49 protein-coding genes and 1 pseudogene (2 of these 50 cut by a window edge) are annotated in these 57,139 nt (G+C 67.4%); 23 read left to right on the forward strand and 27 right to left on the reverse strand.

The features are described from left to right. The 5 genes from BLS50_RS31970 to BLS50_RS31990 form a co-directional block, all read left to right on the forward strand. A protein-coding gene (locus BLS50_RS31970; RefSeq protein ID WP_074807599.1) for an NAD-dependent succinate-semialdehyde dehydrogenase crosses the window boundary here: on the forward strand, positions 1–722 show its final stretch. 751 nt of this gene lie to the left of the window's left edge; 722 of the gene's 1,473 nt are visible here — the last part of the coding sequence; its start codon lies beyond the left edge, outside the window; it ends in the stop codon at positions 720–722. Positions 723–862: 140 nt separating this feature from the next. After that, on the forward strand, positions 863–1,459 hold the full coding sequence (locus BLS50_RS31975) for a TetR/AcrR family transcriptional regulator (RefSeq protein WP_011549847.1): 597 nt from the start codon (positions 863–865) through the stop codon (positions 1,457–1,459). 50 nt (positions 1,460–1,509) lie between these two features. Further along, complete coding sequence (locus BLS50_RS31980; protein WP_074807602.1) at positions 1,510–2,991, forward strand: MFS transporter; 1,482 nt, start codon at positions 1,510–1,512, stop codon at positions 2,989–2,991. Between the two features lie 70 nt (positions 2,992–3,061). Further along, a complete protein-coding gene (locus BLS50_RS31985) occupies positions 3,062–3,370 on the forward strand; it encodes an EthD family reductase (protein WP_074807606.1) in 309 nt (102 codons plus the stop codon). 146 nt (positions 3,371–3,516) lie between these two features. After that, positions 3,517–3,816 (forward strand): hypothetical protein, encoded by a 300-nt coding sequence (locus tag BLS50_RS31990; RefSeq protein WP_034175954.1) that lies wholly within the window; start codon positions 3,517–3,519, stop codon positions 3,814–3,816. A 118-nt stretch (positions 3,817–3,934) separates the two neighbouring features. Here BLS50_RS31990 and BLS50_RS31995 read toward each other — a convergent pair whose 3' ends face one another. Continuing rightward, positions 3,935–5,410 (reverse strand): HD domain-containing phosphohydrolase, encoded by a 1,476-nt coding sequence (locus BLS50_RS31995; RefSeq protein ID WP_074807609.1) that lies wholly within the window; start codon positions 5,408–5,410, stop codon positions 3,935–3,937. Between the two features lie 292 nt (positions 5,411–5,702). Here BLS50_RS31995 and BLS50_RS32000 point away from each other — a divergent pair, with 292 nt between their 5' ends. After that, a complete protein-coding gene (locus BLS50_RS32000) occupies positions 5,703–6,278 on the forward strand; it encodes a DUF308 domain-containing protein (protein WP_074807612.1) in 576 nt (191 codons plus the stop codon). 327 nt (positions 6,279–6,605) lie between these two features. On the opposite strand, the pseudogene BLS50_RS35750 reads toward BLS50_RS32000, so the two are convergent. After that, positions 6,606–6,713: pseudogene (locus BLS50_RS35750) on the reverse strand (IS5/IS1182 family transposase); the annotation flags it as partial. After that, positions 6,701–7,333 (reverse strand): TetR/AcrR family transcriptional regulator, encoded by a 633-nt coding sequence (locus BLS50_RS32010; protein ID WP_074807617.1) that lies wholly within the window; start codon positions 7,331–7,333, stop codon positions 6,701–6,703. The pseudogene BLS50_RS35750 and the gene BLS50_RS32010, both read right to left, overlap by 13 nt. A 258-nt stretch (positions 7,334–7,591) precedes the next feature. Between BLS50_RS32010 and BLS50_RS32020 the strand changes: the two genes are divergently transcribed. Together BLS50_RS32020 and BLS50_RS32025 are read left to right on the forward strand one after the other, a co-directional pair. Continuing rightward, positions 7,592–8,485, forward strand: coding sequence for an NAD(P)/FAD-dependent oxidoreductase (locus tag BLS50_RS32020; RefSeq protein ID WP_074807626.1), 894 nt, complete (start codon positions 7,592–7,594; stop codon positions 8,483–8,485). Positions 8,486–8,580: 95 nt separating this feature from the next. Next, positions 8,581–9,444, forward strand: coding sequence for a class I SAM-dependent methyltransferase (locus BLS50_RS32025; RefSeq protein WP_074807629.1), 864 nt, complete (start codon positions 8,581–8,583; stop codon positions 9,442–9,444). Positions 9,445–9,733: 289 nt separating this feature from the next. Here the strand turns inward: BLS50_RS32025 and BLS50_RS32030 are convergent, their stop codons facing one another. Further along, positions 9,734–10,165 (reverse strand): DUF6678 family protein, encoded by a 432-nt coding sequence (locus BLS50_RS32030; RefSeq protein WP_074807632.1) that lies wholly within the window; start codon positions 10,163–10,165, stop codon positions 9,734–9,736. 298 nt (positions 10,166–10,463) lie between these two features. Then, on the reverse strand, positions 10,464–11,810 hold the full coding sequence (locus BLS50_RS32035) for an MFS transporter (RefSeq protein WP_012336820.1): 1,347 nt from the start codon (positions 11,808–11,810) through the stop codon (positions 10,464–10,466). Positions 11,811–12,108: 298 nt separating this feature from the next. On the opposite strand from BLS50_RS32035, the gene BLS50_RS32040 reads away from it, so the two are divergent. From BLS50_RS32040 to BLS50_RS32050, 3 genes are all read left to right on the forward strand, one after another. Next, a complete protein-coding gene (locus tag BLS50_RS32040) occupies positions 12,109–13,146 on the forward strand; it encodes a LacI family DNA-binding transcriptional regulator (RefSeq protein WP_074807637.1) in 1,038 nt (345 codons plus the stop codon). Positions 13,147–13,336: 190 nt separating this feature from the next. Continuing rightward, positions 13,337–15,118, forward strand: a complete 1,782-nt coding sequence (locus tag BLS50_RS32045; RefSeq protein WP_027809124.1) for an IlvD/Edd family dehydratase — start codon at positions 13,337–13,339, stop codon at positions 15,116–15,118. Positions 15,119–15,150: 32 nt separating this feature from the next. Then, positions 15,151–16,329 carry a fumarylacetoacetate hydrolase family protein gene (locus tag BLS50_RS32050; protein WP_074807640.1) on the forward strand — a complete coding sequence of 393 codons (1,179 nt, stop codon included), beginning with the start codon at positions 15,151–15,153 and terminating at the stop codon, positions 16,327–16,329. A 202-nt stretch (positions 16,330–16,531) separates the two neighbouring features. Here the strand turns inward: BLS50_RS32050 and BLS50_RS32055 are convergent, their stop codons facing one another. Further along, positions 16,532–18,349: a methyl-accepting chemotaxis protein gene (locus BLS50_RS32055; protein WP_074807643.1), complete on the reverse strand. Its 1,818-nt coding sequence runs from the start codon at positions 18,347–18,349 to the stop codon at positions 16,532–16,534. Positions 18,350–18,377: 28 nt separating this feature from the next. Here BLS50_RS32055 and BLS50_RS35755 point away from each other — a divergent pair, with 28 nt between their 5' ends. From BLS50_RS35755 to BLS50_RS32065, 3 genes are all read left to right on the forward strand, one after another. Next, positions 18,378–18,674: a hypothetical protein gene (locus tag BLS50_RS35755; RefSeq protein WP_143028396.1), complete on the forward strand. Its 297-nt coding sequence runs from the start codon at positions 18,378–18,380 to the stop codon at positions 18,672–18,674. After that, the gene (locus BLS50_RS32060) at positions 18,671–20,257 is read left to right on the forward strand and encodes a methyl-accepting chemotaxis protein (protein WP_074807646.1); all 1,587 of its coding nucleotides are present in this window, start codon (positions 18,671–18,673) and stop codon (positions 20,255–20,257) included. Before BLS50_RS35755 ends, BLS50_RS32060 begins: the two co-directional genes overlap by 4 nt. A 189-nt stretch (positions 20,258–20,446) precedes the next feature. Next, the gene (locus BLS50_RS32065; RefSeq protein WP_074807649.1) at positions 20,447–22,408 is read left to right on the forward strand and encodes a phosphatase PAP2 family protein; all 1,962 of its coding nucleotides are present in this window, start codon (positions 20,447–20,449) and stop codon (positions 22,406–22,408) included. A 56-nt stretch (positions 22,409–22,464) separates the two neighbouring features. On the opposite strand, the gene BLS50_RS32070 is transcribed toward BLS50_RS32065, so the two are convergent. Genes BLS50_RS32070 through BLS50_RS32110 form a run of 9 tightly spaced genes read right to left on the reverse strand, consistent with a single transcriptional unit; the run spans position 22,465 to position 32,030 of the window. After that, positions 22,465–22,743, reverse strand: a complete 279-nt coding sequence (locus tag BLS50_RS32070; RefSeq protein ID WP_074807652.1) for a hypothetical protein — start codon at positions 22,741–22,743, stop codon at positions 22,465–22,467. A 55-nt stretch (positions 22,744–22,798) separates the two neighbouring features. After that, on the reverse strand, positions 22,799–24,322 hold the full coding sequence (locus tag BLS50_RS32075; RefSeq protein ID WP_074807654.1) for a UxaA family hydrolase: 1,524 nt from the start codon (positions 24,320–24,322) through the stop codon (positions 22,799–22,801). Beyond that, on the reverse strand, positions 24,319–25,482 hold the full coding sequence (locus BLS50_RS32080; RefSeq protein ID WP_074807656.1) for a mannitol dehydrogenase family protein: 1,164 nt from the start codon (positions 25,480–25,482) through the stop codon (positions 24,319–24,321). Before BLS50_RS32080 ends, BLS50_RS32075 begins: the two co-directional genes overlap by 4 nt. Before the next feature lie 31 nt (positions 25,483–25,513). Next, positions 25,514–26,524: a zinc-binding alcohol dehydrogenase family protein gene (locus tag BLS50_RS32085; protein WP_027810438.1), complete on the reverse strand. Its 1,011-nt coding sequence runs from the start codon at positions 26,522–26,524 to the stop codon at positions 25,514–25,516. A gap of 23 nt (positions 26,525–26,547) precedes the next feature. Beyond that, on the reverse strand, positions 26,548–27,423 hold the full coding sequence (locus BLS50_RS32090) for an amidohydrolase family protein (protein ID WP_027810439.1): 876 nt from the start codon (positions 27,421–27,423) through the stop codon (positions 26,548–26,550). Further along, positions 27,420–28,436 (reverse strand): aldo/keto reductase, encoded by a 1,017-nt coding sequence (locus tag BLS50_RS32095; protein ID WP_027810440.1) that lies wholly within the window; start codon positions 28,434–28,436, stop codon positions 27,420–27,422. Before BLS50_RS32095 ends, BLS50_RS32090 begins: the two co-directional genes overlap by 4 nt. 35 nt (positions 28,437–28,471) lie before the next feature. Next, the gene (locus tag BLS50_RS32100; RefSeq protein ID WP_011549866.1) at positions 28,472–29,419 is read right to left on the reverse strand and encodes an ABC transporter substrate-binding protein; all 948 of its coding nucleotides are present in this window, start codon (positions 29,417–29,419) and stop codon (positions 28,472–28,474) included. Between the two features lie 42 nt (positions 29,420–29,461). Further along, complete coding sequence (locus tag BLS50_RS32105) at positions 29,462–30,493, reverse strand: ABC transporter permease (RefSeq protein WP_027810441.1); 1,032 nt, start codon at positions 30,491–30,493, stop codon at positions 29,462–29,464. After that, entirely contained in the window at positions 30,486–32,030 is a 1,545-nt protein-coding gene (locus BLS50_RS32110; RefSeq protein WP_027810442.1) for a sugar ABC transporter ATP-binding protein, read from the reverse strand. Before BLS50_RS32110 ends, BLS50_RS32105 begins: the two co-directional genes overlap by 8 nt. 233 nt (positions 32,031–32,263) lie before the next feature. Between BLS50_RS32110 and BLS50_RS32115 the strand changes: the two genes are divergently transcribed. Further along, a complete protein-coding gene (locus BLS50_RS32115; RefSeq protein WP_011549869.1) occupies positions 32,264–32,965 on the forward strand; it encodes a FadR/GntR family transcriptional regulator in 702 nt (233 codons plus the stop codon). A gap of 50 nt (positions 32,966–33,015) precedes the next feature. Here the strand turns inward: BLS50_RS32115 and BLS50_RS32120 are convergent, their stop codons facing one another. Further along, a complete protein-coding gene (locus BLS50_RS32120) occupies positions 33,016–34,344 on the reverse strand; it encodes an MFS transporter (RefSeq protein WP_027809137.1) in 1,329 nt (442 codons plus the stop codon). Between the two features lie 528 nt (positions 34,345–34,872). Here BLS50_RS32120 and BLS50_RS32125 point away from each other — a divergent pair. The 6 genes from BLS50_RS32125 (at position 34,873) to BLS50_RS32150 (ending at position 42,734) form a co-directional block, all read left to right on the forward strand. Next, on the forward strand, positions 34,873–35,817 hold the full coding sequence (locus BLS50_RS32125; RefSeq protein ID WP_011549871.1) for a helix-turn-helix domain-containing protein: 945 nt from the start codon (positions 34,873–34,875) through the stop codon (positions 35,815–35,817). Between the two features lie 288 nt (positions 35,818–36,105). Next, a complete protein-coding gene (locus BLS50_RS32130; protein ID WP_074807659.1) occupies positions 36,106–37,545 on the forward strand; it encodes an APC family permease in 1,440 nt (479 codons plus the stop codon). Between the two features lie 261 nt (positions 37,546–37,806). Further along, complete coding sequence (locus BLS50_RS32135) at positions 37,807–39,252, forward strand: aldehyde dehydrogenase family protein (protein WP_074807662.1); 1,446 nt, start codon at positions 37,807–37,809, stop codon at positions 39,250–39,252. Positions 39,253–39,314: 62 nt separating this feature from the next. Beyond that, entirely contained in the window at positions 39,315–40,679 is a 1,365-nt protein-coding gene (locus BLS50_RS32140; protein WP_074807665.1) for an aspartate aminotransferase family protein, read from the forward strand. Between the two features lie 151 nt (positions 40,680–40,830). Further along, a complete protein-coding gene (locus BLS50_RS32145; protein ID WP_027810447.1) occupies positions 40,831–41,394 on the forward strand; it encodes a cytochrome b in 564 nt (187 codons plus the stop codon). Positions 41,395–41,585: 191 nt separating this feature from the next. Next, the gene (locus tag BLS50_RS32150; protein ID WP_053524767.1) at positions 41,586–42,734 is read left to right on the forward strand and encodes a porin; all 1,149 of its coding nucleotides are present in this window, start codon (positions 41,586–41,588) and stop codon (positions 42,732–42,734) included. Positions 42,735–42,796: 62 nt separating this feature from the next. Here the strand turns inward: BLS50_RS32150 and BLS50_RS32155 are convergent, their stop codons facing one another. After that, positions 42,797–43,852 (reverse strand): porin, encoded by a 1,056-nt coding sequence (locus BLS50_RS32155; RefSeq protein ID WP_074807668.1) that lies wholly within the window; start codon positions 43,850–43,852, stop codon positions 42,797–42,799. A gap of 104 nt (positions 43,853–43,956) precedes the next feature. Between BLS50_RS32155 and BLS50_RS32160 the strand changes: the two genes are divergently transcribed. Further along, positions 43,957–44,892 carry an IclR family transcriptional regulator gene (locus BLS50_RS32160; protein ID WP_256334275.1) on the forward strand — a complete coding sequence of 312 codons (936 nt, stop codon included), beginning with the start codon at positions 43,957–43,959 and terminating at the stop codon, positions 44,890–44,892. Between the two features lie 54 nt (positions 44,893–44,946). On the opposite strand, the gene BLS50_RS32165 is transcribed toward BLS50_RS32160, so the two are convergent. From BLS50_RS32165 to BLS50_RS32205, 9 genes are all read right to left on the reverse strand, one after another. Beyond that, a complete protein-coding gene (locus tag BLS50_RS32165) occupies positions 44,947–46,404 on the reverse strand; it encodes an NAD-dependent succinate-semialdehyde dehydrogenase (protein ID WP_074807673.1) in 1,458 nt (485 codons plus the stop codon). Between the two features lie 85 nt (positions 46,405–46,489). Then, on the reverse strand, positions 46,490–46,822 hold the full coding sequence (locus BLS50_RS32170; RefSeq protein WP_074807676.1) for an NIPSNAP family protein: 333 nt from the start codon (positions 46,820–46,822) through the stop codon (positions 46,490–46,492). Beyond that, positions 46,812–48,440 carry a bifunctional 3-(3-hydroxy-phenyl)propionate/3-hydroxycinnamic acid hydroxylase gene (locus BLS50_RS32175; protein WP_074807679.1) on the reverse strand — a complete coding sequence of 543 codons (1,629 nt, stop codon included), beginning with the start codon at positions 48,438–48,440 and terminating at the stop codon, positions 46,812–46,814. Before BLS50_RS32175 ends, BLS50_RS32170 begins: the two co-directional genes overlap by 11 nt. Then, positions 48,437–49,336 carry an alpha/beta fold hydrolase gene (locus tag BLS50_RS32180; protein ID WP_175849082.1) on the reverse strand — a complete coding sequence of 300 codons (900 nt, stop codon included), beginning with the start codon at positions 49,334–49,336 and terminating at the stop codon, positions 48,437–48,439. Before BLS50_RS32180 ends, BLS50_RS32175 begins: the two co-directional genes overlap by 4 nt. A gap of 27 nt (positions 49,337–49,363) precedes the next feature. After that, positions 49,364–49,969 carry an amino acid synthesis family protein gene (locus BLS50_RS32185; RefSeq protein ID WP_074808704.1) on the reverse strand — a complete coding sequence of 202 codons (606 nt, stop codon included), beginning with the start codon at positions 49,967–49,969 and terminating at the stop codon, positions 49,364–49,366. A 48-nt stretch (positions 49,970–50,017) separates the two neighbouring features. After that, positions 50,018–50,533 (reverse strand): VOC family protein, encoded by a 516-nt coding sequence (locus BLS50_RS32190; RefSeq protein ID WP_074807686.1) that lies wholly within the window; start codon positions 50,531–50,533, stop codon positions 50,018–50,020. Between the two features lie 12 nt (positions 50,534–50,545). Then, positions 50,546–51,583 carry a WD40/YVTN/BNR-like repeat-containing protein gene (locus BLS50_RS32195; RefSeq protein WP_074807688.1) on the reverse strand — a complete coding sequence of 346 codons (1,038 nt, stop codon included), beginning with the start codon at positions 51,581–51,583 and terminating at the stop codon, positions 50,546–50,548. 15 nt (positions 51,584–51,598) lie between these two features. Beyond that, positions 51,599–52,411 (reverse strand): SDR family NAD(P)-dependent oxidoreductase, encoded by an 813-nt coding sequence (locus BLS50_RS32200; protein ID WP_027810453.1) that lies wholly within the window; start codon positions 52,409–52,411, stop codon positions 51,599–51,601. Between the two features lie 49 nt (positions 52,412–52,460). Beyond that, the gene (locus BLS50_RS32205) at positions 52,461–54,041 is read right to left on the reverse strand and encodes an acetolactate synthase large subunit (protein ID WP_074807691.1); all 1,581 of its coding nucleotides are present in this window, start codon (positions 54,039–54,041) and stop codon (positions 52,461–52,463) included. A 392-nt stretch (positions 54,042–54,433) separates the two neighbouring features. On the opposite strand from BLS50_RS32205, the gene BLS50_RS32210 reads away from it, so the two are divergent. Then, on the forward strand, positions 54,434–56,539 hold the full coding sequence (locus BLS50_RS32210; protein WP_074807694.1) for a TonB-dependent siderophore receptor: 2,106 nt from the start codon (positions 54,434–54,436) through the stop codon (positions 56,537–56,539). A 34-nt stretch (positions 56,540–56,573) separates the two neighbouring features. Here BLS50_RS32210 and BLS50_RS32215 read toward each other — a convergent pair whose 3' ends face one another. Further along, positions 56,574–57,139, reverse strand: partial view of an arsenic transporter gene (locus tag BLS50_RS32215; protein ID WP_074807697.1) — the end only. 688 nt of this gene lie beyond the right edge of the window; the window shows 566 of its 1,254 coding nt (coding positions 689–1,254); its start codon lies off the right edge, out of view; it ends in the stop codon at positions 56,574–56,576.

The raw sequence follows: 57,139 nt of genomic DNA on the forward strand, positions 1-57,139 counted from the left end.
CGGCGACGTTGAAGAAGCTGTCGCTGGAGCTCGGCGGCAATGCGCCGTTCATCGTGTTCGACGACGCCGAGCTCGATGCCGCGGTCGACGGGTTGATGGCCGCCAAGTTCCGCAACGGTGGGCAGACCTGCGTGTCGCCGAACCGCGTGTACGTGCAGGCCGGTGTCTACGACGCGTTCGCCGCGAAACTCGCCGCGCGCGTCGCCGCGCTGAAGGTCGCGCCGGCGACCGACCCGGCCGCGCAGATCGGCCCGATGATCAACGCGCGGGCGGTCGACAAGATCGCGCGCCATGTCGGCGACGCCGTCGAACGCGGCGCACGCGTGCTGACGGGCGGCAAGCGCCTGACCGAGCTCGGCGCGAACTATTACGCGCCGACGGTGCTCGCCGACGCCACCGCCGACTTGCAGCTCACCTGCGAGGAAACCTTCGGCCCGGTCGCCGCGCTGTTTCGCTTCGATACGGAGGACGAAGCGGTCGACGCCGCGAACGACACGCCGTTCGGGCTCGCCGCGTATTTCTACACGCAGGACGTGCGGCGTATCGCGCGCGTGTCGGCGCGGCTCGAAACGGGCATCGTCGGCATCAATGAAGGCGCGCTCGCGAGCGAGGCCGCGCCGTTCGGCGGCGTGAAGGAATCGGGCTATGGTCGCGAAGGCTCGCGCTATGGGCTCGACGATTATCTGTCGATCAAGTACCTGTGCCAGGGCGGGCTCGACTGATCGGGTAACGCCTGCCCGACCGGCCGTCCGCGAGGACGGCCGTCGCCGTGTCCGGTCAAGCTACGCGCGTTGACATCGGAACCGATCGGTCCATATAATGAATCCAACTTCAGGCACCGCATCGTTTGCGAAACCGATCAATGGCAAATCCGGCTGGCGTGGGCCGTCCGCGCGAATTCGAACTGGGCGATGCCGCGCGCGACGCGATGGACGTTTTCTGGGATCGCGGCTATGAAGGCGCGTCCCTGCCCGACCTGATCGCCGGCACCGGCTTGTCGCGCGGCAGTCTCTACAAGGCATTCGGCGACAAGAAGGCGCTGCTGCTGGCGGCGCTCGACCTGTATATGGCCGACGGGCTCAAGGCGACCGCCGACATCCTGTCGCAACCCGGCCCCGTGAAGGACGCCATTCGCGACTCGCTGCTGCGCTATGCCCGGCTGTCCATTGGCGAGGCCGGCCGGCGCGGCTGTCTCGCGGTCGCGATGACCACCGAGCTGGCCGCGCGCGATGCCGATGTCGCGGAACGCACCGGGCGCATGTTCCGGCGCCTGCAGCAGCTCTATGCGGGCGCGATCGTCCGCGGCCAGGCGAGCGGCGAGATCCCCGAGCAGGACGAACAGGTGCTGGCGCGTTTGCTCGTCTGCCAGGTCGAGGGCATGCGCGTGCTGGGGAAAACCGGCGTCCCCGAGCACGACATGCTCGCGCTGGTCGACCGCACGATGCGCATTCTCGACTGATATTTTTTTACCCAATTTGGAACCGATTGGTTCCGTATGGAGAGCCGTCCATGTCACGGAATGACCCCGTATCACCCGACCCGCGTCGCTGGGCCATGTTTTCGGTCCTGCTCGTCGGCGCGTTCCTGCCGCCGCTGGATTTCTTCATCGTCAATGTCGCGCTGCCGTCGATTCGCGCGGAACTGGGCGCCTCGTCGTCGGCCGAGCAACTCGTCATTTCGTCGTATGCGGGCCTGTACGCGGTGACGCTGATCACCGGCGGACGATTGGGCGACCTGTTCGGCCGCGGGCGCGTGTTTTTCCTCGGCTTGATCGGCTTTGCGATCGCCTCGACGCTGTGCGGCCTCGCGAGTTCGCCGTGGACGCTCATCGTCGGCCGCGCGTTGCAGGGCGTGACGGCCGCGATCATGGCGCCGCAGGCGCTCGCGTCGATCCAGGCGATCTTTCCCGAATCGGAAAAGCCGCTCGCGCTCAGCCTGTACGGCGCGGTATTCGGCCTCGCCGCCGTGGTCGGGCAGGCGCTGGGCGGAATCCTGATCTCGCTGAATCTGTTGAACCTCGGCTGGCGCACGATCTTCCTCGTCAACCTGCCGCTGGCGATTCTGGTCGTCCTGTTCGGGATTCCGCTGCTGAAGGAAACGCGGGCGCAGCATGCGCGCAAGCTCGACCTCGGCGGCACCGCGCTGTCGATGCTGACGCTCGGCGCGCTAATCGTGCCGCTGATCGAGGGGCGCGAAGCGGGCTGGCCGGTATGGGCATGGGTGTCGCTGCTCGCGGTGCCGGCCCTCGCGTGGTGCTTCTGGCGCTACGAGCGCCGGCTGGGCAGCCGCGGCGGCGCACCGCTGCTCGACCCGACCGCGCTCCGAGCCCCGGGGCTGGGCCGGGCGTTGCTGATCGCGCTGCTGCTGTACTCGATCGGCACGTTCTTCCTGCTGTTCTCCGTGTATCTGCAGAATGCATTGCACGTCGACGCGCTGAGCGCGGGCCTCGTGTTCCTGCCGTTCGGCGTGGGGTTCCTGCTCGGCCCGCTGTCGACGCCTGTCTGCTCGCGTGTCATCGGCGCTTACGTCAATCCGTTCGGCATGAGCCTGGAGATCGTCGGGCTCGTCGGCCTCGCGTGGTTGATCGACGTCACGCCGGTCGGGATGCCGCTCGCTGCCGTGCCGCTCGCCGTCGTTCTCTTCGTCATCGGTTTCGGACAAGGCCTCGCGCTACCGACCCTGATGCGCATGGTGACGGGGCGCGTCGCACCCGCGCTGTCCGGCATGATCGCCGGCATCGTCAGCTCGACGCTGCAGGTCAGCACGTCGCTCAGCGTGGCGATCATCGGCGGAATTTTCTATACGGTGCTCGGCACGCGCCAGGACCCGGCGGCCATCGCGCATGCGTTCATCGTCGCACTCCTGTCGATCTCGTCGTTCCTCGCCATCGGCGCCGCGCTGGGCCTCTCGCTCGCTCGTGCACCCGCCGCGCCCACCTCGCTGCCGGCCGCTGCCCGGCCGACCTTCGGCCCGGCGCGCAAACGGCCGTGATCGCCCGTCATCGCCAGTCGTCTCCCGTATCGACATTCGCCGCCGTAGCAGTCCGACCTGGAGGTCCTTGATGTTTTTCGTCGTTTCCTATCGCCGAGCCGCGGGCACGCGGTTCGATTCCCGTTACTACGTCGAGCAGCACATTCCGCTGGTGGAAAAATCCTGGAAACCGTACGGACTCGAATACGTCGACGCTTTCTTCCCGGCACGTGAGGATAGCGAACTGATCGTCGTGGCGATGTGCCGCTTCAAGGACAGCACGGCATTGGACGCCGCGCTCGCGTCCGCGGAGACGGCTCACGTCATGACCGATATCGATGCGTTCACCGATATCGAACCCGATCGGCACATCGCGGATATGTTCTCGCGCATGTCGTAGCGGCGGTCACGCGGTAACGGCGATCGTGCGCCGCCACGCATCGGTTCCGGCGAGCGCCATCGGTCACTTGTCCGATGGCGCCGCGAGCGATCGGGTGTCAGGATAGGCAACGTCACGCGACTACCCGAACCGGGAGGATGACTGCAATGTCGGTACGTCAGCTGTTCATCGTTGAACTGGCGAGCGGCCTGCCCCGCGCGTTCGGCGTGCTCGCTATCCTGTCGGGCCTGTTTCGGATCGGCATCGCGGTGCGTCGCGGGAAGCACGCCGGCACGCCGTCGCGAACGATCCCGGATGGGGCGCGAACGGCGCTGGCTGGCGCGCTGCTTTCCTGCGAAGCCGTCGGCGCCGTCTACTTCGCGATCGCGGCGTTGGGGTACGGCTGGGCCGACACCGACGCAACGGCCCCGGATCGCCGGAAACGGGTGAGCGACTGGCCGTCTTGAACGGCACGACCGCCATTTCCGACAAGCGGGACAAACCACTGCACGGGCGGAGCGTCAAAGGCCGCGCAGGCCGGGCCGTCCTTCCGCGCACGGAGGCGAATCCGCAGCGCGGAGCGCGTCACAGCAACCCCAGCGCCGACGCCTTGAGGGTCGCCGCGGCACGCGTCGAACATTCGAGCTTGCGGAACGCCTTCTCGACATGGGTTCGTACCGTGCTCGGACTCATCGCGAGCGCCTGCGCGACCTGCTTGTTGCTCGCGCCGCGGGAAATCGCCCGCAGCACGTCGATTTCCCGTGCGGACAGGCGCGGGCCAGCGGGCGACGCGCCCGTGGCGGTGCGCCGGAGCAAGGGCGCGCCACCCGTCACGAGCGCGGCCACCGCTTCGCCGCATAGCCGGCCGCACGCAACTTCTTCCTGCAACTGGCCAGCAGCGGCCGCATCGCTCAGCGCCGCGCGCCACGGACGCGCCGAGCGCAACGCGACCCAAGCCAGCGACGCCGCCAGCACGCGCGCCTCCAGCGTCAGCGCCGCCTCGCGCGCGCCGCGAAAATAACCCGAGCCGTCCAGCCGTTCATAGGCATACGACGCAAGCACCGCGGCTTCGCCGAGCGCGCCGGTCTGCCGGCCGGCGCGCTCGGTCCAGTACGGCACGAGCCGCACCTTTTCCCAGGCGCTGGCAGGCAGCCGCGTCGGCAGACTCCACACGTCGTTCGGCACCGCGGCCCTGCCGATGCCATGAATCAGTCCGGCGCGGTACACGCGTTCGCGCGCCGCCTCGTCCGGCGAGAGACGGCCGTAACACGCGGCCGCCGTCGCGGCGACCGAACGCGAAAAACCCGTCATCCACGGCAGTTTCAGATCGATGACGTCCGCAATCAATTCCGCGGACGTCGCGCCCTGCATGTCCGGTGTGGCCAATGCGGCGTCCAGGTCGGCAGGCGCCATGTGCTCGAGCGCCGCCAGCCAGCGCGGCGCCTCACGCGCAGCCGTCTCGACGAGCATGGCCGGGTAGCGTGACCCCGCGCGTTGCCCGATCAGTTCGACGGCCCGCTCGATGCCGTACGTGCGGCTGAACACGTCGAGGTCGCCTGCGAGCGCGACGATCGACACGGCGGCCGGCACCTGTTCGTGCACGAGCCGTGCGGGCAGCCCGTTGCCGTCCCAGGTTTCGAAGATATGCCGCAACGCAGTTTCCGTCGCGTGGGACAGACCCAGGATTCGCGCCACCTCGCCCGAGACTTCGCAGTGGATCTTCGCGAGCGGGATCAGCGCGACGCCCGCCCCGCCGATCGCTTCGGCGATGCCGGGCCGGCTCTCGAGCATCGCGGCGCGAATCGCAACGTCGTCACCGAATACCTGCGCGAAACCCGCCGCGTTCGCCGTGCAGCCCGACCAGCGCAACAGCGCCACTTCGCGCGCCGTGTCGCACACCGATGCGTCGAATCGTGCCGCGTGCGCGAGCTGCGCCGCCAGCCAGCCGGTGCGCGGCGAATGGTCGGTCGGCTGGCCCATGCTGAGATCGCCGATGAAGGCCAGCGCGCGTACGGCGTCGAATATGCGCAGCGGGGCGAGATGGACTTCGGCGTCGGACATCGGGCGGGGCCGGGACGTTTGCAAGGATGGGAAAACGATCATACGCGACGGCGTCGCGGCGTGCATGCGCATGCGCGTCGGGGCTCGGGGTTCGCCGCGGCCGGCCCGGCGCGAAGTCCCCCCGCCTCGGTGCAGGCAACCGGAGGACATCGCCATCGGACATCTGACCGATAGCGGCAAGGCCGGGCGATTGCGATACTCGGCGCACTGGAGATCCGGGCGGCACCGCATCCGCATGGCGGAAGCCCTGCATGCCGGCCGGAACGACGATTCAATGTACGAAGGAGTGCAAATGGCTGACCGCTACCCCGAATTTCGTCCCCCTGCCGACGAACAATGGCTGAAACGGTACTACTTTTCTCGGGCGATATTCTCGCTGATCTGGGTCGCGCTGGCGTTTGCCGTCGGCCGGCAGAGCGCGGCCGGCGCGGCGGTCCTGCTGGTGGTTTATCCGGCCTGGGATGCGCTCGCCAATTTCGTCGACCTGTCCCGTAGCGGCGGGATGGCGGCAAACCGCACGCAGGCGGTCAACGTCGCGATCAGCGCCGTCACGACGCTGGCGATATTTCCGGCGCTGAATGCGGGCATGCATGCGGTGCTCACGGTGTTCGGCGTCTGGGCGATTCTCTCCGGCGCGATGCAGCTCGGCACCGCCGTGCGACGCTGGAAGCATGCCGGCGCACAGTGGGTGATGATCCTGAGCGGTGCGCAATCGGCACTGGCCGGCCTGTTCTTCATCGTCCAAAGCCATGCGCCGATGCCGCCCGCGATCGTCAAGATCGCGGGCTACGCGGGAGTCGGTGCGCTTTATTTCCTGATATCCGCGATTTGGTTGCAGGTGCGAGGGATGCGACGCAGCGTGTCGTGAGCCGGCGATCGAAATGAAGATGTCACGCCGCCACGGGTCGCCGTGGCTGCGCCTGCGCCTGCGGTCAACGCGACGCTTTGTGCAAAGCATGAGATCTTGCAGGCGACCGTAGCGATAAAACAATTATTTCGCGGTTGCGAACGGCTCTGAACGACCCGTTGCAGGCGGTCCAGCAGTCTCTTTTCTAGGGTAGCCATCGGAGTGAAGCGCTCGTTCCGTGCCGTCGCCTGGGGGACACGTCATCGGCCTCTGCGGACGCTTAGACCCGTGAGTTGATGAGGCGGCTTGACTGCCCGCACGGACGGCTTTTGCACTCACGCAATGCCCCCCCGTCAGTCGTCCACGCATCATCCATCGGTTGCTCAGGGCGAACATCGTATGCAACTGCTGCGGGTTCGTCATCAAGCCTCGATAGCGCACCTTTAGATGCCACCGTGCGCGGCGATGAACATGGCGACGGCCGACCGGCAATAGGACTCGATTTCGTTGTCGTCCTCTGCTCTCGCCTCGTCGAAGCGTGCGATAAGCAGCAGATCGCATCCTTTGAAGAGCGCGCCAAACAAGCGGGCGGACCGGGGAGCATCGGGTACGTTCAGCATCGCTTTCGCGTGCAACTGACGCAACACGGCCTCGATTTGGGCGATGACATGGGCGGGCCCGGCTTCGTAATGAAGCTTGCTTAACGACCTTTGATTCGTCTTGTCGGCCAAAACCATGGCTTCGACACTGCGGACGTCCGGACTCAACAGCGTGCGAAGCAGCGATGATCCCACTGCCATGAGCTGATCTTCAGCCGAACCGGCGATGCCTTCGGTAAGGGTTTGCGGTGCAAACTGCTGGCAGCGGGCCGCCATGGCCGCGCTGAACAGCGCCTCCTTGTTCTCGAAGTGCCGATAGATGCTGAGCTTGGATATCTTCGCGCGCTGCGCAACCTTGTCCATGGTCGTCGCCTGAAAACCCAATTCCACAAAGAGTTCGCAGGCAGTGTCGACGATCGTCTGGCGAAGCGCCTCGTTGGCGGGCCGGCCGCGCCGGCCCTGGTTATTTTCGGTCACGACAATTCCAGTACTTGACAGTATTCAAATTTGAGTATTACGATACCACGCAGTATCGCAATCTGCAAGCCAAGGGCGTATTCCCCCGGGCCGCCGGGCGATATCGAGCAGCATTGTCTGCCTGGTCAATACAGCCATGGGCAACTTTCTTGCCAATGTCGAAGCCGTGCGCGCTGACCGTCTCAAATGCGTAACGCCGGACGAGGTTGCACACCACGCCGAGCCCGACCGTCCATCCACAACACGGAGCCCATCACCATGAATGACGTCATCATCATTGGCGGCAGCTTTGCCGGCCTCGCTGCTGCCCTGCAGCTTGGCCGTGCCCGCCGCAAGGTCACCGTTCTCGATACCGGCCGGCCGCGCAACCGGTTTGCCGGCCACTCGCATGGCCTGCTCGGCCACGATCACAAGCCGCCGCTGGACATCTTGGTCGAGGCGCGGCAGCAGCTGGCGCGCTATCCAACGATCAGTTTCGTCGATGCCCGGGCCGAGAGCGTGTCGGGCGCCATCGACGATTTCTGCGTTGTCACTGACGATCACGAAAGCCTGAGGGCACGCCGCCTGATCCTGAGCTACGGCGTCGCCGACCAGATGCCGGACGTTCCGGGCTTTGCTGAAAGCTGGGGCACGTCCATCGTGCCCTGCCCCTATTGCGACGGCTTTGAAGTCGCCGGCCAGCATTGGGGCCTGGTCTGGTCCGGCCCGCAGTCGTACCAGTCTGCCAGACTGTTCCGCGATTGGACCGACAACTTGACTGTCTTCGCCGATGGTCATGACATCGCGCCCGATATCCAGGCCGATCTGGCGGGCCGCAACATACCTGCCGTCGATGGCCGGATCGTCGAGATCGCCCATCACCAGGGCCGTATCGCCACCGTCAATCTCGATACCGGCCGCAATGTCGCGGTCGACGTCCTGTTCGCCCAGCCGCGCAACAAGCCGTCCGCAAGCCTGCATGAATCGCTGGGTCTTGCTACGGTCGATACGCCCACCGGCATCGTCCTCAAGGTCGACGAGCGCCGCCAAACCAGCATGCCCGGCATCTACGCCGCTGGCGACCTCGCCACGCCCTTCTTGCCCTCGGTCTCCCAGGCTTCATCGCAGGGCGCGATGGCGGGTATCTTCGCCCAGCAGTCGATGGTGGTCTGAGAGCACAGATCCCTGCTCTCGTTGCGTCGTCGCCTTCGAAAAGGTTGGCGTAGATCGACGCGGCGAAAGGCGAATCGTCGAGTCAAGGAGATGAGATGGCAAAGCAAAGTGCTGATCAGGTGGATGACTGGAATGGTCAAAGCGGGGAGCGCTGGGTCGCCAACCAGGCCCGGCTCGACGCTCTGGTGGCGGTGTTCGGGCAGGCTGCGATCGAAGCCGCCGCGCCCGCGACGGGTGAGCGCGTGCTGGACATCGGCTGCGGCGCGGGTGCGTCGAGTCTGGCTCTGGCCGCTCGCGTCGACGCGGGGGGCCAAGTGCTGGGCGTGGACATATCCGAACCGCTGATCGATCGAGCGCGCGCGCTTGCGCGCCACGATACGCCGGCCCTGTTTCAGGTGTCCGACGCCAGCAGCGCAGAGCTGCCCGAAGGCGCGTTCGACATTCTGTTCTCGCGTTTCGGCGTGATGTTTTTCCCCGATCCGACAGCGGCGTTCGCCCATATGCGACGCGCGCTCCGGCCGGGCGGCCGGGTCGCTTTCGTCTGCTGGCGCGGTGCGGCCGAGAACGATTGGATGCGACTGCCGATGGGCGCGCTCAAGGACATCGTCCCACCGAGCGCGCTGCCCGATCCCGAAGCGCCCGGCCCGTTTTCGTTCGGCGACCGGGCGCACGTGGCGAGCATCCTGACGGGGGCCGGTTTCACCGAAATCGTTATCTCGCCCTTCGACGCGGCCGTCCCGTTCGGCGAGGGCGAAACACGGGACGCCGCGATTGACGACGCAGTGAGGATGACGCTTGAGGTCGGCCCGCTGTCGCGTGCGCTCGCTGGTCAGCCCGACGACATCCGCGCCCGTGCCTCCGCCGCAGTTCGTGCCGCCTTCGCGAGCCTTCCCGGCGAGGGGGCGGTGATGATCAACGGCGCGGCCTGGGTCGTCATGGCACGAAATCCGGCAAGCTGACAGGAATTAACAGGGGAGACGCCTCCGCTTGTGGCCGAACGCTGTCGTCCGTCGGATTTGCCGATAGCGCCACTCGCCCCGGTGTCGGGATGTGGTGTCGCATCCGCAGGGGCAGCGCTGGTCAATGATCGAAGTAGCAGACACACGACCACCGGCGCCCATCGACGCAAGACGCTCGAGTTCCGGATACAGTCTTGCCCGAGAAAGTTTCACCAAGTCGGGAATAAGCTCGAGCCACCGAAAAGTCCCGCACACCGATCTGCATCGTTTCCGACCAGTGCCGTGTTGATCAGCGCGATGCGTCTGGCGGAAAATCTTCATAAGACTTCGGGGCATAGCCCCAGACTCTGGCAACGCCACCTCTCGCCTCGAATTCGAAGCCTATTTCCGCGAGCTTACTCAAAACGAGCGCTGAGTGATCGACGGCCTCGTGCGTGACCGAAGCCGACTGATGCAACCCGATATCCATCCACTCAACGCCCACGAATGGAAACGGCAGGTGGTAGAACCACTCGACATCCCATCTCGATACATGGCCATTGACCCACTTTGAACGATAGGAAGGTCGCCATTCGTCCAGAGCGCGCATGAAAGAAATCAACTCGTTCCACTTTGTGTCATTGGCCAGCGCCCCTGCGAACTTGTTGCGCACCTGGGATAGAATTTTTGCCTTGTTGATACCATGGGGCACGGCATCAGCCATAGGAAGCTCTGACTGCATTTACTCACCTGTTTCAGTCGCGGGGAATGCGATACGCTTTCGCACGATTGTCGACTATCCAGGCACCGGGGTCGAGCGACCGCAAGTGACCACCTGCCATCCGACGCGTTCGTCCGTATCCGCCCCGCAAGAAACACCAGCCATTCCCAACCCGCCCTTTCGGGCCGGCCGATGACTCCAGCTCGACCTCCGTGCCTACCGGTTACGTAACGCCTGGCGCGTGTGTCGCCCGCAGCCATCCGGCGCCGGAGCGGCGCGATGTCACCGCCCCCGGCCGGACGTAACGTCGGGCGACGCCCTACCGCCCCGCCGGCGGCTGCAGGATGTCGCGCGGAATCGCCGCGATCAGCACGCAGCTGACCAGCAGGCACGCGCCCAGTGCGTAGGTCCCGTTGTTGATGTTGCCGGTCATTTGCTTGGCGACGCCGGTGATCATCGAGCCCGTGAAGCCGGACAGGTTACCCACCGAGTTGATCAGCGCAATGCCGGCGGCCGCGGCCGTACCGGACAGGATTTGCCCCGGAAAGGTCCAGTAGATCGGCATCAGCGCGAGGATGCCGCACGTGGCGATGGTCAGGAATACGATCGACAGCGCCACGTTGTGGGCGAACGCCGCGCTCAGGATCAGGAAGACGCCGCCGATCAGCGCGGGAATCGCCGCATGCAGGCGGCGCTCGCCGGTCCTGCGCGAGTGCGACGCGTTCCACACCATCGCGAAGATCGCGGTCAGGTACGGAATGGCCGTCAGCACACCGATGTGCAGCGGGCTCTGCACGCCCGACGCGCGGATGATCGACGGCAGCCAGAAGGCCAGCCCGTAGAAGCCGGTATTGAAGGTCAGCAGGATGAAGGTGAGCAGCCAGACGCGCGGGCTGCGCAGCGCGGCGCCGATGCTGTGCGATTTGTGCGCGGCCTCGGCTTCGAGGTTGCGCGACAGCACCGCCTTTTCGTCGGCGGACAGCCACTTCGCCGACTGCGGGCCGTCGCCCAGGCAGGCCAGCACGATGAACGCCACCACGATCGACGGCAGCCCTTCGAGCAGCAGCATCCATTGCCAGCCGCTCATGCCCGACAAACCGTGCGTCTGCTCCATCAGCCAGCCGGACAGCACGCTGCCGAGCGTCAGGCTGAGCGGGATCGCGACCAGGAAGCCCGACATCGCCACGCTCTGGCGCCGCGCGGGGAACCAGTAGTTCATGTACAGGATGACGCCCGGGAAAAACCCCGCTTCGCACAGCCCCAGCAGAAAGCGCAGCGTGTAGAACATCGTGGTCGTCTGCACGTGGAAGAACTGCGCGAGCGGCACGATGAACGCCATCGACGACGACACGATGCCCCACGTGATCATGATCCGTGCGATCCAGAAGCGTGCGCCGTAGCGGTGCAGCAACAGATTGCTGGGCATTTCGAACAGGAAATAGCCCCAGAAGAAGATGCTGGCGCCGAGCGCATAGACGCCGTCGCTCAGGCTCAGGTCGTCGAGCATCTGCAGCTTGGCGAAGCCCACGTTGACGCGGTCCAGGTAGGCCACGACGTAGCAGAGCAGCAGCAACGGCAGGATGCGCCGCATGACCTTGCGATAAAGGGCGTCTTCGGACGAGTCGGCCGCGGCCGGTGCGGCAGCGGCCTGCGTAAGGGATGGCATCGGTCTGTCTCCTGTTTATGTCGATCTTCTTCGTACCGGCGAGTGCGTTTGACGCATCGATGTTACCGATAACATCCGGTGGCAAAAAAAAGCCGGCGAGGCGACGGGAGCGATCAGCACGTTGATACCGGTAACAAAATCGAAGGTAGCACGTCGCGACAGGCACGTACAAGTGTCGCCGGACGCGTGGTTTCCCTAGTACGGCCATCACCGCGACGGGCACGCCGCGACCGTGCCTGAACGATATGCCGCACCGGTATGATGTAGCCTTTCCGGCTCTCTCCCGATCGCGATTCCGATGCCCAGCCCCACCGCCGTCCGGCCCGCCGGGCCGCCCCGCATGTCCGACGTAGCGCGCCTCGCCGGCGTATCGAAGATGACGGTATCGCGCGTGCTCGCGGGCCACAGCGTGGCCGCCGAGACGCGTGCACGGGTCTGCGAGGCCATCGACCGGCTCGGCTACGTGGCGGATGCCGCCGCCGGCGCGCTGTCGTCGGGACGCTCGGAATTCGTCGCGGTACTGGTGCCGTCGCTGTCGAGCTCCAACTTCTCGGACACCGTGCGCGGCCTGACCGATGCGCTCGAACCGCACGGCCTTCAACTGCTGCTCGGGGACACCGACTACGACCTCGAACGCGAAGAACGGCTGGTCCGTTCGATGCTGCGGCACCAGCCGCGCTGCATCGCGCTGACCGGGTCGCAGCACACCGACGCGACGCGCAAGGTATTGGAGCGCTCCGCGATTCCCGTGGTCGAGATGTGGGACCTGCCCACGCGCCCGATCGACACCGCCGTGGGCTTCTCGAACGTGCGGGCCGCCCGTGCGATGGTGCGTCATCTGGCCGAGCGCGGTTACCGGCGCATCGGCTTTCTCGTCGGCGCCAGCGAACTGGATCGCCGCGGCCTCGACCGGCTCAAGGGCTACCAGGCGGAGATCAAGGCGCTCGGGCTGGGCGAACCGCGCGTCGTGCGGCTCGGCGAATCGCCGATCACGATGAGCCACGGCGGGCCGGCGATGGCGGCGCTGCTGGAGCGCTGGCCGGACACCGACGCGGTGATGTGCGTGAGCGACATGTCGGCGTTCGGCGCGATCATGGAGTGTCACCGGCGCGGGCTGTCAGTGCCTGCCGACATCGCAGTGGCGGGCTTCGGGAACTTCGAAGTGGCCGAGTGCTGCCACCCGACCATCACGACCGTGTCGGTCGACGCGTACGGCATCGGGCTGCGCACGGGCGAAGCGTTGCTGGCGGCGCTGCAAGCGCGCGACGGCGGCGAGCCGACCGAGTCGAAAAGCATCCGGATCGACTACACGATCATCGCGCGGGAAAGCGCCTGACGGGCTGACGGCCGGGCGCGCGCCGACGCGCGACGTGCGCGGCCTCGCACCGCCCCCCCCGGCCCTGCATCTGCGCCACGCGCACACGAAATCCCTTCCGCTACGCAAAAAACCCGTGCTAACATCCCATCGATGTTACCGGTACCATCCGGCACGCAAAATCAAGAAGGCCCTTCGGAGACAACCTGCCATGTCACACACCCCTCGCCGTCTGCGCAGCCAGGAATGGTTCGACGATCCCGCGCACGCAGACATGACCGCGCTCTATGTCGAGCGCTTCATGAACTACGGGTTGACGCGCGAGGAACTGCAATCGGGCCGCCCCGTCATCGGCATCGCGCAGACGGGCAGCGACCTCGCGCCGTGCAACCGCCACCACATCGAGCTGGCCGAACGCACGAAGGCCGGCATCCGCGATGCGGGCGGCATTCCGATGGAGTTCCCCGTGCATCCGCTGGCCGAGCAAAGCCGCCGGCCCACCGCCGCGCTCGACCGTAATCTCGCGTACCTCGGGCTGGTGGAAGTGCTGCACGGCTTTCCGCTGGACGGCGTGGTGCTGACGACCGGCTGCGACAAGACCACGCCCGCCTGCCTGATGGCGGCCGCCACCGTCGACCTGCCCGCGATCGTGCTGTCGGGCGGCCCGATGCTCGACGGCTGGCACGAAGGCAAGCGGGTCGGCTCGGGTACGGTGATCTGGCATGCGCGCAACCTGCTCGCCGCGGGCGAAATCGACTACGAAGGCTTCATGCAGCTGACCACGGCTTCGTCGCCGTCGATCGGCCACTGCAACACGATGGGCACCGCGCTATCGATGAACAGCCTGGCCGAGGCGCTGGGCATGTCGTTGCCGGGCTGCGCGAGCATTCCCGCCGCGTACCGCGAGCGCGGCCAGATGGCTTACGCGACCGGCAAGCGCGCGGTCGAGCTCGTTCGCGAAGATCTGCGCCCGTCGACGATCATGACGCGCGCGGCGTTCGAGAATGCGATCGTCGTGGCCTCCGCGCTCGGCGCATCGACCAACTGCCCGCCGCACCTGATCGCGATTGCGCGCCACATGGGCGTCGAGCTGAGCCTGGAAGACTGGCAGCGTTTCGGTGAAACCGTGCCGCTGCTCGTCAACTGCATGCCGGCCGGCGAATACCTCGGCGAAAGCTTCCACCGCGCCGGCGGCGTGCCCGCCGTGCTGCGCCAGCTCGATGCGGCGGGGCTGCTGCGACGCGACTGCCTGACCGTGTCGGGCCGCGCGATCGGCGAGATCGCCGACACCGCGCAGGACGCCGACCGCGACGTGATCCGCACGCCCGACGCGCCGCTCAAGCATGGCGCCGGCTTCATGGTGCTGTCGGGCAACTTCTTCGACAGCGCGATCATGAAGATGTCGGTGGTGGGCGACGCGTTCCGCCGGACCTACCTTTCCGAGCCGGGCGCGGAGAACACGTTCGAAGCGCGCGCGATCGTGTTCGACGGCCCCGAGGACTACCACGCCCGCATCAACGATCCGGCGCTGAACATCGACGAGCGCTGCATCCTCGTGATCCGCGGCTGCGGCACGGTCGGCTACCCGGGCAGTTCCGAAGTCGTGAACATGGCGCCGCCGGCCGAGCTGGTGAAGCGCGGCGTGACGTCGCTGCCGTGCCTGGGCGACGGCCGCCAGAGCGGCACGTCGGCCAGCCCGTCGATTCTCAACGTGTCGCCGGAAGCGGCAGTGGGCGGCGGCCTCGCGCTGCTGCGCACGAACGACCGCGTGCGGGTGGACCTGAACCGCCGCAGCGTCGACGTGCTCGTCGACGAGGACGAACTCGCGCGCCGCCGCGAGACCGCCAGCTTCACCGTGCCGCAGGCGCAAACGCCGTGGCAGGAACTCTATCGCCGCTTCGTCGGCCAGCTGTCCACCGGCGGCTGCCTCGAACCGGCCACGCTGTACCTGAAGGTGATCGAGCAGCGCGGCAACCCGCGCCATTCGCACTAACCCCACCGCCTCCGACTCTTGCCGAGCTGACCATGCGTACTCCTTCCGTTTCCGACTGCCTGCCGCACGACCTCGACCACGCGCTGCTGATCGGCCGCGTCTGGCGGCACGACGGCGCCCACGCGGGCCCGAGCGTCGTCGCCGTGCGCGGCGGCGAAGTGTTCGACATCACGCGCACCGTGCCGACCACCGCGGACCTGTTCGACCGGCCCGACGCAGTCGCGCTCGCGCGCACCGCTTCCGGCGAATCGCTCGGCCGCGTCGAGCCGCTGCTGCAGGCGGCGCTCGACGGCACGCCGGGCGCCACGCACCTGCTCGCGCCGTGCGACGTGCAGGCCGTCAAGGCGTGCGGCGTGACCTTTGCGGTCAGCCTGATCGAGCGCGTGATCGAGGAACAGGCCGGCGGCGATCCGGCGAAAGCGCGAGAGGTACGCGACACCATCGCCGCGACCATCGGCACCGACCTGTCGAAGATCGTGCCCGGCTCGGAAGCCGCGCTGCGCCTGAAGACGGAACTCGAGCGCCGCGGCGCGTGGTCGCAATACATGGAAGTCGGCATCGGCCCGGATGCCGAGGTGTTCTCCAAGGCGCAGCCGATGTCCGCGGTCGGCTTCGGTGCGGACGTCGGGCTGCTGCCCGTATCGGTGTGGAATAACCCGGAACCGGAGATCGTGCTGGCGGTCGCCAGCGACGGCAGGCCGGTGGGCGCGACGCTCGGCAACGACGTGAACCTGCGCGACATCGAAGGCCGCTCCGCGCTGCTGCTCGGCAAATGCAAGGACAACAACGGCTCGTGCGCGATCGGCCCGTTCGTGAGGCTGTTCGATGACGGCTTCACGCTCGACAGCGTACGAGAATGCAGCGTGTCGCTGCGCGTCGAAGGCGCGGACGACGGCTTCGTGCTCGACGGCATCAGCCACATGCGCGAAATCAGCCGCGACCCGGCCGACCTCGTCGCACAGACCTGCGGCGCGCATCACCAGTATCCGGACGGCTTCATGCTGTTCCTCGGCACGATGTTCTCGCCGATCCAGGATCGCGATGCGCCCGGCGGCGGCTTCACGCATCACCTGGGCGACCGCGTGACGATCTCCACGCCCGCGCTCGGCGCGCTCGTCAACACCGTGCGGCTTTGCACGGAGATCGCGCCATGGACCTTCGGCGTGCGTGCGCTGTATGCGAATCTGGCGGCACGCGGGCTGCTGGCCTGACCGGAACGACGGCGATACGGCCTCCCCGCCCGCGATCGATTGCAGTCAGCCGCGGCGTGGGCGGCGCACCCGCGGATCGGCGCAGGATAGGGGCGCGATTCGGCCCGCCGTCGGCGGGCATGCCGGCCGGCTTCGCGGCCGCGCGCTGTTCCGCCGGCGCCTCGCAGGAAACCGGGGCCTGCCCGCCCCGTCAAGCCGCCCGTCACGCCGGCACCGCACGCTCCGCCAGCTTGAACTCCCCGACCGTCTGCGCGAGCCGGGCCGCCTGCTCGCGCAGCGACGTCGCCGCAGCCGCCGATTGCTCGACGAGCGCCGCGTTCTGCTGCGTCGTATCGTCGAGCTGCGACACCGCCTGATTCACCTGCTCGAGCCCCGTGCTCTGCTCCTTCGCGGCGACGCTGATTTCGGCGATCACGCTGGTGATGTTGCGCACGCCGTCGACGATTTCGTCCATCGTCGCCCCGGCCGTCTGGACCAGCCCGGAGCCGCCCTCGATCTTCTCGACCGACGAGTGGATCAGCTGCTTGATTTCCCGCGCGGCCTGCGCGCTGCGCTGCGCGAGCGCACGCACCTCCCCGGCGACGACCGCGAAGCCGCGGCCGTGCTCGTTCGCGCGGGCCGCCTCGACGGCGGCGTTCAACGCGAGAATGTTGGTCTGGAACGCGATGCCGTCGATCACGCCGACGATGTTGGCGATCTCTGCCGACGCCTGCGTGATGTCGCTCATCGTCGACACGACTTCGCGCACGACCGTACCGCCCCGCAGCGCGACATCCGACGCCGACTCCGCCAGGCGGTTCACCTGGCTCGCCGCATCGGCCGAGTTGCGGGCCGTGCCGGCGATCTCCTCGAGTGCGGCGGCGGTTTCCTGCAGGCTCGACGCCGCGTGTTCGGTGCGGGCCGACAGATCCTGGTTGCCCTGGGCGATCTCGGCGCTCGCGAGGTTGACGGACGTGCTGAACGCGCGGATCTGCAGCAGGATCGCGCTGATCTTCTCGGCGAATGCGTTGAACGCCCGCGCGATCTGCGCGGCTTCGTCCGTGCCGTCGGCGGGCAGGCGCTTCGTCAGGTCGCCGCTGCCGCTCGATACGTCCGTGAGCGCATCGCGCACCATCAGGATGCGCTTGAAGGCCGCGTTCGTCATCGCGCCGACGAGCGCGGCCGCGATGATGGCGACGATCACGATTGCCAGCAGCGTCGTCGTCGCGACCGCTCGCATGCCGGCCGTCACGTCGCCCTTGTCGAGCGCGAGTACCAGCGACCAGTCGGTGCCGACGATCGGTTGCGCGCGCATCAATTTGGCGGCGCCGTCGATGTCGACCGCGACGGGCGCGGCTGCCGTCTGCAGCGCGCCGAGGTGGTCGGCATCGAGTTCCGGCGAGAGACCGGTGGCCGGCTTCATGATCAGGTCGGTCTTGGCCGACGCGATCACGCGGCCGCCCTTGTCCACCAGGAATGCAAAGCTCGCCGGGGTCGGGTGAACGGAAGTCACGATCGAACTCACGTTCTCCATGAACAGGCTGGCTGCCAGCACACCCTTCACCGTGCCGTCGCGCACCACGGGCACCGCGAACGCCACGGCCGGCTTGCCGCTCGTCGCATCGCGATAGAGCGCCGTCACGACCAGACGGCCCGCGCCGACGGCCTGCTTGTACCAGGGCCGCGCGGTCGGATCGTAGCCGGGCGCGAGCGGCACGTTGGAAAACGCCGTCTTGTCCGGCAGGCCGAGCGTCAGCACCTCGAAGCCGCCCGACTTGCCGAGCAGCTTCAATGCCGGCACCGGGTCGCCCTCGCCGATCGCGATCGTGTCCGCCAGCGCCTGGGTTTCGCGCGCGCGGCTCGTCACCCATTCGTCGATCGCAAGCGCATGCCCGGCGAGGATCGATTTGTGATTCTGGTCGATGGCCTCGTCGTTGTGGGTCTTGACGACGTAATAGACGAGCCCGCCGGTGACGGCCAGCGCCGTCACGACGATGGCGACACACGTCGCCAGGATCCGTGCGCGAATTGATGACAGCATGATGACTTCGGTCTCCGTTACCGCATGATTGAACTGGATCGCTGAAAAGGGCGACCCTGATCCGTTTAACGGCACCGGCGGCGGGAAGTTGAGCAATGCCGGACGGACGGCGACCGGCACGGGTACGCCGAGGCAGAAACCGGTTGTGGTACGCGAAAACGGAGCCGTTCGTCCGTTCGGCGTGACGAATGCGGAGCGCTGCCGGATTTTTTTGACGACAGGCAACCCGCAAACGATTGCCTCGAGCGACGGTCCTAAACTGTTCGCCCCCCGTTCCGTTAATCAGGAAATCTATTTAATACCCACAACTGGATTCTTCCTATGAACGATCGACGATTAACGGTTCGCACGAAGCTGATCATGGCTTTCGGACTTCTTACGTGCACGGTCGTGCTCGTCTCCCTCCTCGGCATCGTCTCGCTCGGCAACGCGAACGCGGCATTCGACGACTATGTCAACGGCACCAACGCCCGTGCGACGCTGGCGGACAAGATTCGCTTCGCGGTCGACCGACGCGCGATCGCCGCCCGCAACCAGGTGCTCGCGGCCAGCCCGCGCGACGCGGACCTCGAGAAGGAGGCCGCACTGCAGGCCGACCGCGAAGTCGGCGCGCTGATGGGCGAACTGACGAATGCGGTCCGCGAGGGAAGCGGCGCGTCCGACAAGTCTCGCGAACTGGTTCGGCAAATCGGGGCGGTCGAGGCGCAGTACGGCCCGGTGGCACGCGCCATCGTCGACGCAGCGGCGAACAACCGGCGCGACCAGGCGATCACGATGATCAACGAACAGTGCCGACCGCTGCTGGCCCAGCTCGTCGCGGCCACCGACGCGTATGCGACGTACACGCGCTTGCGGGCCGGCCAACTGGTGAAGGAATCGGACGACCGCTATACCTCGCGACGGCTGATGCTGATCGCGATCTGCATCGCCGCCGCCGCGGCCGCCGCGATCTCGGGCCTCTTCATCACCCGCGGCCTGCTGCGCGCACTGGGCACGGAGCCCGCCGCGCTCAGCGAGATCGCCGGCCATATCGCCGCCGGCAACCTCGCCGCCGAATCCTCGACCGGCGCCGCGCCGGCCGGCAGCGTGCTGGCTTCCATGCGGGACATGCAGGCGAACCTGATTCGCCTGATCTCGGAAGTCCGTACCGCATCGGGCAACGTCGCGACCGGGGCCGGCGAAATCGCGTCCGGCAACCAGGATCTCTCCTCCCGCACGGAACAGCAGGCGGCCTCGTTGCAGGAAACCGCGTCGAGCATGGAGCAGTTGACGTCCACCGTGCGCCTGAACGCCGACAACGCGCAGCAGGCGAGCGGCCTGGCCAACAATGCATCGGAGGTCGCCCAGCGCGGCAGCACGGCGGTCGGCCTGATGGTCGACACGATGACGGACATCAGCGCAAGCTCCGCCAAGATCGCCGAGATCACCGGCATCATCGAAGGAATCGCATTCCAGACCAACATTCTCGCGCTCAACGCAGCTGTCGAGGCCGCCCGCGCCGGCGAACAGGGCCGCGGCTTCGCGGTGGTGGCAAGCGAAGTCAGGAGTCTGGCGCAGCGTTCGTCGAGCGCCGCGAAGGAAATTCGCGAACTGATCTCGCAATCGGTCCAGAAAATCCAGGATGGCTCGCATATCGCGAACAACGCGGGCGAGACGATGAGCCAGGTCACGCATGCGATCTCGCGCGTGACCGACATCATGGGCGAGATCGCCGCGGCGTCGAGCGAGCAGAGCCGCGGCATCGAGCAGGTCAATCTGGCCATCACGCAAATGGACGAAGTCACGCAGCAGAATGCGGCGCTCGTCGAACAGGCCGCCGCCGCATCGAAATCGCTCGAGGAACAGGGAAACCGGCTTGCCGAGGCCGTCTCGCTGTTCCGGCTGGACACGCGCACGGCCGGTGCATAAGCCGGCGCCCGCCGCCCTGTATCGATGACGGACGCCATGGATTCCGGCGTCCGTCATGTTAAGCATCGGAAATTAACCAGATAGTGGGAATTTTCGCTGGCCGCGTGCGACGCGAAACAATTCCGTAACGACCGCGTAACGATCGCTCACCACAATCCTCCATCTTCTACCATCAGGATGGAGTCTTGCATGTTTGCGTCACGAAGCCGTTTCCCGCTGCACGTCGCGGCATTGTCGAGTGCGATCGTACTGGCTGCCTGCGGCGGCGGCGACGACGTCACGTCGACCGGCACGATCGCCGCGGCCGTTCCCGCGCCGCCCGCCGCCCCCGGCTTCGTCGACAGCGCGCCGATCCCGAGCGCACCCGCTTTCGTCGACAACGTCGCGACCAACCAGCGCGGCGATGCGCGCTATGCGACGCTGTCGACCAACGCCGCGGTGCGCGTGTTGAGCCGTTTCCTCGATCTGTGGCAGCCGGCGACGATGCTGGTCGACGCGGGCGTGAGCGCGCCGGCGAACGGCGCGTTCCCGGCCATCTCGCCGTCGACGTGCTCCGGACTGCCGAACAGCGGCGTGCCGTGCGGCACGATCCTGAACGATGCGGTGCTGTCGGCCAACGTGCAGTACGTGATCAACGCGACGACCGCGCGTACGCCGCAACAGGCCGATGCCGCGTACTACGACGACCGGCGCGGCAAGGGATACAGCGTGACCGACGGCATGGGCCCGCTCACCGCCGCGTGGCGCACCGCGGCCCAGCAGACGACCAGCATCACCAGCGTGCCCGCCGATGCGACGACCGTGCTGTACAACGATTCCGGCAACAACGTCGGCGTCGGCAGCAGCAGCGGCAACGCCAGCTTCGGCAAGGTCGTCGACCTGCTCAACGAAATGGGCAACAACGCGTCGACCGAGCCGTCGAAGCGCTTCTTCAAATACGCGCGCCCGTACCGCTGGAGCACGAGTGTGGTCGTCGCGCCGACGCTCGTGCCGGCCGAAAGCACGACGCCCGCGACCGACGGCGGCTTCGTCAGCGGCCACACGGCCGAGGCCGTGCGCGATGCGACGACGATGGCGTGGCTCGTGCCGGAACGCTTCCAGGAAATGGTCAGCCGCGGCCTCGAACTGGGCGAGAACCGGATTCTCGCCGGCATGCATTCGCCGCTCGACGTGATCGGCGGCCGCACGCTCGCGCTGGCCATCAGCGCGGCGAACCTGACCGCGTACGCCGGCGACGCGCAGGCCGCCTACACGCAAGCGCATCAGACGCTGCAGCAACTGACCGGCACGAGCGCCACGACCTTCTCCGCATTCGCGCACTCGGGCACGACGGCCACCGACCGGTTCGCCGACTACACGGCGAACAAGACCGCGTTCCTGCGCCGCATGACCTTCGGCTTCGGCGCGATCGAATCGACGAACGCACCGCCGGTCGTGCCGAAAGGCGCGGAAATCCTGCTGCAGACGCGCTTCCCTTACCTGAGCGCCGACCAGCGACGCGTCGTGCTGAAGACGACCGAGCTGCCGTCCGGCTATCCGGTCATGGACGACGCGGAAGGCTGGGGACGCCTGAACCTGTTCGCGGCGGCCGACGGCTACGGCGCGTTCAACGGCAACGTGATCGTGTCGATGGATGCGTCGCAGGGCGGGCTCAATGCCGCCGACCTGTGGCGCAACGACGTCGCGGGCGCCGGCAAGCTGACGCTGCAGGGCAGCGGCACGCTGACGCTGGCGGGCAACAACGCCTATACGGGCGGCACGCAGGTAAGCGGCGGCACGCTGGCGGCCGCGTCGACGACGGCGTTCGGCAAAGGCGACGTGTACGTCGGCCCGGGCGGCAGCGTGCGGATCGCGGCCGCCGCGCCGGTGACGATCGCCACCCGCTACACGCAGCTCGACAACACGACGCTCGAACTCGACATCGACGGCAACGGCGGCGGGCGGCTGCGCGTGGGCGGGCCGCTCACCGTCGCGGGCGGCACGCTGCACGTGAAGTTCGTGAACGGCTACGCGCCGAAGGCCGGCGACACCATCGCGCTGATCGACGGCGCGGCGGCTGCCGCGAAGTTCGCGACGGTGACGGTCGACGGGTTCAAGGCCACGCCGGTGTACACCGCGACGGGCGTGTCGATCACGCTGTCGGCGGCATAACCGGCGCAGACGATCGATCCTGCAACGGTGCCGCCCCCGGGCGGCTTCGGCTTCGGCTACGCAAAGCGACTGGAGGCCGCCATGCCGGCGCCGTCCGGGCCAGATCGCGTACCGAAGCGCCGTTGCAACTCGATGATCGTCGGCAGGTTGAAATCGTGGACGTCCGGTGTAGCGCCGCCCTGCCGCCGGCTCACCTCCGCGCAAAGTTCCAGCGCACGCGCGCGGGTTTCGGCGAGCAACCGCAGCGCCTCGCCCAGCAACCCCTTCTCCAGTTCCGACAATGAGCCGTCTTGGCCGGCTTCGCCGATCGCCGGCTCGCTCATGCTGGTTTCCATCGCGGGTTCTCCTTTACCGTCCGATTGCGCGCGCGACCGCACACCGCCTTGCGCGTCACATGACCGCGCCGCGCAGCCACGGCACGAACTCCCGTTCGCCGATGCCGTTGTCCTCGCTGCGGGATCGGCGTCCGGACGCGACGTCGAGCATCAGCCGGAACAGCCGCTCGCCCGCTTCGCCGACCGAGAGCGAACCGGCGACGATCCCGCCGCTGTCGAAATCCATGTCCGACTGCATCCGCTCGAACAAGCCGGTCGTCGTCGCGATCTTGATCGTCGGCACCGGCTTCGAGCCGAACACCGAACCGCGGCCCGTCGTGAAGCACACGAGATTCGCGCCGCCGGCGATCTGCCCGGTGGCCGACACCGGGTCGTAACCGGGCGTATCCATGAACACGAGCCCGGCTTGCCGCACCGGCTCCGCATAGTCGTAGACCGCGCGCAGCGGCGAGCGGCCGCCCTTCGACACCGCGCCGAGCGATTTCTCGAGAATCGTCGTGATGCCGCCGGCGAGGTTGCCGGGCGACGGGTTGTTGTTCATTTCGCCGCCGTTGTCGGCGACGTAGCGCTCCCACCACTGCAACCTGCCAAGCAGGCGCTCGGCCACGTCGCGCGACGCTGCCCGCGCGATCAGCAGATGCTCCGCGCCGTAGATCTCGGGCGTCTCGGACAGAATCGCGGTGCCGCCGTTGCGGACCAGCAGATCGACGGCCGCGCCGAGCGCCGGATTCGCGGTGATGCCCGAGTAGCCGTCGGACCCGCCGCACTGCAGGCCGACCGTCAGCCGCGAGGCCGGCACGGCGCTGCGACGCGCGCGGTCGGCCCGCTCCAGCAACTCGCGCACGATCGACACGCCTTTGGCCACGGTGTCGCGCACCCCGCCCTCGTCCTGGATGACCAGCGTGCGCAAGGTGCCCGGCGCTGCCGCGTCGAGCCGTTGCGCGAGCGCGCCGACCTGGTTGACCTCGCACCCGAGGCCGACGAGCAGCACGCCGGCGAAATTCGGGTTGCGCGCATAGCCGACGAGCGTGCGTCGCAGCAGTTCGATGCCGTCGCCGGTCGCCGACATGCCGCAGCCGCTCTGATGCGTAATCGCGACGACGCCGTCGACGTGACCGAACGCATCGAGCGCGCCGTGCCGGTATGCATCGGCGATCGCATGACAGACGCTCGCCGAACAGTTGACGCTCGCGATCACGCCGACGTAGTTGCGGGTCCCCACGCTGCCGTCGGGCCGCACGAATCCGTCGAAGGTATCGCGGCGATCCGCGGCAACGTCGTGCGTGCCGCCGACCGGCCCGTCGTCGTGCGCATGCCGGTCGGGCATCCCGACGTTGTGCACGTGAACATGCTCGCCCGCGGCGATGTCGCGCAGCGCGACACCGATCGGCTGCCCGCATTTGACGATCGCGTCGCCGCGCGCGATCGGCGCGGTGGCGATCTTGTGGCCGGCCGGTATCGCGGCCGCCGGCCGCACCGGTACGCCGTGCACGTCGACCGGCACCTCCGGCGCGAGCGCGTCGAGTGCGACGGCGACGTTGTCGTTGCCGTGAAGGATCACGATTGCCGGTTGCTTCACGATGCATCTCTCCCTGTCATTGCGATGGCCGCCGGCTCATAGCGGGCGACGAGTTGCCGTAGCCGTGGCTGTTCAGTCGGCACCGCCAGCGAATCCGCGAGCGCGAGCAGCGGCTCGATCCGCCGCGCCACCTTCTCCCGATGGTTGACCGCGATATCGGCGATGCGATGCGCGAGAAACGGATTGAGAAAACGCTCGCGCACGCTGTCGACATAGCGTTCCGCCGTGTCGCGCAAGCCCAGCGCCACGAAAACCGGCGCGACTTCATCGCGCCACACGGCTTCGAGACCGTCGCGCAGCCGCGCATCGTTCATCGCGTCCAGCACCGTTTCCGATGCGTCGCGCCCTGCCGCGAGCCACTGCTCCGCGAGCCAGCTGTGCCCGAGATTGAGGAAGAACAGCTTCAGGCGCTCGTGGCCGCGCAAATCGTCGGTGACGACGATCTGCGCATGCGTGCACGGCAGCGCCATATCGGCACGCCGTTCGATCGCCCATAGCGCGTAGGGCTCCGCGATCGCGCCGACCGGATGCAGCGGCTCGGACACGATGCGGTCGACGAGCGAGTTGACCCACACGCAGCGGCTGCACAGATAGTCGGCGAACGCGTCGGGCAGCCGCCACTGGCGCGCGAGGCCCAGCACGATGTCCCGCAGCGTGTCGCCGTTGTTCGTCACCAGTTCGCAAGGCAGCACGGTGATGCCATCGTCGGGCCGCACCTGCCAGCGCGCATGCAGCAGCGCGAGCAGCTTCGCCGGAAAGCCGTGCGGTGCGTGCGCCGGCTGGGCCAGCAGGTCCACGGTATCGCGCGGATCGGGGCGATACCCTGCGTCGCCGGTGTTCGACACGATGACGCGCACCGTCTCGATCGCGGCAGCGCGGATCTCCGCCCAGTCCCGCCCGGCGTCCCACGCGCGCTGCACGGCGCGGCACTCGACGACTTCGTCGACCACGCCGCCGTGCTCGCGCCCGCGAATCCGCACCGGATAACGGCCGGTGGCGCGCAGCGCGTCGATGCGGGCGCGGCTGGCCGGATTGCCGGTCGTCTGCACGATGCCGATGCCGCCCATCGCGTTGCCGTCGTCCAGCGCCTGGGACACGAACAGGTCGACGTGCGCCAGCAGGAAGCGGCTCGTGCCGAACTGCAGGATCGGTGGCGTCATCGCGTGCGCTCCGCGTGCCGGATGCGATCGTTCAGCATTCGACGAGCGCCTTCACGACGGTCTGCCCCGCATCCAGCAGGCGCGGCAGCGCATCCGGCACCTCCTCGAGCCGCATCCGGTGCGTGTTCAGCGCGCGGTCCGGAATGCGCCCCGCGCGCATCGCGTCGAGCACCGTCGCGAAATCCTCGGCCGTCGCATTGCGGCTCGCGAGCAGCGTGGTTTCCCGCTTGTGGAATTCCGGGTCCGAAAACGCGACATGCCCGCGCACGATCGAGATCAACGTGTACTTGCCGCCGTGCGCGACGAACTCGAAACCGCGATTCATCGCATCGAGGTTGCCGGTCGCGTCGAATACCGCGTCGAAATACTCGCCGTTCGTCAACGACGCGAGACGCGCCGCGTCGTCTTCCCCCACCTCCACCGTCGCATCGACCGTTAGATGCTGCCGGCAAAACGCGAGCCGATCCGCCCGCGTGTCGAGGCACGTGACGTCGGCGCCGCGCAGCTTCGCGAAGATCATCGCCGCCATGCCGATCGGCCCGGCGCCGACAATCAGCGCCCGCTGTCCGGCACGGACGTCCGCGCGCCGCACCGCATGCGCGCCGATCGCAAGGAATTCCAGCATCGCCGCCTGATCGAGCGAAATGCCGTCGGCCTTGTGAACGAACTGCGCGGGAACGCTCAGGTATTCGGCGAGCGCGCCGTCGCGATGCACGCCGAGCACCTTGATGTTCACGCAGCAGTTCGTGTTGCCGTGGCGGCAGGCGACGCAGTGTCCGCACGACAGATACGGCATCACGTACACCGCGTCGCCCGCGCCGAGACCCGACTCCGGTTCCGCCTCGACGACGACCGCGGAAAGCTCGTGACCCATCACGCGCGGATAGTCGAGGTACGGCTGGTTGCCGGTGAAGATGTGCAGGTCGGTGCCGCAGATGCCGACCCGTTGCACGCGCAACAGCACTTCGCCGCTGCCGCGCACGGGCAGTTCGCGCTGCTGCACGCGCAGCACGCCGGGGGATTCGCAGATCACGCTGAGCATGTCGGTTTTCCTTTCGTTCGGGTTCATTCGTCGTGGCGTGCGGTGTCGATCCGGTAGAAACGGCGTGCGTTGCCGCCGAAGAGGTCCGGCAATGCCGCGGAGCCGAGCAACCGCGCGCAATCGTCCTCGCACGCGGCCAGCCATTCGCCGTAGCCGCCGCATGCCGACGCCAGCCGCAGCACCGGCCAGTCGCTGCCCCACATCAGGCGCGTCGGCCCGAACAGCTCGGCCAGCGCGTGGACATACGGCCGCGTGCGCGTGCGGACGACATCGGGGCCGGCCGACGGCCCCGCTTCGGTCCAGAGACCGGACAGCTTGCAGTGAAGGTTCGGCAGGCTCGCGAGCCGTGTCATCGCCGATAGCCACGGCTGCAATTCGCCGCGCTCGATGAACGGCTTCGCGCCGTGGTCGATCACGATCGGCAGATTCGGATGGCGTCGCGCGAACGCGTGCAGCGCATCGAGATGACGCGGCATCACGAGTGCATCGAAACGCAACCCGTGCTCGAGCATCGCGGCGACCGCGCGATCCAGCCGCGGATCGTCGATCCACGCGTCGTCGGGCAGATCCTGCAGCATCGGTCGCAAGCCGCGCGCTTTCGGTGCCGCCGCGAACGCCGCGATCCGCGCCGGTGCGTCGTCGGCCTTCAGGTCGACCCAGCCGACCACGGCGCCGACGGTCGGCGTGTCAGCCGCGAGATCGAGCAGAAAGCGCGTGTCGGCGTCGCTCGGCAGCGATTGCACGACGACGGTGGTATCGATGCGCGCGGCGTCGAGCAGCGGCGCCAGATCGGCCGGGCCGAAATCCCGGTGAATCGCGTCGAGTTCGGCCGGCGGCCAGCAGCCGGCCCGCGCGCCGATTCGCCAGTAGTGCTGATGGGCGTCTATCCGCGTGGTCATGCGCGGGCTCCCGGAACCGGCGCGTGCGCCGCGATCAACCCTTCGTCGCGCAACGCATCCCACAGTTCGGCCGGCACGGGGCGCTCGAACCAGTCGATGTTCTGCTTCAACTGGGCCACGCTGCGCGCGCCGATCACGCACGACACGACGGCCGGATGGCCGAACGGGAACTGCAACGCGGCGGCGGGAAGCGGCACGTCGAAGCGCTTGCACAGCGCGCCCAGCCGCGTCGCCTTGTCGATCACGTCGGCGCTCGCATCCGCATAGTTGAACTTGCCGTTGCCGGCGAGCAAGCCGGAATTGAACACGCCGCCGATCACGATCGCCGTCCCTTGCCGGGCGCACGCGTCGAGCAGCGGTTCGAGCGCCGTCTGTTCGAGCAGCGTGTAGCGGCCGGCCAGCAGCACCGCGTCGAGCGCCGCTTCGTTCAACGCGTCGGCCGCGACTTCCCATTCGTTCACGCCGAGACCGAACCCGCCGATCTCGCCGCCCGAGCGCAGCGCCTCCAGCGCGCGAAACCCGCCGCCGCGGGTCAACTGCGCCCAGTAGTGCGCGTGACGATCGCCATGCGTCATCGCGCCGATGTCGTGCACGTACAGCATGTCGATCCGCGCGAGCCCGAGCCGTTGCCGGCTGTCGTCGTACGAGCGCATGATGCCGTCGTAGCTGTAGTCGTAGACCGGCCGGAACGGCAGCGGCTCGGCCCAGCCGTCGTCGCCCGGCCGCACGCTCGCGTCGGCGCGCATCAGCCGCCCGACCTTCGTGCTGAGCGTGAAGGCGCCGCGCTCGCGCGCGGCGAGCCCCGCCCCCACGCGCCGCTCGGACAGCGTGTAGCCGTAATACGGCGCGGTGTCGAAATAGCGCAGGCCGGCCGCCCACGCGGCATCGACGAGGGCTGCGGCATCGGCGGCCGACATCGGCCGATAAAGGCCGCCGAGCTGCGAGCAGCCGAGGCCGAGCGCGGACACCGTCAGCCCGCTGCGCGGCAAGGTGCGCGTATCGTTTGCGTTCATGAGGCGTGACTGGTTGCGGGAAAGAGACACGGCGATCAGTACAGGACGTTCTTCGCCGCCTGCGAATCGAGGTTCTGCTTGTCGACCATCACGACGCCGGTATCGATCAGCTTCGGCGCGGGCTTGCGCTCGATCACGTCGAGCGCCGTGCGCACGCCCTGGTTCCCCATCTGCCACGAGCCCTGCACGGCGATCGCCTGCACGGTGCCGTCGCGCACGAAGCCCTGCAGGTCCTCGTTGCCGTCGAACCCGATCGCCACCACCTTGCCCGCCTTGCCCGACTGCTTCAGCGCCCGGCCCATCCCGACCGCGGTCGGCTCGTTCGCGCCGAAGATGCCCTTCAGGTCCGGGTTCGCCGACAGCACGTCGGTCGTCTGGTTCAGCGCGGTCGCCATTTGCGACTGCGAGTAGTACGGGCCGACGACCTGCAGCTTCGAATGGCTCTCGATGTACTTGCGGAATCCGCCGACGCGGCTGACCTCGGACCCCGCGCCCGGCACGTACGACATGATCGCGATCTTGCCGGACTGCCCGACGCGGTCGATCAGCGCCTTCGCGCACAGTGCGCCCGCCTTCTCGTTGTCGGTCGACAGGAACGCCTGGTAGTACGGCTTGCCGGCGTCGGCGATGGCCGAGTCGATCAGCACGACGGGAATGTGCGCTTCCCACGCCTTCTTGATCGCGGGCACGAGCGCATCGGGATCGGACGGCGCGAGCACGATGCCCGCCACGTGACGCGTGACCGCGTTGTCGACCATGTTGACCTGCCCGCTGATGTCCGACTCGGCCGCCGGGCCCTGGAACGTCATCGTGTAGCCCTTGGCGCCGTCGAGCGCCGCCTTCGCACCTTTCTGCACGTTCTGCCAGTAGTTCGAATTGACCGTCTTGACGATCACCGCGATCTCGCCGCCCGCCGCATACGCGCCGCTGCTGCACACCGCGAACACGCACGCCGATGCCGCCAGCAGGATGGATTTGTTCATGTCTCGCTCCGCTTCTCGTTGGTAGGGACTGCTTGCTGCCGGTCAGGGCCGGCGATTGCGCAACTGGTCGATCCACACCGTGCCGAGGATCACGACGCCGATGATGATCTGCTGGATGAAGCTCGACACGCCGTTCATGTTCAGGCCGTTGCGCAGCACGCCGATCACGAACGCGCCGATCGCCGTGCCGGAAATCGTGCCGACGCCGCCCATCAGCGACGTGCCGCCGATGACCGAGCTGGCGATCGCGTCGAGCTCGTACATCACCCCTTCGTTCGGCTGCCCGGTGACGAGCCGCGACATCAGCACGCAGCCGGTCACGCCCGCGAGCGCGCCGGACAGCACGTAGGTGAACAGCTTCACGCCCGGCACGTTCACGCCCGACAGCCGCGCGGCTTCCGCGTTCGACCCGACCGCGTAGATATGACGGCCGAGCGACGTTCTCGACAGCAGGACCGACACCACGACGAACAGCACGACCATGATCACGACCGGATACGGAATGCCGGGAAAGGTCGTGTCGGGGAAGCCGTCCGCGCCGATCCGTGAGATCCGCAGCAGCGCGCCGTTGCCGAGCGCGCCGAACGCGTCGCCGAGATCCGATACCGGCCGGGCACCGGTGATCTGGAGCGCGATGCCGCGCGCGACGAGCATCATGCCGAGCGTCGCGATGAATGGCGGCAGGCCCATCTGCGTCACGCAGATGCCGTTGACGAGCCCGCACAGCGCGCCGACCAGGATGCCGGCCGCCATCGCGGCGGGCACCGGCACGCCGGCCTTGACCAGCAGCGCGGCACAGACGCCGGCCAGCGCGAGCACCGAGCCGACCGACAGGTCGATGCCGCCGGTGATGATCACGCAGGTGGCGGCCACGCCCAGATAGGCGATGGACGTGACCTGCAGGCCGACGGTCATCAGGTTGTCGACCGAGAAGAACGCCGCGCTCGATATCGAGAACGCGAACACGAGCACGACGAGACTGCCCAGCGCCGCGAACTTCTGGATCAGGTCGCGCCGCCGCTGTCGCGCCGCCCGTTCGTCGGCCTGGCTTCGATCGGATGTCATTTCAAGCATGGGAACGCCCCGACGCGTAGTGCATGATCTCCTCCTGACTGGTGTGTTTCGTATCGAGAATGGCGGTCATTCGACCTTCGTGAAAAACGGCGATCCGGTCGGTCATGCCGAGCAGCTCCGGCAGTTCCGAACTGATCAGCACCACGCCGACGCCGTCGGCGGCGAGCCGGTCCATCAGCCCGTAGATGGCGAATTTGGCGCCGACGTCGATCCCGCGCGTCGGCTCGTCGAAGAACAGGATCTTCGAGCCGCGGTACAGCCATTTGCCGATGACGACCTTCTGCTGGTTGCCGCCGGACAGGTTGCGCACGCGCTGGTGCACGGACGGCGTGCGAATCGCCAGGTCCTGCACGTAGCGGCGCGCCACGTCGATCTCGTCGTCGAAACGCAGGAATCCGAAACGCGACGCGATGCCGCGCACGTTCGCGAGCGTGAGATTCGCCGCGACCGGCATCGGCAGCGCGAGCCCCTCTTTCTTGCGGTCCTCCGACAGGTACGCAATGCCGTGCCGGATCGCCTCGCGCGGCGAGCGGATCGTCACGGGCCGGCCGTGCAGCGCGATCGTGCCGCCATCGGGGCGGTCCGCGCCGAAGATCGCGCGTGCGATCTCGGTGCGCCCGGCGCCCATCAATCCCGCGAAACCGAGGATCTCGCCACGGCGCAGCGCGAACGACACCGGCCCGAACACGCCGTCGCGACGCAGGTCCCGCACGTCGAGCAGCACCTCGTCGGTCGGCACCGATTGCCGGGACGGATAGGCGTCGTCGAGCGTCCGCCCCACCATGCGCGCGACGATGTCGTCGATGCTCACGTCGGCGAAATCATCCGTCGAGATGTGACGCCCGTCGCGCAGCACCGTCACGCGATCGACGATCTGCGCCATTTCGTCGAGCCGGTGCGAGATATACAGGATCGCCACGCCGTCGGCGCGCAGCTCCTCGATGATGCGAAACAACTGCACCGTTTCCGCTTCCGTCAGCGACGACGTGGGCTCGTCCATGATCAGCACGCGCGCATCGTGCGACAGCGCCTTCGCGATCTCGACCATCTGCTGCTGCGCGATGGACAGCACGCCGACCTTCGTCGTCGGCGCGACGTTCAGGCCGATGCGCGCGATGCAGCGCGCCGCGTCCGCGTTCATGCGTTTCGTGTCGACGAACGGCCCGCGCCGCGGCTCGCGCGCAAGGAACAGGTTCTCCGCCACGCTCAGGTGCGGGACGAGATTGAGTTCCTGGTGGATGATCGAGATGCCGGCCGCCTGCGCTTCGGAGGCCGAACGAAACCGCACCGGCGCGCCGCGATAGTGAACGGCACCCTCGTCGGGCAGGTATTGGCCGCTGATGATCTTCATCAGCGTCGATTTGCCCGCGCCGTTTTCGCCGCACACCGCATGTACCTCGCCGCGGCGCAGGTCGAGGCGAATCCCGTCGAGCGCGAGGACGCCCGGGAAGCGCTTGCGAATCCCGTCCAGGCGCAGGATCTCCTGGTCGGCTTCGTCGGGCGCGGCCTGACCGGGCAGATTGCGAGGCATTGCCATTGCGTCTCCTTGGGGTGGATCGACCTCGACACGACCTGGTCAGTCCAATTTGGATGAATTACAGCAATCAAACCCGTTTTGGTCAAGCCAATTTAACTATTCACATCTGATCTTACCAATGGTGAAAACCCGGACATCCGAATGAACGCGCCGCTGCACGGGGCGATACAGCAAGCGTGATAGACTCCGCGACACGCGCTTGCGCCAAAAGCGCCTTGATCCCGATCCATCGAATGAAATCGACAGAACCCAAGCGGCTTTACCAATCGGTCGCGGCCCAGATCGTCGCGCTGATTCGTCAGGGCGAATTCGCGATCGGCGAGCGGCTGCCGCCGGAGCGCGAGCTGGCGCTGACGCTGGGCGTATCGCGCCCGTCGCTGCGCGAAGCGTTGATCGCGCTGGAAATCGGCGGCCAGATCGAAATCCGGATGGGCTCCGGCGTCTATGTGCGCGACACGGCGGCCGACGACGTCGGCCCGATGGCCACGCTCGGCGACAGTCCGTCGGAATTGATGCAGGCCCGCGCGGCCGTCGAAGGCAGCGTCGCCGCGCTGGCCGCCGCGCGGATGACGGCCGCGATGCTCGAGCGCCTGCGCCGCACCGTTCAGCGCATGAAGCGGCTCGCGGAGGCCGGCAAATCGCCGGTCGAAGCCGACCGGCAGTTCCACATGCTGATCGCGGAAGCCGCCGGCAATTCGGTGCTCACCCGCTTCGTCGGCGAGCTGTTCGACAGCCGCCACGACCCGATCGCGGCCGCCATGCGCGGCCACGCCGAGAATCCACAGACCTGGACCGCCGCCGTGCGCGAGCACGAGGACGTGCTGCTCGCGCTGCAGGCCGGCGACCCGATTGCGGCCCAGACGGCGATTCGCGCGCATCTTCGCGCGTCCGAAGCGCGCTGGATCGAGGGTGGCCTGAAAGCCGATCCGGATTGATCGCGTGCCGGCGCCGGCACGCGTTGGCGAGCACGGGCGCCGGCAATGCGCTATTCAACGCCCTGCAACGCGGCCCGTTCGCTGGCCGTGCGGCGCGCCGGCAGCGTGCGCGGCACCAGGCTCGTCACCAGCACCGCGCCGACCACCAGCAGCCCCGCGACCACCCCGAACCCGGCATACGGCGCGCCGGTCCGCGCAAACAGGACGCCGACCAGCCACGAACTGAACGCGCCGCCGAGCGAACCCAGCATGCTGATCACCGCGATGCCCGCCGCCGCCGCCCGGCCGGTCAGTTGCGCAGCCGGAATCGTCCAGAACACGATCGGCACGGTGAACGCGCACAGCTGCGCGATCGCAAGCAAGGCCACGGTGATCCATACGTGACCGACCGAGAAGCGCAGGAGCAGCAGACTGCAGGCGGTGACGAGCATGCACACCACCGCATGCCACCGGCGCTCGCCGTATCGGTCGGAACTCCATGCGATCGCCACGTTGCCGATCATCGTGAACACGGAAATCAGTCCGGACAACCAACCGATTCCCGAGATACTCGACACCCCGGCCGCCTTCAGCACCGTGGGCGACCAGAACGTCACCGTACCCATGCCGACGTAGACGCAGAAATAGATCGCAGCAAGGCCCAGCACCCGACCGTTGCGAACGATGTCGAGCACGCCCACCCGGCCATGGCCGACCACGGCCGAGGCCCGCTCCGCGTCCAGATCGCGCAAGAGCGCCTGCCGCTCCGGCGGCGACAGCCATGCCGCCTGCTCCGGCCGGTCGCTCAGCATCCGCGGCGCGACCAGCCCGAGCGCGATGGCCGGCAATCCCTCGATCAGGAACAGCCATTGCCATCCGCGCAACCCCATCGTGTCCTGCAGGTGCGCCATGATCCAGCCGGACAGCGGTCCGCCGATCATCCCGGCTACAGGAACGGCGAGCAGCAGCACGCTGTTGACACGGGCGCGCACCGTATCCGGAAACCAGTACGACAGGTACAGGATCAGGCCCGGAAAGAAGCCGGCCTCGGCGGCGCCGAGCAGAAAGCGCACCACGTACAGCGACACGCTCCCGGTCACGAACATCTGCGCCACCGTGCAGAGGCCCCACAGCACCATGATTCGCATGAGCGTGCGGCTCGCGCCGATGCGCGACAGCACCAGATTGCTCGGCACCTCGAATGCGGCGTAACTGATGAAGAAGATGGCCGTCGCGGAGCCGAATACGGCTTCGCTCAAGCCGAGATCCTGCAGGAACTGCAGCTTGGCGAACCCGATGTTGACGCGATCGACGAAGTTGATCACGTAACAGACGAACAGAAACGGAATCACGCGCAGCGCGATCCGACGATACAAGACGGCAGGGGGTGACTCGGACATGGACCGCTCCCGGTATGTGGACATGCGTCACGAGCAAGCGAGGCGTAGCGAGACAATTATACTAATCCCGTATTTCGGGATTTATTGGTAGTTAACACGAGAGAGGGCGCTGACCCGTTAGGCACCACGTCGCCAAATCCGCAGTCGTCAGTTTTGTAAGAAAAAAGCAACATATTCCGATCTTATTGGCCGCTTTCCCCTCGTTGCAAGACCTCGCGCAACACCATGTGCAAACCCGACCTTATAAATAAATACAATCCCTTATAATGAGATTTTAAAAAACCTGATCACCAACGACGGTCGCTTGTCGATATTGTCCGGCACCCCCGCATTTCTTTCGGTTCGGTTACGCTCCGTCGCCCTCCGCGACGTGCTCGCTCGACGAGGGTCAACGGGTTTTCGATCGGGTCACCCGGTGTTTTTTTCTGGATATGATCGTCTGCGGGACGAGCCGCGCTGCCCGCACCCGGGCAGCATGAGCCGGCTTCGGCCGGGATCGAATTTGAAACGGGATGCATTCGCCACGCCATGAACCTGCGCGCTGAAACACTGTGCTTCTCGGATGTGTTCCTCCATTCCCAGGCGATCGTGAACTGGTCGCAGCACTACGACCAGATCAGTCCGGGCACCGCCACGACCACGCTGCGCCAGGTCGCGGGCCAGCGTTTTCACGTCTTTCGCGAACGCATCAACCAGCGCGTGATGCAGCACGGCCTCGCGCCGCGCAACCGGCTCTGCTTCGCGCTGCCGATCGCCAGTGCGGTCGCGCCCGTGGTCCAGGGGCGCGCCGTCGAGTGTCCGAGCCTGCTGACCCTGCGCGGCGGCGAGGAGTTCGTCGCCCATCTGCCGTGCGACACCGAGGTGCTCGCGTTCACGATCGACCGCACGCTCACGGCCGACCGCGAGCTGGACGAACTCGCGAACCTCCCCGCCCGCATCCTGAAGCAGCCGGTGCTGCCGATCTCGCCCGCACGCTACGGCAATGCACTGAACGGCCTCGAGCGCGTGCTTTGCCAGGCGCTCGACAGCGGTTCGCTCACCGCACGCGATGCGTTCGACGAACGTGTGCTCGCGCACAGTGTGGTCGGCATCCTGCTCGATCTCGTACAGTCCGACGACCCGGATGCGGGTGCGCTGCCGTCGGCATCGACGCAGAGCTACATCGTGCGCCGCAGCCAGGAAATCGCGCTGGAATCCGACGACGTACCGACGGTCCTCGATCTCTGTCACCACCTCCGCATCAGCCGCCGCACGCTGCAATACAGCTTCCAGAACGTGGTCGGCACCACGCCGACCGCCTATCTGCGCTCGATCCGGCTGAACGCCGTGCGCCGCTTCCTGATGACGACACCCGAGACGATACGGATCGGCGACGCGGCAGCGCAATTCGGCTTTTGCCACTTCGGACGTTTCTCCGCGTACTACCAGCAGCATTTCCACGAGCTGCCGTCGCACACGCCGCGCCTGAGCTGAGCCTGCGGCAGACGCATGGCGGCGCCGCATCCGGGTAATCCCCCGGCCGGCCGACACGTGCGGATTGCCGATAACGGACAACGCCCGTTTTTTCGGCACCGTAAATTTTGTCGTCGGCCGGCTCGCATGCGCTGCACCGCATCGAGCGGCCGTCCAAGCGCACACCCGTGGCGTCGGCGAACGTCGGCATCGCTTGCCGGCTCGTCAGGATCGGCGCGCGGCACGGGGCTATCGATCAGGCATGCCGGTGTCGACTCCTGACGCACGATCCGGCCAGCGGGACTACTCATGAACGAATCGTCACCCCGGTCCGAAGCGGGGCTCAGCAAGAACGCCGTCGGACTCTCACACATCGTCTTCTTCGTCGTCGCCGCGGCCGCGCCGCTCACCGCGATGGTCGGCGCGACACCCGCGGCGTTCTCGCTCGGCAACGGCCCCGGCGTGCCCGGCGTATTCGTGCTGGCGGGCGTGATGTACCTGATTTTCAGCATCGGCTATGCCGCGATGAGCCGGCACATCTCCAATGCGGGCGCGTTCTACGCATACATCGCGAACGGGCTCGGGCGCCCTGCCGGCGTGGGCGGCGCATTCGTCGCGATCGTCGCGTACAACGCGGTGCAGATCGCGATCTACTGCATGTTCGGCTTCTTCCTGAACGACAGCATCCAGCGGCACTATGGCGTCGACGTGCCGTGGTGGGCGTTCGCGCTCGCGTGCGTCGTCGCGGTCCACTTCTGCGGCGCACGGCGCATCGAGTTCAGCGGCCGGCTGCTCGGCATGCTGATGATCGGCGAAATCGCGATCGTGATGCTGCTCGATCTCGCGATCGTCGTGCACGGTGCGAGCACCGGCGGCTTCAGCGCGAAACCGTTCAGCCCCGCGATGGTGTTCGCGCCCGGGCTCGGTACCGCGCTCGTGTTCGTGCTCGGCTCGTACATGGGCTTCGAGGCGACGGCAATCTTCTCCGAGGAGGCGCGCGACCCGAAGCGCACGATTCCGCGCGCCACCTACCTGGCCGTGATCCTCATCATGGCGTTCTACGCGCTGTCGTCGTGGGCGATCGTCGAGGCGTGGGGCGAGCACGCGATCGCCGCGCAGGCCGCGCGCGATCCGGCCAATCTCTGGTTTGCCGTCAGCGGCCGGCTGCTCGGCGGCATCGCGACGGACGCGATGAACGTGCTGCTCGTCACGAGCCTGTTCGCGGCCATCCTGTCGTTCCACAACACGATCACGCGCTATTTCTACGCGATGGGCCGCGAACGCGTACTGTGGCGCAAGCTCGGCCATACGTGCCCCGTGCATCGTTGCCCGGACGTCGCCGGCAAGGTGCAGACGCTGATCGCGCTCGCGGCCATCGCCGGATCGGCGGCCTTTCGCCTCGACCCGTTCGCGGTCGTGTTCTCGTGGATGAGCGCGCTGGCCACGATCGGCATCATCGCGGTGCAGATCCTGGTGGCGGCCTCGGTGATCGCGTTCTTCGCGCGCGACCATCGGGACGCCGGCGTCGTGCACCGCCTGATCGCGCCGCTCGTCAGCGTGATCGCGCTCGGCGCGTGTCTCGTGCTGGTCGTGCGCAACCTGTCCGTGCTGAGCGGATCGGATTCGACCTTCGTCGCGATGTTTCCGTATTTCCTCGTCGCCGTCGGCGCGCTCGGCATCCGCGCCGCGCTGCGGTTGAAGCGCAGCGACCCCGACCTGTATCGCGAACTCGGGCGCGCCGCCCAGTAGCCGCCGCCCGGACGGTGCCGCGCCGCACCGTCTTCTCGTTGCGCCTTCCCCGAGCATCTCCTGTTGCCGACGCGCCCCGCGATGCGTCGCGCCGGCACGGGTATTCCCTAGCCCGATCGCGCGGCAACGATTGCCGATAGCGGACAAGGCTCCCGATTTCATCGACATACAGTGAATGCGACGTCGAAGCAGCACGGTGGCGGCCGCCCTCGCCGCCGCACCGTTCGGCCCGACGATTCGCCCCTGGGAAACACGGACACCATGATGAAAATTCAGAATCTGATCGGCGGCAGGCATTGCGACGCAGCGGCCGGCCGCACCTTCGAAAAACTGGCGCCGGCGACCGGCGACTACGTGGCCGCCGTGCCCGCATCGACCGCCGAAGACGTCGATCGCGCGGTGCGCGCCGCGCACGCCGCGCTGCACGACGACGCCTGGGCCCGCGCCGGCGGCCCGGCCCGCGCGCGCTGGCTGCTTCGGCTGGCGGACCTGGTCGAGCGCGACGGCAACGCGCTGACGGAATTGCTGGCCGTCGAACAGGGACGTCCGCTTGCCGAGATGCGCATGATGGACCTCCCGATGTGCATCGACACGCTGCGCTACTTCGCCGGCTGGGCCGACAAGCTCGAGGGTCGCACGATTCCGACCGACGGCTTCATGGGCTGCCCGACGCTCAGCTACACACGGCGTGCGCCGGTGGGCGTCGCCGGCCAGATCATCCCGTGGAACGCGCCGTTGATGATCGCGGTGTGGAAGCTCGCGCCGGCGCTGGCGGCCGGCTGCCCGGTGGTCGTCAAGCCGTCGGAAGACACGCCGCTGGCGATCACCCGGCTCGGTGAGCTCGTCTGCGAAGCCGGCCTTCCCGCCGGGGTCGTCAACATCGTCCACGGCGTGGGCGCGGAAGTCGGCGCCGCGCTGGTCGCGCACCCGCTCGTGAACAAGATCAGCTTCACCGGCAGCACCGAAGTCGGCCGCGCGATCGCGGGCGTGGCTGCCAAGACCTTCAAGCGCGTCACGCTCGAACTGGGCGGCAAGGCCGCGCAGATCGTCTTCGCGGATGCCGATCTCGACCGTGCGATTCCGTCGCTGATGGCCGGCATGTTCGCGAACCAGGGACAGACGTGCGCCGCCGGCTCGCGCGTGCTCGCGCACCGCTCGATCGCCCAGGCACTCGAGGAACGGCTTGCCGACGCGGCCCGGGCGATGCGCATCGGTCCGCCATCGGAGCCCGGCGTGCAGATGGGCGCGCTGATCAACCCGCGTCACCTCGCGCGCGTGCGTGCGCTCGTCGACGGCGCGCTCGCCGAAGGAGCGGTCATGCTCGCCGGCGACGAACAGGTGCCGCCGCGCGGCTGCTTCATGCGCCCCACGATCCTGGGCGGCGTCCATCCGGGCATGCGGATCGCCCGCGACGAAGTGTTCGGCCCGGTCGGCATGGTGATGCCGTTCGAGACCGAGGACGACGCCGTTCGCATCGCCAACGACACGCCGTTCGGCCTGTCCGCTTCCGTGTGGACGCAGGACGTCGGCACCGCGCACCGCGTCGCCGAGCGGCTCGACGTCGGCGCGGTCGCGATCAATGCGTGGAGTCCGATCGACGCACGCCTGCCGTGGGGCGGCACCAAGCAAAGCGGGATCGGGCGCGACCTGTCGAAGGCCGCGCTCGATTCGTACCTCGAGGAAAAGATCGTCACCGCAGCCCTGTGATCCCGCGGCGCGCACCGCGCCGCAACCTGTTCAAGCACTTCGCAAGAGAGACGAGAGACACCATGGACTATCAAAAGCGTCAAAAACGATTCTGGCATCCGATGAGCTCGGCGGCCGCCGGACATACGACCCCCACCGTGATCATCGAGCGCGGCGACGGCAACTACGTGTACGACGTCGACGGCCACCGCATGCTCGACGGGGTGGGCGGCCTGTGGAACGTCAACGTCGGCCACAACCGGCCGGAAGTGAAAAGTGCGATCGCCCGGCAGATGGACGAGCTGTCGTACTACCAGACCTTCGACGGCGTCGCCCATCCGCGCGTCTACGATCTGGCCGACCGCCTGTGCGCGATGTTCGCGCAGGAAGACATGCAACGGGTGATGTTCGGCAGCGGCGGGTCCGACGCGATCGAGACCGCGCTCAAGATGGCGCGCCAGTACTGGGTCGCCGCGGGCGAGCCGTCGCGCACGAAATTCCTGTCGCTGCGCAACGGCTATCACGGCGTGCACATGGGCGGCACGTCGATCGGCGGCAACGGCGTCTACCATTACAATCACGGCCCGCTGCTGCCCGGCTGCGTGCTGCTCGACACGCCGTGGCTCTATCGCAATCCGTGGAACTGCGACGACCCGCACCAACTCGTCGAGCACTGCATCCGGCAGCTCGAGGAAACGATCGCGTTCCACGGCCCGCAGACCATCGCCGCGTTCGTCGCCGAACCGGTGCAGGGCGCCGGCGGCCTGATCGTCCCGCCGGCCGATTACTGGGCGCGCGTGCGCGCCGTATGCGACCGCAACGGCATCCTGCTGATCGCGGACGAGGTGGTCACCGGCTTCGGCCGCACCGGCAGCCTGCTCGGCAGCCGCGGCTGGGGCGTCGCCGCCGACATCCTGTGCGTCGCCAAGGGCATTTCCGCCGGCTACGTGCCGCTCGGCGCGACGCTGTACAACGGGCGGATCGCCGACGCGATCGAACATGGCGCGGGTTTCTCGCACGTGGTCATGCACGGCTATACGTACAGCGGGCATCCGCTCGCCTGCGCCGCGTCGCTCGCCGTGCTCGACATCGTCGAGGCCGAGGATCTGCCGGGCAACGCGGCGCGGGTGGGCCAGCGGCTGCTCGAGCAATTGCTGCCGCTGAAGGCCGACTTCGAGACCGTCGGCGACGTGCGCGGCAAGGGGCTGATGCTGGCGCTCGACCTGGTGACCGACAAGGCCAGCCGCACGCCGCTCGATCCGGGCCTGGGGTTCGCCGCCCGCGTGGCCGATGCCGCGCGCCGGCGCGGCGTGCTGGTGCGGGCGATCGCCAACAAGGTGGTGATGTCGCCGCCGCTGACGTTGCAGCAAGGCGAAGCCGACTTCATGGCCGTGACGCTGCGCGAGGCATTGCAGGAATGCTGCGCGGATTCGCGGGCGATCGCCTGACCGCAGGAAGCAGCCCGGCGCACGGACTTTTCGTCGAAGGTTCGTGCGCATCGCCATCCGGCCTCGGTTCGACGAAGATCGCCACGGGACGTCGAAGTCGACGATCGGCATCCCGCCTGTCGCAATGTCGTTTCAAAGGAAGACAAGTCAAATGGACAACCAGGCCATTGCATTCCCCGCGGAGAAATACCCGCTCGCGCTTCGGCTGCTGCACTGGGTCAGGGCGGTCCTGATCGGCGCGCAGCTCTGGACCGGCTGGACGATGGTCCGGCTCGACGACAACCTGCCGGCCAAGTTCGACTGGTATTACCCGACCCACAAGGAATTCGGCGTGCTCACGCTGCTGGTGGTCGTCACGCAACTGGCGATTCGTTCGATGAAGCCGTTGCCGCCGCTGCCTTCCACGCTGCCGACGCTCGACCGCAAGCTTGCCAAGATCGGCCACTACCTGCTGTACGCGCTCGCGATTATCGTGCCGCTGATGGGTTACTCGATGTCCAGCACGTTTACGCAGAGCGACGGCGTGCCGTTCTTCTTTTTCCGCGTACCCGAGCTGCTGCCGAAGAACGACCACTGGTTCGAGGCGTTTCAGTGGCTGCACCGGACGCTCGCCTACACGTTGCTCGCACTCATCGTGCTGCATGTACTCGGCGCGCTGAAACACCGGTTCTTCGATCGCAATCCGGAAAACGACGTGCTGCGGCGGATGCTGTAACGCCGCCGCCACGCGGAACCTCGCGCCCGGCGAGGTTCGTCATTCGGTCCGCCGCGATCGCGGCGGGCCGATCTTCTTCGCATTTTATATTTCGTTTTACTAACGACAAGCGGACTTGCCACACGTGTCCGGTGCCGCCGCATGCCGTCGGAAACCGCGCCGCGTGGGCCGTCCCCACCTGGAGATCGACGATGAAGAAGATGATGGCGGCCGTATCGGCCGCGAGCGCCATGGGATTCGGCCTGACGGCCCATGCGCAAAGCACCGTGACGCTATACGGCCTGATCGACGAAGGCGTCAATTTCACGAGCAACGCGGGCGGCAGCAAGGCTTACCAGATGGTCAGCGGCGATACCGTGGGCAGCAACTGGGGGCTGAAAGGCACCGAGGACCTCGGCGGCGGGCTGAGAGCGCTGTTCCAGCTCGAGAACGGCTTCAACGCGAGCACCGGCGCGCTCGGCGTGACGTCGCGGATGTTCGGCAGGCAGGCCTACGTCGGGCTTGATTCCGACCGGTTCGGCACGCTCACGTTCGGCCGCCAGTACGACCCCACGCTCGACATGTGGAGTCCTTTCACGGCCACCGGCAACTGGCTCGGCGACTTCGGCGCCCACCCGTACGACAACGACAACGCCGACTGGGACTACCGCATCCAGAACAGCGTCAAGTACGTGTCGCCCACGTATGGCGGCTTCAAGGGCGAAGTGCTCTACGGGCTCGCGAATCAGGCGGGTGGCTTCGCGCGAAACCGCGTTTACAGCGCCGCCGTGCAGTACCAGGCCGGCGCATTTTCCGCCGCCGTCGCGTACCTGAAGGCCAACAACGGCGGCGCAACCGCGGGCGGCGCATTGTCGAGCGACGACACGGTCTTCAGCGGCCGCTCGCAGCAGAACATCGATGCCGGCGCATCGTACAAGTTCAGCGACAAGCTGACGCTGTCCGCCGCGTATTCTCACGTCGACGTGACCAACCCCGAGTCGAATCTCTACTTCACGAACCAGCCGGCGGCAGGCTCGCAGAACGCGTGGAAATTCGACAACTTCGAGGTCAACGGCCAGTATTTCTTCCGGCCGGATCTCTGGCTCGGCGCCGCCTATACCTACACGCATGCGCATGTCGCGACGGCGGCGGGCGATGCGTCGCCGAGCTGGCACCAGCTGTCGATGATGCTCGACTACGATCTCAGCAAGCGGACCTCGACGTACATCCAGGGCGCGTACCAGCATGCGACCGGCAACACCGGCACCGACTTCGACTACGCGCACGTGCTGGGCACGGCCGGGCAGTCGTCGGGCCGCAACCAGCTGGCGTTGCGCGTCGGGATGATGCATCGTTTCTGAATCCGGCGGAAAAACACGGGCTCGCGCGTGGCGCACGCGCGAGCCCGTGTGTTCCCGCGTCGTCAGAACTGATGCCGCAGCCCGAGCCGAACAGCGGTCTGCGTCGAGCCGGACGCCGCCCCGCCGAGCACCGCTTCGACCTGCGCGCCATACGCGCTGTCGTGCCCGCGTGCGAATACCGCGTAAAGGCCGGTACGTTTCGACAGCGAATAGTCGGCGCTCAACGTGACCTGGTTGGCCGAGCCGATGTCGCCGCCGCGCTGCTGGTACTGGAAACCGCCGCCCAGCTGCAACGACGGCGTGACGGCATAGGTCAACCCGGTGTCATAGGTGGTGGCCCGCAACGGCGCGGCGGCGCTGATCCGGACGTCCGACACCATGCCGAAGACACGAAACGGCCCGACGTTGTAGCCGGCACCGCCCGAAAAGTTGCGCAGATTGCCGCCGGCGGTCACGTCATGCTGGCCGAAATACGCGAGCGCGGCGCTGAACGCGCCTTGCGTGTAGGACAGCATCGCGCTTTGCACGCTGCTGCGTGCGACCGTGCCGGGCACGTTGCCGAATCCCCACATGCCGCCGAACGCGACCCCGCCGAATGTCGGGCTCACGTACTTCACCGCATTGTTCACCTGGACGCCCCACACGCGGTTGTCGAGCGCACCGCCCGCCGACACGTTCGTCGGCAAGCCCCACGCGAGCAGGCCGGCCGGCGTGTTTGCGCCAATCGCGAAGGCCGGCAGCAGATCGCCGACGAAATCGAACTGGCGCCCGAGCGTCACGGTCCCCCAGTCACCGCCGAGCCCGACGTACGCTTGTGAACTGAACGCGGAGTCCGGTACGGTCAGCGCGCCGTCCGACGTCTGGAACTGGCTCTCCAGCCGGAACACCGCGAAGTTGGCGCCGCCGAGATCCTCCCTGCCCGTCAGGCCCCACACGTCGTTGCGCGACACACCGGCCTGCAACGCGAGCTGACGCCCGCCACGCGGAGCGGACGCCACGCCGCTCGTATAGGTCACGCCCGTGTCCAGCGACCCATAGAGCGTCACGCTCGATTGCGCGAACGCCGGTGCGACGGCACTGCAGCCGCACCATGCCGCCATCCGGAACCACCCTTTCATCTGCTTCTCCTCATCGAATTTTCCCGGCCGATGCGCCCGTGAACCGACCGGCGCGGCAGCAACATCGATCCAGCTTGATTTCATCGTTTAAAATAGGAATCCGTATGATTTACAGTGAAGTGATCCAACCCCACACGGCCGGCCCGCTTCCCGCCCATTCGCCAATGCGGTTCCGGTTGCCGCCCGCACGACTTACGTTAGACTACGGCCTGTCGCCCGCGGCGGCGCATGCCGTGCCGCAGCCCGGCGGGCCGAGCCGCGTTCGTCCTTCCCGTTCCATAGCCGTAAGCCGCCTGATCCCGGATCACGTCATGTCGAGCCTCACCAAAATGCTGTCCATCCTCGACGTTTTCTCTTCGTCCGCGACGTCGATGACCGCCGAGGAAATCGCCGAACACATGGGCTTTTCGCGCACCACGTGCTACCGCTACGTGAAGGAACTGGCTTCCGTCGGCCTGCTCGTCGGCACCAACGGCCGCTATACGCTGGGCCCGCGCATCATCCATCTCGACTACAACATGCGGCAGTCGGACCCGACGCTCACCGCCGCGAAGCCCGTGATCCAGAAGCTGGTTCAGGTCACCGGCGGCGATGCGCTCGTCTCGACGCTGTTCGACGAGCAGATCATCAACGTGATGCACGAAACCGGCGCCGAGAACCTGCAACTGGGCTTCGGCCGCGGCCGCATCATGCCGCTGTTCCAGGGCGCTTCGTCGAAAGTGATCGTGGCCGCGATGTCGCGCGCGCGGCTGAAGCGCCTGCATGAGCGGCACAACGCCGAGCTGGGCGAATTCGCCGCCGACTGGACGCAGTTCTGGCGCACCTGCCAGCAGATCGTCGACGCGGGCTACTGGATCTCGCGCGGCGAGCTCGACGCCGGGTTCGTCGGCATCGCCGCACCGATTCGCACCGCCAGCAGCGGCGAGGTCAACAGCAGCCTGTCGCTGATCTTTCGCGCCGAACACTTCGCACTGTTCGACGAACACGTACTCGGCAAGCTCCTGATCGACGCCACCGCACAGATCGGCAACGCCACGTGAGCATTCGCGCGGTGTCGCGAACGATGCCGCGCCCGATCGTCGACCGGCGCCCGGTCAATTCATCTGCGTGATGAATTTGGTGACCAGATAGCCGTCGAACGTCTCCGTGCCGCCCTCGCTGCCGAAACCGCTGTCCTTCACGCCGCCGAACGGGATCTCCGCCGGCCCCATGCCGAAGTGATTGATGTTGACCATGCCGGCCTCGAGCGCACGGCCGATCCGGTGCGCATGGCGCGACGACGTCGTGAACGCGTACGACGCGAGGCCGAACGGCAAGCGGTTGGCTTCGTCGAGCGCATCGTCGAGCGCATCGAACGGCACGATCCCGACGATCGGGCCGAACGGCTCCTCGTTCATCAGCCGCGTGTCGCGCGCCGGGCCCAGCACGACCGTCGGCGCGAAGTAGTGCCCCGGCCCCGCCTCCGCCAAGCGCACCCCGCCCGCGGCAATCTCTGCCCCTTTTGCCTTCGCGTCGGCGACGAACGCATCGATCTCGGATACGCGTCGCGCATGCGCGAGCGGCCCCATCGTGGTCGTCGCCTCCAGCCCGTAGCCGACGTGAATCTTGCCGACCGCGTCGAGATACGCGGCGACGAACCGGTCAAACACCGGGCGTTGCACGAAGAAACGCGTCGGCGATACGCAAACCTGCCCGGCGTTGCGAAACTTGTACGCGGCCAGCATCGTCGCCGCGCGTTCGATTTCCGCGTCCGCGCAAACCAGCACCGGCGCATGCCCGCCGAGCTCCATGGTCATGCGCTTCATGTGCGACGCGGCAAGCGTCGCCAGTTGCTTGCCGACCGGCACCGAACCCGTGAACGAGATCTTGCGCACCAGCGGCGACTCGATCAGTTGCCTGGACACGTCGGCCGGCACGCCCCAGACGATGTTCAGGCAGCCCGCGGGCAAGCCGGCATCGTGAAAGATGCGCGCGAGCGCGACGATCGCGCTGGGCGATTCCTCCGGCCCTTTCAGCACCAGCGTGCACCCCGATGCAAGCGCGGCCGCGATCTTGTGCATCGCCTGGCTGAACGGAAAATTCCACGGCGAGAACGCCGCGCACACGCCGATCGGTTCCCGCAGCACCGTCTGGGCAACATCCGGGGAGCGCGACGGCACGACGCGGCCGTACGTGCGACGCCCTTCCTCCGCGTGCCATTCGAGCTGTTCGGCGGACGACACGACCTCGGCGATCGCCTCGCGAAGCGGCTTGCCCTGGTCCATCGTGATGTGGCGGCCGATCGCCTCGGCCCGCTCGCGCACCAGCGCGGCCGCGCGGCGCAGGATGTCCGAGCGCGCGAGCGGCGACTCGCGGCGCCACGTCGTGAACGCGCGATGCGCGGCGCGCACCGCTGCATCGATATCGTCCGACGTCGCATGCGGCAGGTCGCCGAGCACGCCGCCGGTGCCCGGATCGAGCACGGGCTGCGTGCGCCGGCCGTCGGCCTGAAGGAACCGGCCGTCGATATACAGATGGAGCGACGCGTAATCGCGTTGCGCATCGGGCGTCATGCGGGAAGTCAGGGGCGTAAACGGGATCAAGACGGATACCTCGGTAGAGACGGCGCGATGCGCGATGGACAGGGTGACGGCCGCATCACGCGGCCGATGGCGGTACACGCAACAGGCCGCCGATTTCCTGTCGGAGGATCTGGTTGTCCTGCCGGACGAGCAGATGCCGGACCTTGCCGCGAAACGTCCTGAATTCGGGATCGGCCATCAGCACCGCGCGACGCCGGGCGCGATCGTCCAGCGACTCGAACGCCCACAGATAGACGAGCTGGTTCAGCGGTCCGATCTCCGTCGCAAAACAGCCGACCATCGTGCCGAGTGCGTGCTCCTGCGGCGCGCGACCGCATTCCGCATACAGCCGCAGATACTCGGCGACGCCGCCCGGCACCAGCGTGTAGGTGCGTTGCTCAACAAACATCCGCGGTCTCCCGTTGTCGCGCTGCAAACGCCTGGAACGCCGCGGTCACGCCGGCCATGCCGGCGGCGTCCGTCTGCGCCGCCACATAGCGGTCCGGACGGACGACGACGAGCGGCGCCGCGTGCCGGTCGAACCATTCGGCCATCGCGTTGTCGACGTCCTCGACGCACACGCTGTCGTGCGCGCTCGCGATGCGCTGCTCACGGCACGTTCCGCTGCGCGACCGTACGATCTGCACGAATTTCGCGCCCAGCGCGGTCCAGAACGCGCAATCGTCGTCGCTCATGCACGCCTGTGGATCGCATCGCCAGCCGATGATCGCAAACCACGGGCCGAGCACGTCGTCGAGCTTGCGACGTGCACCGTCGGCCGTTTCGACGTCGGGTTGGACGATCATGCGCCCGACGGCGTCCGACGTGCCCGTGACCACGACCCCGTGCGTATAGCTGGGCATCGGCTTGAAGCGCATCTGCAGCACGTAGTCCTTCAGACCCGGCGCATACCGCGCGAGCCCGAGGAACCGGTCGCGCAGGAACGCGACCAGACGGCTGGTCGGCATCAGCATGGCGCCGAACGTGTCGGCGAGATCGATCATCGCTTTCGCATGGTCGCGCCGCTCCGATTCGTACGTCGAGATCACGCGCCGGTGCAACGTGCCGTTCACGACCCCCGCCAGCTTCCAGGCCAGATTGCCCACGTCGCGCAGTCCCGCGTTCAACCCCTGGCCGATCCACGGCGGGCTCAGGTGCGCGGCATCGCCGATGAGCGCCACCCGGCCGGCGACGAAACGTTCGGCCACACGAGAGTGATGCGTGTAGGTCCGCGCACGCACGATCTCGATGCGATCGACGTCGTCGACGTACGGCGCGATCAGCGCGCGGATCGACTCCGGTTGCGCGATCGCCTCCTCGTCCTCGTGCGGATACACGAGAAATTCCCAGCGTCGATAGTTGAACGGCAGATAAATGCAGACGTTCGGGCGGCGCGGATCGCAGTTCAGCGCGGTACACGGCTGGTCGAGCCGCGCGTTCTTCACGTCGACCACGACCCACTTCATCGGATGCGTCGTACCGGCCAGCCTGATGCCGAGCATCTCGCGGACGGGGCTGCGCCCGCCGTCGGCCGCCACCACGTAGTCGGCGTCGAGTTCGTATTGCTGCCCGTCGGCGGCGCGTACCTGAAGCGTCACGCATTCGTCGTCCTGCTCCAGACCGACGACCTCTTCCCCCGTACGCAGCGACACGTGCGGATAGCGTGAGAGTGCATCGCGCAGCGTGCGTTCGGCCAGGTGCTGCATGAAGATGTTGCGGCGCCACCAGCCGAACTCGCGTATCGACGGACGGATGTCGGCGAAACATTCGCCGTTCGCCTTGAACATGCGTAGCGGCACGTTCTGAATGATGTCGCGGCTCAGTTCGTCGGCCAGGCCGGCCGTCTGAAACAGCCGCAGCGCCTCGTCGTCGATGCCGACCGCGCGCGGGAATTCGACGATCCGCGGCGCCCGTTCGACGACGATCGTATCGACGCCATACAGGCCGAGCAGGTTCGCCATGGCCGCGCCGTTCGGCCCCGCGCCGACGATGGCGACCGAGGTCCGGTTCCGGTTGTTCGCTTTCATTCGCCCGCGCCTCCCACGCACCATGCAGGGTCATCGAGACGATCGAGCCAGGTGCGCAGCGCGCGATTGAACGCATCGGGCTGATCGTCGTGCACGTAATGCGTCGCGCCGGGAATGTCGATCCGCTCGATTTCCGCATGGGCGGCCGCCATTTCGGCCGCCACGTCCGCGGACAGGAAATCCGAGTCGCCGCCGCGCAACAACAGCGTGGGCACGTGCAGGTTGAGGATCAGCGGCCACAGATGGACGAGCTGCTCCGGCGTCGCGGCCAGCCGTGCCGCCGCGATCCCTTGCGCATCGTGACGCCAGACGATCCGGCCTTGCTCGCCCTCTTTCAGCGAATGCGCGAGGCGCGAATCGAGCGCGGATTCCGTGATGTTCGGCCGCTGGCGTCGCCAGAATGCGCGCGCGTCGTCCCACGACGCGAACGCGTCCGGGGTTTCCTGCAGCTCGCGCTTGATGCGCTCGGAACCCGGCGAGCCGGCCGACGCACCGGGGCCCATGTCCTCGATCACGAGGCCGGCGAGCCTTTCGGCGTGCCGTTCCGGCTGCGACGCTGCGTAGACGAATGCATTGGCGCCGCCCATCGAGTGCCCGACCAGCACGAATCGTCGCAGGCCCAGTGCGCGCACCAATGCGTCGAGATCGCGCACGTAGGCTGCCGCGTAGTAGTCCCGCCGCGGATCCCAGTCGCTCAGCCCGCGCCCGCGCTGATCGAGCGCGACGACCCGGTAGCGGTCGACCAGCGCATCGGCGACGGGCGCCCAGGTATGCGCGTAACTGCGCAAGCCGTGCAGCATCACCACGGTCGGCGCATCGTCGCGCCCCCAGCTCACGTAGTGCAGCCGCAGTCCATCGCTGTCGACCCATCCATCCTTGACGGATGCCGTGTTCATGATGTGCTCCCCGATCGGCATGCGCGCTCAGACCAGACCGTCGCGACCGACGATCTCGCTCGCCTTCAGGCCGCCGAGCCGCGCGTGCAGCCGGCCGCGCGTCGCGAACGCGAAGATCACCAGCACTTCGTCGTCGTTGGGTGCATCTGGAAACAGGCACGTCACCGTGTCGTAGTGCGAGCGCACGTAGAGTGCATCCTTGTGCGCGAGCGGCACGTCGATCACGGTATTGATCGGGCCGCGCTTGCCGCTCGACGGCACCCACGATTTGCCGCCGCCCAGCGCCGCGCGGATCGGCTCCGCGAAGATCGACGTGAGGAACGCGTTGCCGTGTTCGTATTCGCCGGCCGAGCCGACCAGGCACGCCTTGCCGTAGCTCTCGATCGCGCGGCCGTCCGCGAGCGACTCGATGCGTCGCGCAAACTCCTTGCCGAGCGCGGGCGACGGGCGCACGAGATCGTCGAGGTTTTCGCTGAATCGCCCTGCATACGGGTTGTGAACGGCCGCGGCAATCACGATCTTGCGCAGCGGCTCGCCATCCGCGAGCTGGCCGGATTCGTTCGCGAGCGAATCCTCGATCTGCGTGTACCACTTGCGGATGTGAAAGCCTTCGAAATTGGCGGTCTTGCTCATTTGCATTCCTATATAAGACGTCGATGATGCGGATTGAAAGGCGGCGTTTCAGTCGAACAGCGGTTCGAGCTGGACGGGATCGCTCGGCGCGTTGTATCGATGCAGCACGCGCTTGCCTTCTTCGTCGTCCGTGACCATTTCGCAGAAGAATTCGAGCCGGTTGCCGTCAGGGTCCGTGAAATACACGCCGATCCCGACCTTGTGATCGGTGATCTTGACGATCGGCACGTCGCGGCGAATCAGCATCCCGTACAGGCGGCGCAATTCGGTCAGCCCGCCGGCGATTTCGAGGCCGTAGTGCTGCAGGCCGATCGTGCCGAGCTCCGCATCGGATGCCGCGCGAATCAGCGCGATGTCGTGGTGCTTCTGGCCGAACGACATGAACACCCACTGCGCGTCGCGCGCGGTTTCCGTCATGCCGAGCACGTCGGCGTACCAGATGCTCGAGCGGACGGGGTCGCGCACGAACAGCGACAGGTGGGTGCGCTGCACGCGCGGCGTCGGCAGCGGCAGGCCGCTCGCGTTCGCACGCTCGGCGCATTGCCGGATATCGGACGGTGTCATCGTTCGCTCCGCTCAATGGGTCGACTGCGCGTGGGCGGCCAGCGGCGCCTCGAACGGCGTCCATGCCACCGCCGTGATCTCGCTGAACTCGCGCCATTCCTTGGTCCAGTTCCGGCCGCCGTCGCGCGAGCGGAACAGGTGCCCGTACTTGGTGCCCGCATAAACGAGCGCCGGCCGGGCCGCATGCGCGCCGAACGCCCAGAACGTGGAGTTCGGCGGCGTGTGCAGATCCGTCTCGTGCCACGCATGGCCGCGGTCGGTCGAGCGATAGATGCGGCTGCGGGTGCCCGGCGTACCGTCGCCGATCGCCATCAGCAGGTCGCCTTCCGGTTCCGGCAGTTGCACGACGGTGCGCGTGTAGTACAGCCCGTCGAAGCGGTCGCGCGACAGCTTGCCGTCCCACGTCAGGCCGTCGTCCTCGCTCACGTACACCGCGTTGACCGTCAGCAGCACCGTGGTCTTCGGGCGGCCTTGCATGGCGGGCAGGATGGCGATCGCGTGAATGTCGCTGTTGCGGATCGCGGTGCCGGGGCCGTCCACGCGCGTCCAGCTCGCACCGGCATCGCGGCTGCGCCACGCGCCGCCCTCCTCCACGCCGTACCAGACGTTGCGGCTGTCGTCCGGATCCACGCAGATCGTCAGCAGCCGCGGACGATTGACGCCCGAGCAAAACTCCGGAAACTCGGGCGCCGTTCTCTCCCAGGTCACGCCCGCGTCGCTCGACTTGTAAAGCGCGGCGCGCGACGGCGCGCCGGTGCCCGCGTAGAGCACCGCCGGGCTCGCCGGATCGATCGCGATCGACCAGACCGTCTGCCCGTTCAGCAGGTTGTCGGGCCGGAACCAGTGCGCGCCGCCATCCTCGCTGATGCACAGGCCCGAATCGGCGCCGGCATAGACGCGCGACGGCGTCGCGGGGCACACCGCGAGCGCGCGCACGATGCCGTCGAACTCGATCGGTTCGGCGAGCCCGAGGCGATGCCAGGTCTTGCCGTCGTCGTTCGAGCGCAGGATGCCTTGCCCGGCGGTGGCGACCAGTACGGTTGCGGTCATGAAATGCTCCTTGTGTCAGAGAAAAATGCCGCGCGTGAGCCCGCCGTCGCAGCCGATCGACTCGCCGGTGATCGAGCCGGACTTCGGCGACGCGAGAAACGCGACGATCCACCCCATTTCTTCCGGCTGCAGCACGCGACGGATCGGCGTGACCTTCACGTAGTTGGCCTCGACCTCCGCGGCCGTGAGCCCCTGCTTCTGCGCTTCCTTCTCGTAGAGCTCGTGGATGTGCGGCGTCTCGACGACGCCCGGGTGAATCGTGTTGACCGTGATGCCGAACGGACCGAGCTGGTCGGACAGCGTCTTGGTCAGGTGCACGATCGCCACGTTGCGCATGCCGGACAGCTGCTTGCTGCCGCGGCCGGTCAGGCCGCCGATATTGACGATCCGGCCGAAGCCGTTGCGCCGCATATACGGCGCGGCCGCCTTCGCGCAACGCAGGTAGCCGACCACCTTGATGTCGATGTCCTGCAGCAGCCCCTGCGGATCGGCGTGCTCCAGCTCCGCCCGCACGAGCCCGCCCGGATGCGCGGCGCCGTTCAGCAGGACGTCGAGCCGGCCGAAACGTTCGACGCTCGCGGCCATCGCCGCTTCGATCGACGCCATGTCGGTCGTGTCCACCGTGACGGGCAGGATCTCGCCGGCCGCGTCGCCGAGCGGCGCAAGCGCCGTGCGAATCTCGGCGGCGGCCGCTTCGAGGTGTTCGATGCGGCGCGCGGCGATCGCGACGTTGACGCCTTCGCGCGCCAGTTCGAGCGCGACCGCCTTGCCGATACCCATGCTGCCGCCGGTGATGAACGCGGCTTTTCCGTGCAGTTGCAGATCCATGTCGATGAAAGGTGAGAGTCGGGATTGAGGAAAGGAGCGGGTTGCGCGATCAGGACAACTGCATTTCGACGAGCGTCGGCCCGTCGGTGCGCGCAAGCGCATCGTCGAGCGCTTGCACCAGCGCACGGGTGTCGCTCGCGCGTTGAGCCGGCACGCCGTAGCCGCGTGACAGCGCGAGCCAGTCGATCGGCGGGTCGTCCAGTTGGGTCAGGCGGCTGGCATGCGGCGTATCCGCCGGCAGGCCGCTGCGCGCGAGTTCGGTCTGCAGGATGCCGTAGCGCCGGTTCGAGGCGATCAGCATCACGATCGGCAAACGCTCGCGCGCCATCGTCCACAGCGACTGGATCGTGTACTGCGCACTGCCGTCGGACTGCAGCGCGAACACGCGGCGGTCCGGGCACGCGACGGCGGCGCCCAGTGCCACCGGCAGGCCCTGGCCGATCGCCCCGCCCGTGTTCGTGAGAATCGTGTGGCGACGCGCGCGCGCCGACGCGGTCACGAACGGATAGCCGCACGTGCCGCCCTCGATCGACACGATCGCGTCGTCGGGCAACGCATTCGCGAGCACGCGGCCGACGGCCTGCGGCGTGAGCGGGCCATCCTCCACGCGCCAGCGCTCGACGCGTACACCCGCGTCGTTCGTCGACGCGCCGACGCGATCGGCCAGCGCCTCCAGTGCGTCGTCCGCCGAGTCGCCCGGCGCGGCCAGCGTGACGATGTCCTCCGGTCGCGCGAGTTCGCCGGGAATGCCCTCGTAGCCGAAGTAGGTGACGGGCGCAAGTGCGCCGGCCAGCACCACGCGCCGGCCGGCCAGCGCGGCCAGCGCCGGCTCGGGGAAATAAGGCAGGCGGTCGATGTCCGGCAGGCCGCCGCCGCGCTCCGCGCGCGCGGGAAACGTCTCGCTGAAGCAGGTCGCGCCGGTCGCGGCCGCGATGCGCGCCGCCGCACGCTGCCCGCGGGCCGACAGCGCGCGAGCGCCCATCAGCAGGACGGCGCGATGGCCACTGAGCAGCAGATCGGCAACCCGTTCGACGCGAGCGGCATCGAACGACACCGCGGCCGGGCGCACGACGGCGGGCGACGCCGCGCCGCGCACCCTGGCCGACTGGAGATCGACGGGCAGCACGAGGGTCGCGACGCCGCGCTGCGCGCCCATCGAGGCCGAAATCGCATCGGCCGTATCGGTCGCGAGATCCGTGTCGCGCGCCACGCTGCGATACCACACCGACACCGGACGGGCGAGCGACTCGATGTCGGACGTCAGCGGCGCGTCGTACTTCAGATGCTCCCGCGTGTGATCGCCGACGATGTTCAGGATCGGCGTGCGGGCGCGGCGCGCATTGTGCAGGTTGGCAATGCCGTTCGCGTGGCCGGGCCCGAGGTGCAGCAGCGTCATCGCGGGCTTGCCGGCCATGCGGCCATAGCCGTCCGCGGCGCCCGTGCACACCCCCTCGAACAGCCCGAGGATCGAGCGCATGCCCGCCACGGTATCGAGCGCACCGACGAACGGCATCTCGGTCGTGCCGGGATTGGCGAAACAGACGTCGACGCCGGCGTCGCGCGCCGTGGTGAGGACGACGCTCGCCCCGCTGCTTGTTTCGATATCGCTGTCCGACTGTGGGATGTTCATGCGGTTGCTCGACGGGTTTGGCTGAAGTGTTTTTACTTTAATCCCGAATTACGGGATTTGTCAAACAAGCCACTCCACTTTCGAGACCCAACAAGTTTCGCGTTTACCCGATATTCAGCGAATATTCATCGAGCACCCGAGACGGACACTCCCCCGGGCCAGCATCGACGTTCGACTTATTTCCCGCCATTCGGTATTTCACGAAATCGGCACATAAGATCGATCGGGGCCGTGCCGCTCGCCGTTTCACTTCGGCCTCCGAATCTCAAAATTACGATTGCAAATGCCTCTCATTTGCATTAAATTGCCGCGCAAATGTACTGTTTGGAACACAGATGTCGGCGCGAGGCCGCCCGCCGTGCCCGAACGCGAACGACACGAAAGGGAGAGGTATGAGCAGGAGGAACTGGGCGGCCGCACCGATGGCCATCGTCGTCGGCACGACCGGCGTGGGCGCCGCCGACGCGCAGGAAACGGCGCTGCCCACCATCGAGGTGTCCGCGCAACGCGCGACGGCGCCGTTTCGCACGCGCGAATCGACGAGTGCGACGCGCAGCGAGGTGGACGTGATGGAGATTCCGTTCGCGGTCAGCAGCGTCGACACGAAGCTGATCCAGACCGTGGCCGCCACGCGCGGCGACGATCTTTACGACTGGGTCGCGGGCGTCTCGCGCCAGAACAACTTCGGCGGCCTGTGGGACAACTACGCGGTGCGCGGCTTCGCCGGCGACGGCAACACGTCCGGCACCGACTACCTGGTCAACGGCTTTTCGTGGAATCGCGGCATGAGCGTGCCGCGCGACACCGTCAACCTCGAGCGCATGGAAGTGCTCAAGGGGCCGGCGTCCGCGCTGTATGGCCGCGGCGATCCGGGCGGGATCATCAGCTATACGACGAAGCAGCCGCAGTTCGCCCGCGCGAACACCATCGGCGTGTCGGCCGGCAGCTACGGCGCGTTGCGCCAGACACTCGATTCGACGGGCCCCATCACGAAATCGCTCGCGTACCGCTTCGTCGCGATGAACGAGAACAACGGCAGCTTTCGCGATACGGTGTCGAGCAAACGCTACCTGTTCTCGCCATCGTTCACGTGGGACATCGGTGCGGACACGACGCTCCACTACGAATTCGAGAGCGCGCGTCAGCGCGCGCCGCTCGATCGCGGCGTGCTGGCGGTCAACGGGCAGCTCGGCGTGATCCCCGCGTCGCGCTTTCTCGGCGAGCCGCGCGACGGCGACTACGACGTACGCAACACGGGCCACCAGTTCACGCTCGAGCATCGCATCGATTCAAGCTGGTCGATCAATGCCGGCGTCGCGCAACGCAACACCGACCTGACGGGGCGCTCGTCCGAGGCCTTCGCATTGCAGCCGGACGGCCGCACGCTGTGGCGCCGCTATCGGCAGGTCGCGTTTCACTCGAACGACCTGCAAGGCCGCGTCGAAACCACCGGCGCGTTCCGCACGGGCAGCATCGGCCATACGCTCGTGATGGGCGTCGACGCGTATCGCTTCAACTACGACCAGTTCGTCACGCGCTCCACGCCGAGCGCCGCGGCGCCGTATGCGATCGACATCTTCGATCCGGTCTACGGCCAGCCCGCACCGACGCCGCGCACCGCGACCAACCTGCTCGAACGCGACGACGGACAAGGCGTCTACGCGCAGGACACGCTCGCGTTCGGGCCGCACTGGAAAATCCTGGCCGGGCTGCGCTGGGATCGCTTCCACCAGTCGATCGACAACCGCCTGAAGGGTGTGACGACGAGCCAGTTGCAGACCGCGCTGAGCCCGCGTATCGGCGTCGTGTATGAAATGAGCCCCGCGTGGTCGTTCTATGCGAACACCGCGTATTCGTTCCGGCCGAACAACGGTGCCGACATCAACGGCCGCGCGTTCGATCCCGAAAAGGGCCACGGCTACGAAGCCGGCGCGAAATGGGCGGGCGCACGCTCGCTCACGACCGTCTCAGCGTTCTACGTCACCAAGCGCAACGTGCTCACCGCCGATCCGGCGAATGCCGGCTTCTCGCGCGCGGCCGGCGAAGTGCGCAGCCGCGGCATCGAATTCGAATGGAGCGGCGACCTCGGTCACGGCCTGCGCGGCATCGCCAACCTCGCGTACGTCGACGCCGAGGTCACGCGCGATTCGGTGCTGGCGCCCGGTTCGCGCCTCGTCGACGTACCGCGGCTGAGCGGCAGCGCGCTGCTGATGTACGAGACCACCCTGCCGTTCGCGGACAAGGCCGGCGCGGGTGCCGGCGTGATCTATGTCGGGCGCCGCGCCGGCAACACGGCCAACACGCAGGACGGCTTCGAGCTGCCGGCCTACGCGACCGTGCAGCTCAACGGCTACCTTCAGGTCAACAAGCACCTGCGTGCGTCGGTCGTGCTGAACAACCTGTTCAACCGCACCACCTACGTCAGCTCGTACAACAGCCTGTGGGTCACGCCGGGCGCGCCGCGCAGCCTGTTCGCGTCGCTCGCCTACTCGTTCTAGGGCAGCAGCCGCAGCGGGTGACCGGCATCGCCCGTCAGCCGCCGACCACGAACCGCGCGCCCAGCGCGAGCAACAGCGCCGGCGGCATCACGCACGCCCCGACCGCGAGGAATGCGCGGAAACCGACCTGCAGCCCTTCGCGCCGGATCGCCGCGAGCCACAGAATCGTCGCGAGCGAACCGGTGATCGACAGGTTCGGGCCGAGATCGACGCCGATCAGAATCGCGTCGACCGCCGTTTGCGGGCTGTGCGCGGCCTGGATCGTCGAACTCGCGATCAGCCCGGCAGGCAGGTTGTTGACCGCGTTCGACACCAGTGCGACCGCGACGCCAGCCGCCGCCGCGGCGATGTTCTCGCCGCTTTGCATCAGTGTATGCAGCAGCCCCGCCAGGACGCGCACCGCGCCGGTCCGGTCGAGCGTCTCGACGACGACGAACAAGCCCGCGACGAGCGGCAACACGCTCCATGAAATCGCGCGAACGATCGGCACGCAGGCCGCGCGATCCCGCATCACCACGCATGCGACCGTGACGACACCCGCCAGCGCGGTCGGCAACCCGAGCGGGCGATCGAACACCGACACCGCCATCAGTGCGACGG

Origin of the sequence: Burkholderia orbicola, from assembly GCF_900100915.1 — a bacterium.
GTDB lineage: Bacteria > Pseudomonadota > Gammaproteobacteria > Burkholderiales > Burkholderiaceae > Burkholderia > Burkholderia orbicola.

What these genes read in the sequence shown, in the direction of transcription:
- BLS50_RS32090 (WP_027810439.1), bottom strand. Translation starts at nt 27,423, where the DNA reads ATGACCACGCGGATAGACGCCCATCAGCACTACTGGCGAATCGGCGCG.
- BLS50_RS31990 (WP_034175954.1), top strand. Translation starts at nt 3,517, where the DNA reads ATGTCGGTACGTCAGCTGTTCATCGTTGAACTGGCGAGCGGCCTGCCC.
- BLS50_RS32180 (WP_175849082.1), bottom strand. Translation starts at nt 49,336, where the DNA reads ATGAACACGGCATCCGTCAAGGATGGATGGGTCGACAGCGATGGACTG.
- BLS50_RS32120 (WP_027809137.1), bottom strand. Translation starts at nt 34,344, where the DNA reads ATGTCCGAGTCACCCCCTGCCGTCTTGTATCGTCGGATCGCGCTGCGC.
- BLS50_RS32060 (WP_074807646.1), top strand. Translation starts at nt 18,671, where the DNA reads ATGAACGATCGACGATTAACGGTTCGCACGAAGCTGATCATGGCTTTC.
- BLS50_RS32185 (WP_074808704.1), bottom strand. Translation starts at nt 49,969, where the DNA reads ATGAGCAAGACCGCCAATTTCGAAGGCTTTCACATCCGCAAGTGGTAC.
- BLS50_RS32200 (WP_027810453.1), bottom strand. Translation starts at nt 52,411, where the DNA reads ATGGATCTGCAACTGCACGGAAAAGCCGCGTTCATCACCGGCGGCAGC.
- BLS50_RS32020 (WP_074807626.1), top strand. Translation starts at nt 7,592, where the DNA reads ATGAATGACGTCATCATCATTGGCGGCAGCTTTGCCGGCCTCGCTGCT.
- BLS50_RS32070 (WP_074807652.1), bottom strand. Translation starts at nt 22,743, where the DNA reads ATGGAAACCAGCATGAGCGAGCCGGCGATCGGCGAAGCCGGCCAAGAC.
- BLS50_RS32190 (WP_074807686.1), bottom strand. Translation starts at nt 50,533, where the DNA reads ATGACACCGTCCGATATCCGGCAATGCGCCGAGCGTGCGAACGCGAGC.
- BLS50_RS32155 (WP_074807668.1), bottom strand. Translation starts at nt 43,852, where the DNA reads ATGAAAGGGTGGTTCCGGATGGCGGCATGGTGCGGCTGCAGTGCCGTC.
- BLS50_RS32065 (WP_074807649.1), top strand. Translation starts at nt 20,447, where the DNA reads ATGTTTGCGTCACGAAGCCGTTTCCCGCTGCACGTCGCGGCATTGTCG.
- BLS50_RS32140 (WP_074807665.1), top strand. Translation starts at nt 39,315, where the DNA reads ATGGACTATCAAAAGCGTCAAAAACGATTCTGGCATCCGATGAGCTCG.
- BLS50_RS32100 (WP_011549866.1), bottom strand. Translation starts at nt 29,419, where the DNA reads ATGAACAAATCCATCCTGCTGGCGGCATCGGCGTGCGTGTTCGCGGTG.
- BLS50_RS32165 (WP_074807673.1), bottom strand. Translation starts at nt 46,404, where the DNA reads ATGACGCCCGATGCGCAACGCGATTACGCGTCGCTCCATCTGTATATC.
- BLS50_RS32135 (WP_074807662.1), top strand. Translation starts at nt 37,807, where the DNA reads ATGATGAAAATTCAGAATCTGATCGGCGGCAGGCATTGCGACGCAGCG.
- BLS50_RS32195 (WP_074807688.1), bottom strand. Translation starts at nt 51,583, where the DNA reads ATGACCGCAACCGTACTGGTCGCCACCGCCGGGCAAGGCATCCTGCGC.
- BLS50_RS31995 (WP_074807609.1), bottom strand. Translation starts at nt 5,410, where the DNA reads ATGTCCGACGCCGAAGTCCATCTCGCCCCGCTGCGCATATTCGACGCC.
- BLS50_RS32045 (WP_027809124.1), top strand. Translation starts at nt 13,337, where the DNA reads ATGTCACACACCCCTCGCCGTCTGCGCAGCCAGGAATGGTTCGACGAT.
- BLS50_RS32175 (WP_074807679.1), bottom strand. Translation starts at nt 48,440, where the DNA reads ATGAAAGCGAACAACCGGAACCGGACCTCGGTCGCCATCGTCGGCGCG.
- BLS50_RS32055 (WP_074807643.1), bottom strand. Translation starts at nt 18,349, where the DNA reads ATGCTGTCATCAATTCGCGCACGGATCCTGGCGACGTGTGTCGCCATC.
- BLS50_RS32040 (WP_074807637.1), top strand. Translation starts at nt 12,109, where the DNA reads ATGCCCAGCCCCACCGCCGTCCGGCCCGCCGGGCCGCCCCGCATGTCC.
- BLS50_RS32025 (WP_074807629.1), top strand. Translation starts at nt 8,581, where the DNA reads ATGGCAAAGCAAAGTGCTGATCAGGTGGATGACTGGAATGGTCAAAGC.
- BLS50_RS32000 (WP_074807612.1), top strand. Translation starts at nt 5,703, where the DNA reads ATGGCTGACCGCTACCCCGAATTTCGTCCCCCTGCCGACGAACAATGG.
- BLS50_RS31975 (WP_011549847.1), top strand. Translation starts at nt 863, where the DNA reads ATGGCAAATCCGGCTGGCGTGGGCCGTCCGCGCGAATTCGAACTGGGC.
- BLS50_RS32095 (WP_027810440.1), bottom strand. Translation starts at nt 28,436, where the DNA reads ATGAACGCAAACGATACGCGCACCTTGCCGCGCAGCGGGCTGACGGTG.
- BLS50_RS32080 (WP_074807656.1), bottom strand. Translation starts at nt 25,482, where the DNA reads ATGACGCCACCGATCCTGCAGTTCGGCACGAGCCGCTTCCTGCTGGCG.
- BLS50_RS32170 (WP_074807676.1), bottom strand. Translation starts at nt 46,822, where the DNA reads ATGTTTGTTGAGCAACGCACCTACACGCTGGTGCCGGGCGGCGTCGCC.
- BLS50_RS32160 (WP_256334275.1), top strand. Translation starts at nt 43,957, where the DNA reads ATGATTTACAGTGAAGTGATCCAACCCCACACGGCCGGCCCGCTTCCC.
- BLS50_RS32035 (WP_012336820.1), bottom strand. Translation starts at nt 11,810, where the DNA reads ATGCCATCCCTTACGCAGGCCGCTGCCGCACCGGCCGCGGCCGACTCG.
- BLS50_RS32125 (WP_011549871.1), top strand. Translation starts at nt 34,873, where the DNA reads ATGAACCTGCGCGCTGAAACACTGTGCTTCTCGGATGTGTTCCTCCAT.
- BLS50_RS32130 (WP_074807659.1), top strand. Translation starts at nt 36,106, where the DNA reads ATGAACGAATCGTCACCCCGGTCCGAAGCGGGGCTCAGCAAGAACGCC.
- BLS50_RS32205 (WP_074807691.1), bottom strand. Translation starts at nt 54,041, where the DNA reads ATGAACATCCCACAGTCGGACAGCGATATCGAAACAAGCAGCGGGGCG.
- BLS50_RS32150 (WP_053524767.1), top strand. Translation starts at nt 41,586, where the DNA reads ATGAAGAAGATGATGGCGGCCGTATCGGCCGCGAGCGCCATGGGATTC.
- BLS50_RS31985 (WP_074807606.1), top strand. Translation starts at nt 3,062, where the DNA reads ATGTTTTTCGTCGTTTCCTATCGCCGAGCCGCGGGCACGCGGTTCGAT.
- BLS50_RS32115 (WP_011549869.1), top strand. Translation starts at nt 32,264, where the DNA reads ATGAAATCGACAGAACCCAAGCGGCTTTACCAATCGGTCGCGGCCCAG.
- BLS50_RS32210 (WP_074807694.1), top strand. Translation starts at nt 54,434, where the DNA reads ATGAGCAGGAGGAACTGGGCGGCCGCACCGATGGCCATCGTCGTCGGC.
- BLS50_RS32145 (WP_027810447.1), top strand. Translation starts at nt 40,831, where the DNA reads ATGGACAACCAGGCCATTGCATTCCCCGCGGAGAAATACCCGCTCGCG.
- BLS50_RS32030 (WP_074807632.1), bottom strand. Translation starts at nt 10,165, where the DNA reads ATGCAGTCAGAGCTTCCTATGGCTGATGCCGTGCCCCATGGTATCAAC.
- BLS50_RS32105 (WP_027810441.1), bottom strand. Translation starts at nt 30,493, where the DNA reads ATGCTTGAAATGACATCCGATCGAAGCCAGGCCGACGAACGGGCGGCG.
- BLS50_RS32110 (WP_027810442.1), bottom strand. Translation starts at nt 32,030, where the DNA reads ATGGCAATGCCTCGCAATCTGCCCGGTCAGGCCGCGCCCGACGAAGCC.
- BLS50_RS32050 (WP_074807640.1), top strand. Translation starts at nt 15,151, where the DNA reads ATGCGTACTCCTTCCGTTTCCGACTGCCTGCCGCACGACCTCGACCAC.
- BLS50_RS31980 (WP_074807602.1), top strand. Translation starts at nt 1,510, where the DNA reads ATGTCACGGAATGACCCCGTATCACCCGACCCGCGTCGCTGGGCCATG.
- BLS50_RS32085 (WP_027810438.1), bottom strand. Translation starts at nt 26,524, where the DNA reads ATGCTCAGCGTGATCTGCGAATCCCCCGGCGTGCTGCGCGTGCAGCAG.